At 69.8% G+C, this 52889-nt stretch carries 61 protein-coding genes and 1 other RNA gene (2 of these 62 running past the window's edge); 32 read left to right on the forward strand and 30 right to left on the reverse strand.

All coding sequences use genetic code 11. The features are described 5' to 3' along the window. Together BLR02_RS17725 and BLR02_RS17730 are read left to right on the forward strand one after the other, a co-directional pair. On the forward strand, window positions 1-405 hold the final stretch of the coding sequence (locus BLR02_RS17725; RefSeq protein WP_245704839.1) for an MFS transporter. It extends 1311 nt beyond the left edge of the window; only the last 405 of its 1716 coding nucleotides appear in the window; its start codon lies beyond the left edge, outside the window; its stop codon occupies window positions 403-405. A 115-nt stretch (window positions 406-520) separates the two neighbouring features. Then, on the forward strand, window positions 521-2398 hold the full coding sequence (locus tag BLR02_RS17730) for an AMP-binding protein (RefSeq protein WP_090664130.1): 1878 nt from the start codon (window positions 521-523) through the stop codon (window positions 2396-2398). Between the two features lie 92 nt (window positions 2399-2490). Here the strand turns inward: BLR02_RS17730 and BLR02_RS17735 are convergent, their stop codons facing one another. The 6 genes from BLR02_RS17735 to BLR02_RS17760 form a co-directional block, all read right to left on the reverse strand. Further along, window positions 2491-2796, reverse strand: a complete 306-nt coding sequence (locus BLR02_RS17735; protein WP_043833271.1) for a hypothetical protein — start codon at window positions 2794-2796, stop codon at window positions 2491-2493. A gap of 298 nt (window positions 2797-3094) precedes the next feature. Then, window positions 3095-3910, reverse strand: coding sequence for a TIGR00282 family metallophosphoesterase (locus tag BLR02_RS17740; RefSeq protein ID WP_090565215.1), 816 nt, complete (start codon window positions 3908-3910; stop codon window positions 3095-3097). 18 nt (window positions 3911-3928) lie between these two features. Beyond that, window positions 3929-4522: a 5-formyltetrahydrofolate cyclo-ligase gene (locus BLR02_RS17745; RefSeq protein ID WP_090664131.1), complete on the reverse strand. Its 594-nt coding sequence runs from the start codon at window positions 4520-4522 to the stop codon at window positions 3929-3931. Further along, a non-coding RNA gene (ssrS, locus tag BLR02_RS17750) (6S RNA) lies at window positions 4509-4663 on the reverse strand. Before ssrS ends, BLR02_RS17745 begins: the two co-directional genes overlap by 14 nt. Before the next feature lie 32 nt (window positions 4664-4695). Further along, the gene (locus BLR02_RS17755; protein WP_090565213.1) at window positions 4696-5019 is read right to left on the reverse strand and encodes a cell division protein ZapA; all 324 of its coding nucleotides are present in this window, start codon (window positions 5017-5019) and stop codon (window positions 4696-4698) included. An 11-nt stretch (window positions 5020-5030) separates the two neighbouring features. Beyond that, a complete protein-coding gene (locus BLR02_RS17760; RefSeq protein ID WP_090565211.1) occupies window positions 5031-5252 on the reverse strand; it encodes a hypothetical protein in 222 nt (73 codons plus the stop codon). 76 nt (window positions 5253-5328) lie between these two features. Here BLR02_RS17760 and BLR02_RS17765 point away from each other — a divergent pair, with 76 nt between their 5' ends. From BLR02_RS17765 to BLR02_RS17795, 7 genes are all read left to right on the forward strand, one after another. Further along, window positions 5329-5799, forward strand: coding sequence for a hypothetical protein (locus BLR02_RS17765; RefSeq protein WP_090664132.1), 471 nt, complete (start codon window positions 5329-5331; stop codon window positions 5797-5799). A 64-nt stretch (window positions 5800-5863) separates the two neighbouring features. Further along, complete coding sequence (locus BLR02_RS17770) at window positions 5864-6790, forward strand: class I fructose-bisphosphate aldolase (protein WP_090565207.1); 927 nt, start codon at window positions 5864-5866, stop codon at window positions 6788-6790. Further along, the gene (gene thiE, locus BLR02_RS17775) at window positions 6787-7425 is read left to right on the forward strand and encodes a thiamine phosphate synthase (RefSeq protein ID WP_090664163.1); all 639 of its coding nucleotides are present in this window, start codon (window positions 6787-6789) and stop codon (window positions 7423-7425) included. The genes BLR02_RS17770 and thiE overlap by 4 nt, the downstream gene beginning before the upstream one ends. After that, window positions 7422-7838 (forward strand): bleomycin resistance protein, encoded by a 417-nt coding sequence (locus tag BLR02_RS17780; protein WP_090664164.1) that lies wholly within the window; start codon window positions 7422-7424, stop codon window positions 7836-7838. The genes thiE and BLR02_RS17780 overlap by 4 nt, the downstream gene beginning before the upstream one ends. Next, window positions 7828-8703 (forward strand): PhzF family phenazine biosynthesis protein, encoded by an 876-nt coding sequence (locus tag BLR02_RS17785; RefSeq protein ID WP_176849652.1) that lies wholly within the window; start codon window positions 7828-7830, stop codon window positions 8701-8703. Before BLR02_RS17780 ends, BLR02_RS17785 begins: the two co-directional genes overlap by 11 nt. Further along, window positions 8703-9428, forward strand: coding sequence for an FkbM family methyltransferase (locus BLR02_RS17790; protein ID WP_090664134.1), 726 nt, complete (start codon window positions 8703-8705; stop codon window positions 9426-9428). Before BLR02_RS17785 ends, BLR02_RS17790 begins: the two co-directional genes overlap by 1 nt. Before the next feature lie 51 nt (window positions 9429-9479). After that, window positions 9480-9896, forward strand: coding sequence for a DUF2171 domain-containing protein (locus tag BLR02_RS17795; RefSeq protein WP_090565201.1), 417 nt, complete (start codon window positions 9480-9482; stop codon window positions 9894-9896). A gap of 243 nt (window positions 9897-10139) precedes the next feature. On the opposite strand, the gene epmA is transcribed toward BLR02_RS17795, so the two are convergent. Then, window positions 10140-11168, reverse strand: a complete 1029-nt coding sequence (gene epmA, locus BLR02_RS17800) for an EF-P lysine aminoacylase EpmA (RefSeq protein ID WP_090565198.1) — start codon at window positions 11166-11168, stop codon at window positions 10140-10142. A gap of 38 nt (window positions 11169-11206) precedes the next feature. Here epmA and BLR02_RS17805 point away from each other — a divergent pair, with 38 nt between their 5' ends. Beyond that, window positions 11207-12187 (forward strand): lysine-2,3-aminomutase-like protein, encoded by a 981-nt coding sequence (locus tag BLR02_RS17805; protein ID WP_090664135.1) that lies wholly within the window; start codon window positions 11207-11209, stop codon window positions 12185-12187. On the opposite strand, the gene BLR02_RS17810 is transcribed toward BLR02_RS17805, so the two are convergent. Continuing rightward, entirely contained in the window at window positions 12172-12768 is a 597-nt protein-coding gene (locus BLR02_RS17810) for a hypothetical protein (protein ID WP_090664136.1), read from the reverse strand. The genes BLR02_RS17805 and BLR02_RS17810 overlap by 16 nt on opposite strands. A gap of 286 nt (window positions 12769-13054) precedes the next feature. On the opposite strand from BLR02_RS17810, the gene efp reads away from it, so the two are divergent. The 5 genes from efp to BLR02_RS17835 are packed head-to-tail and all read left to right on the forward strand — an operon-like array spanning window position 13055 to window position 17949. Then, the gene (gene efp, locus BLR02_RS17815) at window positions 13055-13624 is read left to right on the forward strand and encodes an elongation factor P (protein ID WP_043340827.1); all 570 of its coding nucleotides are present in this window, start codon (window positions 13055-13057) and stop codon (window positions 13622-13624) included. 15 nt (window positions 13625-13639) lie between these two features. Continuing rightward, complete coding sequence (locus BLR02_RS17820) at window positions 13640-14494, forward strand: inositol monophosphatase family protein (RefSeq protein WP_090565192.1); 855 nt, start codon at window positions 13640-13642, stop codon at window positions 14492-14494. A 47-nt stretch (window positions 14495-14541) separates the two neighbouring features. Next, complete coding sequence (locus tag BLR02_RS17825) at window positions 14542-15063, forward strand: OmpA family protein (RefSeq protein WP_218127985.1); 522 nt, start codon at window positions 14542-14544, stop codon at window positions 15061-15063. Window positions 15064-15073: 10 nt separating this feature from the next. Continuing rightward, window positions 15074-16222 (forward strand): flagellar motor protein MotA, encoded by a 1149-nt coding sequence (locus BLR02_RS17830; RefSeq protein WP_090565187.1) that lies wholly within the window; start codon window positions 15074-15076, stop codon window positions 16220-16222. A gap of 17 nt (window positions 16223-16239) precedes the next feature. Next, window positions 16240-17949 carry a peptidoglycan -binding protein gene (locus BLR02_RS17835; protein WP_090664137.1) on the forward strand — a complete coding sequence of 570 codons (1710 nt, stop codon included), beginning with the start codon at window positions 16240-16242 and terminating at the stop codon, window positions 17947-17949. A 19-nt stretch (window positions 17950-17968) separates the two neighbouring features. On the opposite strand, the gene BLR02_RS17840 is transcribed toward BLR02_RS17835, so the two are convergent. Then, window positions 17969-18682, reverse strand: a complete 714-nt coding sequence (locus BLR02_RS17840) for a response regulator transcription factor (RefSeq protein WP_090565185.1) — start codon at window positions 18680-18682, stop codon at window positions 17969-17971. A gap of 248 nt (window positions 18683-18930) precedes the next feature. After that, window positions 18931-19263, reverse strand: a complete 333-nt coding sequence (locus tag BLR02_RS17845; protein WP_090664138.1) for a DUF1491 family protein — start codon at window positions 19261-19263, stop codon at window positions 18931-18933. A 104-nt stretch (window positions 19264-19367) separates the two neighbouring features. On the opposite strand from BLR02_RS17845, the gene BLR02_RS17850 reads away from it, so the two are divergent. Beyond that, complete coding sequence (locus BLR02_RS17850) at window positions 19368-19580, forward strand: hypothetical protein (protein WP_342670584.1); 213 nt, start codon at window positions 19368-19370, stop codon at window positions 19578-19580. A 2-nt stretch (window positions 19581-19582) separates the two neighbouring features. Here BLR02_RS17850 and BLR02_RS17855 read toward each other — a convergent pair whose 3' ends face one another. After that, window positions 19583-20110, reverse strand: a complete 528-nt coding sequence (locus BLR02_RS17855) for a cytochrome b (protein WP_176849654.1) — start codon at window positions 20108-20110, stop codon at window positions 19583-19585. Between the two features lie 102 nt (window positions 20111-20212). On the opposite strand from BLR02_RS17855, the gene BLR02_RS17860 reads away from it, so the two are divergent. Beyond that, window positions 20213-21061 (forward strand): hypothetical protein, encoded by an 849-nt coding sequence (locus BLR02_RS17860; protein WP_245704840.1) that lies wholly within the window; start codon window positions 20213-20215, stop codon window positions 21059-21061. Here BLR02_RS17860 and BLR02_RS17865 read toward each other — a convergent pair. The 5 genes from BLR02_RS17865 to BLR02_RS17885 are packed head-to-tail and all read right to left on the reverse strand — an operon-like array spanning window position 21051 to window position 25819. After that, entirely contained in the window at window positions 21051-21887 is an 837-nt protein-coding gene (locus tag BLR02_RS17865) for a VOC family protein (protein ID WP_090664139.1), read from the reverse strand. The genes BLR02_RS17860 and BLR02_RS17865 overlap by 11 nt on opposite strands. 2 nt (window positions 21888-21889) lie before the next feature. Next, window positions 21890-22876, reverse strand: a complete 987-nt coding sequence (locus tag BLR02_RS17870; RefSeq protein WP_090565176.1) for a ketopantoate reductase family protein — start codon at window positions 22874-22876, stop codon at window positions 21890-21892. Continuing rightward, on the reverse strand, window positions 22873-23865 hold the full coding sequence (locus BLR02_RS17875; RefSeq protein WP_090565174.1) for a ketopantoate reductase family protein: 993 nt from the start codon (window positions 23863-23865) through the stop codon (window positions 22873-22875). The genes BLR02_RS17870 and BLR02_RS17875 overlap by 4 nt, the downstream gene beginning before the upstream one ends. Continuing rightward, entirely contained in the window at window positions 23862-24635 is a 774-nt protein-coding gene (locus tag BLR02_RS17880) for a creatininase family protein (protein ID WP_090664140.1), read from the reverse strand. Before BLR02_RS17880 ends, BLR02_RS17875 begins: the two co-directional genes overlap by 4 nt. After that, complete coding sequence (locus BLR02_RS17885; RefSeq protein ID WP_090664141.1) at window positions 24632-25819, reverse strand: M20 metallopeptidase family protein; 1188 nt, start codon at window positions 25817-25819, stop codon at window positions 24632-24634. Before BLR02_RS17885 ends, BLR02_RS17880 begins: the two co-directional genes overlap by 4 nt. Before the next feature lie 170 nt (window positions 25820-25989). On the opposite strand from BLR02_RS17885, the gene BLR02_RS17890 reads away from it, so the two are divergent. The 5 genes from BLR02_RS17890 to BLR02_RS17910 all read left to right on the forward strand — a co-directional run bounded on the left by BLR02_RS17890 (window position 25990) and on the right by BLR02_RS17910 (window position 30426). Further along, the gene (locus BLR02_RS17890) at window positions 25990-26964 is read left to right on the forward strand and encodes a Bug family tripartite tricarboxylate transporter substrate binding protein (protein ID WP_176849655.1); all 975 of its coding nucleotides are present in this window, start codon (window positions 25990-25992) and stop codon (window positions 26962-26964) included. Between the two features lie 129 nt (window positions 26965-27093). Next, window positions 27094-27699, forward strand: coding sequence for a tripartite tricarboxylate transporter TctB family protein (locus tag BLR02_RS17895; RefSeq protein WP_090565166.1), 606 nt, complete (start codon window positions 27094-27096; stop codon window positions 27697-27699). A 31-nt stretch (window positions 27700-27730) separates the two neighbouring features. Further along, window positions 27731-29230, forward strand: coding sequence for a tripartite tricarboxylate transporter permease (locus BLR02_RS17900; protein WP_090565164.1), 1500 nt, complete (start codon window positions 27731-27733; stop codon window positions 29228-29230). A 108-nt stretch (window positions 29231-29338) separates the two neighbouring features. Beyond that, window positions 29339-30097, forward strand: coding sequence for an SDR family NAD(P)-dependent oxidoreductase (locus tag BLR02_RS17905; RefSeq protein ID WP_090664143.1), 759 nt, complete (start codon window positions 29339-29341; stop codon window positions 30095-30097). Window positions 30098-30111: 14 nt separating this feature from the next. Further along, on the forward strand, window positions 30112-30426 hold the full coding sequence (locus tag BLR02_RS17910) for an antibiotic biosynthesis monooxygenase family protein (RefSeq protein WP_090565161.1): 315 nt from the start codon (window positions 30112-30114) through the stop codon (window positions 30424-30426). Here the strand turns inward: BLR02_RS17910 and BLR02_RS17915 are convergent. Continuing rightward, window positions 30423-31304 carry a S1C family serine protease gene (locus BLR02_RS17915; protein WP_218127986.1) on the reverse strand — a complete coding sequence of 294 codons (882 nt, stop codon included), beginning with the start codon at window positions 31302-31304 and terminating at the stop codon, window positions 30423-30425. The genes BLR02_RS17910 and BLR02_RS17915 overlap by 4 nt on opposite strands. 137 nt (window positions 31305-31441) lie before the next feature. Between BLR02_RS17915 and BLR02_RS17920 the strand changes: the two genes are divergently transcribed. The 3 genes from BLR02_RS17920 (at window position 31442) to BLR02_RS29580 (ending at window position 34289) form a co-directional block, all read left to right on the forward strand. Further along, entirely contained in the window at window positions 31442-33133 is a 1692-nt protein-coding gene (locus BLR02_RS17920; RefSeq protein WP_090565157.1) for a Na+/H+ antiporter, read from the forward strand. An 88-nt stretch (window positions 33134-33221) separates the two neighbouring features. Beyond that, on the forward strand, window positions 33222-33635 hold the full coding sequence (locus BLR02_RS17925) for a VOC family protein (protein ID WP_090664145.1): 414 nt from the start codon (window positions 33222-33224) through the stop codon (window positions 33633-33635). A 126-nt stretch (window positions 33636-33761) separates the two neighbouring features. Beyond that, a complete protein-coding gene (locus BLR02_RS29580) occupies window positions 33762-34289 on the forward strand; it encodes a hypothetical protein (protein ID WP_176849656.1) in 528 nt (175 codons plus the stop codon). Between the two features lie 85 nt (window positions 34290-34374). Here BLR02_RS29580 and BLR02_RS17935 read toward each other — a convergent pair whose 3' ends face one another. The 5 genes from BLR02_RS17935 to BLR02_RS17955 all read right to left on the reverse strand — a co-directional run bounded on the left by BLR02_RS17935 (window position 34375) and on the right by BLR02_RS17955 (window position 39915). Continuing rightward, window positions 34375-35796, reverse strand: coding sequence for a TRAP transporter large permease (locus tag BLR02_RS17935; protein WP_090565153.1), 1422 nt, complete (start codon window positions 35794-35796; stop codon window positions 34375-34377). Window positions 35797-35799: 3 nt separating this feature from the next. Beyond that, on the reverse strand, window positions 35800-36333 hold the full coding sequence (locus tag BLR02_RS17940) for a TRAP transporter small permease (RefSeq protein ID WP_176849657.1): 534 nt from the start codon (window positions 36331-36333) through the stop codon (window positions 35800-35802). 199 nt (window positions 36334-36532) lie between these two features. After that, window positions 36533-37519 carry a TRAP transporter substrate-binding protein gene (locus BLR02_RS17945; protein WP_090664146.1) on the reverse strand — a complete coding sequence of 329 codons (987 nt, stop codon included), beginning with the start codon at window positions 37517-37519 and terminating at the stop codon, window positions 36533-36535. A gap of 78 nt (window positions 37520-37597) precedes the next feature. After that, complete coding sequence (locus BLR02_RS17950; protein ID WP_090565148.1) at window positions 37598-38035, reverse strand: CBS domain-containing protein; 438 nt, start codon at window positions 38033-38035, stop codon at window positions 37598-37600. An 89-nt stretch (window positions 38036-38124) separates the two neighbouring features. Next, window positions 38125-39915 carry a glucan ABC transporter ATP-binding protein/ permease gene (locus tag BLR02_RS17955; RefSeq protein ID WP_090565146.1) on the reverse strand — a complete coding sequence of 597 codons (1791 nt, stop codon included), beginning with the start codon at window positions 39913-39915 and terminating at the stop codon, window positions 38125-38127. A 232-nt stretch (window positions 39916-40147) separates the two neighbouring features. Between BLR02_RS17955 and BLR02_RS17960 the strand changes: the two genes are divergently transcribed. Both BLR02_RS17960 and BLR02_RS17965 read left to right on the forward strand, forming a co-directional pair. Then, window positions 40148-41152 carry a Bug family tripartite tricarboxylate transporter substrate binding protein gene (locus BLR02_RS17960; protein WP_090664147.1) on the forward strand — a complete coding sequence of 335 codons (1005 nt, stop codon included), beginning with the start codon at window positions 40148-40150 and terminating at the stop codon, window positions 41150-41152. Further along, window positions 41149-42117 (forward strand): Bug family tripartite tricarboxylate transporter substrate binding protein, encoded by a 969-nt coding sequence (locus tag BLR02_RS17965; RefSeq protein ID WP_176849658.1) that lies wholly within the window; start codon window positions 41149-41151, stop codon window positions 42115-42117. Before BLR02_RS17960 ends, BLR02_RS17965 begins: the two co-directional genes overlap by 4 nt. Before the next feature lie 68 nt (window positions 42118-42185). Here the strand turns inward: BLR02_RS17965 and BLR02_RS17970 are convergent, their stop codons facing one another. After that, window positions 42186-42440, reverse strand: a complete 255-nt coding sequence (locus BLR02_RS17970) for a DUF1150 family protein (RefSeq protein ID WP_090565140.1) — start codon at window positions 42438-42440, stop codon at window positions 42186-42188. Between the two features lie 65 nt (window positions 42441-42505). Continuing rightward, entirely contained in the window at window positions 42506-43066 is a 561-nt protein-coding gene (locus tag BLR02_RS17975) for an Hsp20 family protein (RefSeq protein ID WP_090565138.1), read from the reverse strand. Window positions 43067-43176: 110 nt separating this feature from the next. Here BLR02_RS17975 and def point away from each other — a divergent pair, with 110 nt between their 5' ends. From def to truA, 3 genes are read left to right on the forward strand one after another with little or no spacing between them, the layout of a single operon-like run. Then, window positions 43177-43707 (forward strand): peptide deformylase, encoded by a 531-nt coding sequence (gene def / locus BLR02_RS17980; protein WP_090664149.1) that lies wholly within the window; start codon window positions 43177-43179, stop codon window positions 43705-43707. A gap of 10 nt (window positions 43708-43717) precedes the next feature. Further along, entirely contained in the window at window positions 43718-44623 is a 906-nt protein-coding gene (fmt, locus tag BLR02_RS17985; RefSeq protein ID WP_090664150.1) for a methionyl-tRNA formyltransferase, read from the forward strand. Then, window positions 44623-45384 carry a tRNA pseudouridine(38-40) synthase TruA gene (truA, locus tag BLR02_RS17990; RefSeq protein WP_090565133.1) on the forward strand — a complete coding sequence of 254 codons (762 nt, stop codon included), beginning with the start codon at window positions 44623-44625 and terminating at the stop codon, window positions 45382-45384. The genes fmt and truA overlap by 1 nt, the downstream gene beginning before the upstream one ends. On the opposite strand, the gene BLR02_RS17995 is transcribed toward truA, so the two are convergent. From BLR02_RS17995 to dapD, 3 genes are read right to left on the reverse strand one after another with little or no spacing between them, the layout of a single operon-like run. After that, a complete protein-coding gene (locus BLR02_RS17995) occupies window positions 45381-45938 on the reverse strand; it encodes a hypothetical protein (protein WP_090664151.1) in 558 nt (185 codons plus the stop codon). The two genes, truA and BLR02_RS17995, sit on opposite strands and share 4 nt — an antisense overlap. Before the next feature lie 32 nt (window positions 45939-45970). Then, entirely contained in the window at window positions 45971-47104 is a 1134-nt protein-coding gene (dapE, locus tag BLR02_RS18000) for a succinyl-diaminopimelate desuccinylase (protein ID WP_090664152.1), read from the reverse strand. Between the two features lie 5 nt (window positions 47105-47109). Beyond that, window positions 47110-47946: a 2,3,4,5-tetrahydropyridine-2,6-dicarboxylate N-succinyltransferase gene (dapD, locus tag BLR02_RS18005; protein WP_090565126.1), complete on the reverse strand. Its 837-nt coding sequence runs from the start codon at window positions 47944-47946 to the stop codon at window positions 47110-47112. Window positions 47947-48127: 181 nt separating this feature from the next. On the opposite strand from dapD, the gene BLR02_RS18010 reads away from it, so the two are divergent. Both BLR02_RS18010 and BLR02_RS18015 read left to right on the forward strand, forming a co-directional pair. Then, window positions 48128-49501 carry a sensor domain-containing diguanylate cyclase gene (locus tag BLR02_RS18010; protein ID WP_090565124.1) on the forward strand — a complete coding sequence of 458 codons (1374 nt, stop codon included), beginning with the start codon at window positions 48128-48130 and terminating at the stop codon, window positions 49499-49501. Continuing rightward, window positions 49501-50679, forward strand: a complete 1179-nt coding sequence (locus tag BLR02_RS18015; RefSeq protein WP_090565122.1) for a DUF2336 domain-containing protein — start codon at window positions 49501-49503, stop codon at window positions 50677-50679. The genes BLR02_RS18010 and BLR02_RS18015 overlap by 1 nt, the downstream gene beginning before the upstream one ends. On the opposite strand, the gene argB is transcribed toward BLR02_RS18015, so the two are convergent. The 3 genes in view from argB to yidC are tightly spaced (at most 55 nt apart) and all read right to left on the reverse strand, a layout consistent with a single transcriptional unit that may run on beyond the window. Continuing rightward, window positions 50669-51553: an acetylglutamate kinase gene (gene argB / locus BLR02_RS18020; protein WP_090565120.1), complete on the reverse strand. Its 885-nt coding sequence runs from the start codon at window positions 51551-51553 to the stop codon at window positions 50669-50671. The two genes, BLR02_RS18015 and argB, sit on opposite strands and share 11 nt — an antisense overlap. 55 nt (window positions 51554-51608) lie before the next feature. Beyond that, entirely contained in the window at window positions 51609-52310 is a 702-nt protein-coding gene (gene yihA, locus BLR02_RS18025; RefSeq protein WP_090565119.1) for a ribosome biogenesis GTP-binding protein YihA/YsxC, read from the reverse strand. After that, on the reverse strand, window positions 52310-52889 hold the 3' portion of the coding sequence (yidC, locus tag BLR02_RS18030) for a membrane protein insertase YidC (protein ID WP_090664153.1). 1205 nt of this gene lie beyond the right edge of the window; the window shows 580 of its 1785 coding nt (coding positions 1206-1785); its start codon lies beyond the right edge, outside the window — the gene reads right to left on this strand; its stop codon occupies window positions 52310-52312. The genes yihA and yidC overlap by 1 nt, the downstream gene beginning before the upstream one ends.

Consider the following 52889-nt stretch of genomic DNA (forward strand, 5'->3'; position numbering starts at 1 on the left):
CTGACGGCTGCGGGCTACCCGGCCGCCTCCAACCCGACCGTCGTGAAGATGTCGAACCCCTTCGACATCTTCCGCGAGCAGCCGGCGGTGCTGATCGGCGTGCTGACCATCCTGGTGATCTACGTCACCATGGTCTACGGCCCGATCGCCGCGGCGCTGGTCGAGCTCTTCCCGACCCGCATCCGCTACACCTCCATGTCGCTGCCCTACCATATCGGCAATGGCTGGTTCGGCGGGCTGCTGCCGGCGACGAGCTTCGCCATGATCGCGCAGACCGGCGACGTCTATTACGGGTTGTGGTACCCGATCGTGATCGCGGGGCTGACCGTCGTCATCGGCGCCTTCTTCGTGCCGGAGACCAAGAACCGCGACATCTTCAACGACGCGTCCTCCGCCCAGCGCTGACCGGCGCGACGGGCTTCCGCCAGGGGCGCCGGGGGTATTCCCCGGCGCCCTTTTTCATGCCGCTTGCCGACGGACGGATGGCTTGCGAGGCTCCGTCCAAACGGGGAGCGAAACCATGCAGGGCTATGACGCGACCTATGCCGCCTGGCGGGCCGACCCGGAGGGGTACTGGCGCGAGGCGGCGCGCGGGATCGACTGGGAGCGGGCACCGGCCGCCATCTTCGACCCCAAGGCCGGGGTCTACGGACGCTGGTTCCCGGATGCGCGCCTGAACACCTGCCACAATGCGCTCGACCGCCATGTCGCGGCCGGGCGCGGTGCCCAGCCGGCGCTGCATTACGACAGCCCGGTGACGGGGCGGAGCAGGAGCTTCACCTATGACGAGCTGCTCGCGCGCGTGGCGAAGCTCGCCGGCGCGCTGGCGGCGCGCGGCATCGCCGCCGGCGACCGCGTCGTCATCTACCTGCCCATGGTGCCGGAGGCGGCGATCGCCATGCTGGCCTGCGCCCGGCTCGGCGCGGTGCATTCCGTCGTCTTCGGCGGCTTCGCGGCGGCCGAGCTCGCGGCACGCATCGCCGATGCACGACCCAAGCTCGTCATCTCCGCCTCCTGCGGGATCGAACCGGGGCGCGTCGTCGCCTACAAGCCGCTGCTCGATGCCGCGATCGGCCTCTCGCCGCACAAGCCGGACCATTGCCTGATCCTGCGCCGGCCGGAGCTCGACTGCACCCTCACCCCCGGCCGCGACGAGGACCTGCTGGAGGCCGAGGCCGCCGCCACGCCGCATCCCTGCGTGCCGGTCGCCGCGACCGACCCGCTCTACATCCTCTACACCAGCGGCACCACGGGGAAGCCCAAGGGTGTCGTCCGCGACAACGGGGGCCATGCGGTGGCCCTGCACAATTCCATGCGTATGCTCTACGGCCTCGGCGCCGGCGACGTGATGTTCACCGCCTCCGATGTCGGCTGGGTCGTCGGCCACTCCTACATCGTCTATGCGCCGCTGCTCGCGGGGGCGACCACGGTGCTCTATGAGGGCAAGCCGGTCGGAACGCCGGATGCCTCCGCCTTCTGGCGGGTCTGCGCGCAGTACCGGGTGACGGCCATGTTCACCGCGCCGACCGCGATGCGCGCCATCAAGCGCGAGGACCCGGAGGGGCGGCTGATGGCCGGGCACGACCTCTCCGCGCTGCAGGCCCTCTTCCTTGCCGGCGAGCGCTGCGACCCGCCGACCGCCGAATGGGCCGCCGGCCTGCTCCGCCGCCCGGTGATCGACCATTGGTGGCAGACCGAGACGGGCTGGGCGATCACCGGCAATTTCCGCGGCCTCGGCCTGTTCGAGCCGCGCTTCGGCAGCGGCGGCAAGCCCTCGCCCGGCTACGAGGTGGCGGCGCTCGACGATGCCGGCCAGCCCCAGCCGCCGGGCGAGACGGGCACGCTCGCCATCCGCCTGCCGATGCCGCCCGGCTGCCTGCCGACCCTCTGGCAGGCCGACGACCGCTGCCGCGAGGCCTATCTCGAGGCCTTCCCCGGCTGGTACAACACCTCCGACGCCGGCGTCATCGATGCCGATGGCTATGTCTCCGTCATGTCCCGCACCGACGACATCATCAACGTCGCCGGCCACCGCCTCAGCACCGGGGCGATGGAGGAGGTGCTGGCGGGCCACCCGGATGTCGCCGAATGCGCCGTGCTCGGGGTGAAGGACAGCCTGAAGGGCCAGGTCCCGCTCGGCCTCGTCGTGCTGAAATCCGGCGTGGCCCGGCCCGAGGCCGATCTGGCGCGGGAGCTGGTGGCGCTGGTGCGCGAGCGGATCGGCCCCGTCGCCGCCTTCAAGGATGCGAAGGTGGTGACGCGCCTGCCGAAGACGCGCAGCGGCAAGATCCTGCGCGCGACGCTCCGCAAGATCGCCGATGGCGAAAGCTATGCCGTGCCGCCCACCATCGACGACCCGGCCATCCTCGAGGAGATGCAGGCGAGCCTCGGGCGATAGGGTGAAAACCCAATCACGCGCCGCGCAACAGGACTGAAGGCCTGGATTGGGTCGCCTGCCGCGGCAGCCTTCCTGGCGGGGCGGTGGGGTGCCTACCCCGCCCCCTGAGCCTTCCGCACCTCGTCAAGCACCGCCTCATGTGTCGCCAGTATCCGCCGCAGCGTAGGTTTGCCTTTGTCGCTCGCCTCGGCGATGCCCTCGTGCATTTCCTCGATCCCGGTCGTCATCTGCTCGGCCAGGCCGGAGAGCCGCTCCTGTAGCTGCTCGCCATCGTCCTTGAGTTCAGCCGTCCAGATCGCCAGGACGCGGGAGAATTCGGCGGCAGCGCGGGCAGGTGGGACGCCCGCTTGCAGGAGCTTGATGAGTGGGGCCAGGTCGGCCGCAGGGGAGCGAGACATGCTTGGGTAAGTAGGTAAGTGGACCGTGGGTCGCTAGACACATGGAGCTGCTTTGGGTCGAGAGCAGCCCTCCTGATGGGGTTTTCGCCCGGGAAGTCACCAAACCAGAGCGGATTGCCAAGGCGGCGTCGGGCCGTTATAGGAATCTTCGCCCAATGCCGCTTCGCGCCCAACTCCCCGAAACCCCCGCCTCAACCCCTCAAACGCTAAAATTCGGGGCTGGCCCTTAATGCTTTCAACGGCTTGGCAGGCGCCACCTCAAGCGAATTGAGGTGGTTTGAACCTTTCAATTCGGCTTTCAGGCGCCTGGCATCGCCTGGGACAGCCGCCCGCCCTGCCGCACCGGCTCCACGCGCGTGGCCAGCCCCGTCGCGTCATCCGTCTCGATGAACAGGCCACAGAGGGTGGCCGCCCCCTCGGCCGGGGCCAGCTTCTCGCCCGGCATCTTGCGCCAGAAGCGCAGGGCCGCGCCGCCCTTCTGCATGCCGATGACGCTGTCATAGTCGCCGCACATGCCGGCATCGGTCTGGTAGGCGGTGCCGCCGGGCAGGATCTGGTGATCCGCCGTCGGCGTATGGGTATGGGTGCCGACGATCAGGCTGGCGAGCCCGTCGAAGCTGTGGCCGAAGGCGTATTTCTCGCTCGTCGCCTCGGCATGCACGTCGATCACCGCCGCCTGGATGGTCTGGCCGAGGCGGTGCCTCTGCAGCTCGGCCTGGACGGCGCGGAACGGGTCGTCCAGCGGGTCCATGAAGAGACGGCCCATGACATTCACCACCAGCGCGCGCCGGTTGCCGGGCACATCCACCACCACGGCGCCGCGCCCCGGCGTGCCGGGCGGGAAATTCACCGGGCGGATGACGCGCGGCTCCGTCTCCAGAAAGGGGATGATCTCCTTCCGGTCCCAGGCATGGTTGCCGAGGGTGATCACATCCGCGCCGGCGGCGAGGAAGGCGCGCGCCATGTCGGGGGCAAGGCCGAAGCCGTGGCTGGCATTCTCGCCATTCACCACGACGAGGTCGGCCCGGAGCGTGGCACGGAGGCTGGGGAGATGGCTGGTGAGCGCGTCGCGCCCGCTGCGGCCGACGACATCACCGAGGAAGAGGATTCTCAACCGTTCACGCCCCAAGCCTTACACGCTGCATCGCACCACGCCCTGTTCCGTCGCCACCTGCGCCAGCCGCCAGTCCAGCGGCCCGGCCGGCACCTCCGCCATCTCCTGCGCGGCAAAGGCGCAGCCGACGGCCTCAGCCCTGGGTAGCAGGGGCAGCGTCCGATCGTAATAGCCGCCGCCATAGCCCAGGCGCCGCCCTGCCCTGTCGAAGGCGAGGAGCGGCACCAGCAGCCAGTCGGGCGAGACGACTTCGCCCTCTGCCGGCTGCCGGGTGCCCATCGGTCCATGGGCCAGCGGCGCGCCGAAGCGCCAGCGGCGGAAGATCAGCGGCTGCCCGCGCCGCGGCGTCACCGGCAGGGCGAGCGCATGGCCACGCGCCTCGAGCGCCTGCAGCAACGGACGGATATCGATCTCCTGCCCCATCGGCCAGAAACCGGCGACGATGGCGCCGGGCGGCGGCGGCGCCTCCGCCAGCAAATGTTCGGCCAGCCGGGTACCGAGCGCGGGGTCGCAGCCCTCGCGCCGCGCGAGGGCTGCACGGCGCGTCTCGGCCTTCAGGCCGGCGAGCAGTTCCTCGCAGAACGCTGCATTGTCTGAGTGCGGAGCCACCATGGCCGTTGGCGTCTCATCCTCCCAAGGCCTGCGTGAGCAGGTGGGCACCGGTTACCCGGACCAAGATCCGGACAGAGCCAGCTCCCGGAGGATGCTTATTGGCCCTGGGGATGAATTACCTGACGCACCGGGTAGCCCCGCCCGATCCATATAGGTGCCGCGGGGGCCGATATCTAGGTGGCGCGGTCGAGCGTCTGCGCCAGGCCCTCGATCCGCTCGGCGATGCGCGCCAGGCGCTCGGCGAGCTGCGGGTCGGCGCCGGCGGGCTGGCCGCTGCGCAGCCGGTCGATCTCGGCGCGCATGTCGCCGCCCTCATCGGCCAGCAGCAGCGCGACATGCAGCAGCATCCGCGCCTCGGAGAATTGCCCGCCCATGCCGCGGATCAGGCGGACCTTGTCCTCGATCTGCTGGGCAAGGGCGGCGACATGCTGCTCCTCGCCATCCTTGCAACCGATGGTGTGGCTATAGCCATTGACCCGGACGGTGACCTGCCCCACGCGCAATCCCCTCAGTTCGGCTCGCCAGGCGGCTCGGGCCGCAGCTCCTCGGCAAGCGCGCCGCGCAGCCGGGCGATGGTCGCATCCAGCCGCTCGGCCATGGCGGCGACCTCGGCGCGCGGCACCATATCGGCATCGCCGCGTGGGCGGGTGAGGATGCCGGCCAGGCGCTCAACCGCTGCCTCCAGCCGTGCCGCCGCCGCCCCGACCGGATCCCTCGCGCTGTCGCTCATGCTGCTCCCACGGGCCGCCAGAATGGGCCGGATTGCGCGCTGGACGCACCGGACCCGGCATGCTGGAAGCCTTCGCATGGGCGCCGGAGCGGGTCAACGGCAAGAGGCCAGGGGGCGGGAAGGCAATGCCGGCCTGCCGCCGGCGGTGGTGGTCCACGCGCTGGCGGAGGCCATGGCGGCACTCGCCCTGGCCGGGCCAGGGGGCGTGCTGCTGCTCTCGGCGCCAGGGGCCGCGGGCAGCCTGGGCGCCGCGGCCTTCCAGGCCATGGTCGCGGCGGCGACGGAGGCGGCGCCCGGGGTGCCGTGCCGTGCCGCGCTCGATTGCGGCGATGCCCCGGGCCAGGCGCTGGCGGCGTTGCGGGCCGGACTCCGGCTGCTAGTGCTTGACCCTGGCTGCCCCGCCTTCCCGGCCGTGAGGGCGGCCGCCGCGGAATGCGGGGCGGAGCTCTGGCCGGAGCGCCCGCCGGCATTCGATTGCGGCCCGGTCGACCTCACAAAGCGCAGCGGCCGGAACAAGCTCGCGCTATGGCTGCGTGGCCCTGGGTGACAGAGGCGCAACCTCGCGCTACAGGACGCCGCCCGCCACGATACCGGCTGAAAAGGGACCTCCGATGAAGCTTTCCCGCAAGGTCAAGGACATCCTCTCCTGGTACGAGAGCGACAATCCCGGCACCAAGGCGAACCTCGCCCGCATCCTGATGGAGGGTAAGCTCGGCGGCACGGGCCGCATGGTGATCCTGCCGGTCGACCAGGGTTTCGAGCATGGTCCGGCCCGGTCCTTCGCGCCGAACCCCGCCGCCTACGACCCCCGCTACCACTTCGAGCTGGCGGTCGAGGCGGGGCTCAACGCCTATGCCGCGCCGCTCGGCATGATCGAGGCCGGCGCCTCGACCTATGCCGGCGCCATCCCGACCATCCTGAAGGTCAACAGCTCCAACAGCCTCTCCACCACCAAGGACCAGGCCGTCACCGGCAGCGTCTCCGACGCGCTGCGCCTCGGCTGCTCGGCCATCGGCTTCACCATCTATCCGGGCTCCGAGTACCAGTTCGAGATGATGGAGGAGCTGCGCGAGATGGCGGAGGAGGCGAAGGCCGCCGGCCTCGCCGTCGTCGTGTGGAGCTACCCGCGCGGCCCGATGCTCGACAAGGTCGGCGAGACCGCGCTCGACATCTGCGCCTATGCCGCGCACATGGCGGCGCTGATGGGCGCGCACATCATCAAGGTGAAGCCGCCGACCGACGCGATCTTCCTCGATGCCGCGAAGAAGACCTACGAGAAGTCGCCGGTGCCGAACCTCGCCGAGCTGTCGGGCCGCATCACCCATGTGGTGCAGGCCTGCTTCGGCGGGCGCCGGCTGGTGGTCTTCTCCGGCGGCGAGTCCGGCACGGTCGACAGCATGATGGCCATGGCGCGCGGCATCCATGCCGGCGGCGGCAACGGCTCCATCATCGGGCGGAACACCTTCCAGCGGCCGAAGGCGGAGGCGCTGCAGCTGCTCTCCGACATCATCGGCATCTACAAGGGCCCTGCCGCCTGAGCGAGGCAGGCTGCCGCCTCTACCTGATCACCCCGCCGGCTTTCGAGCCGGCGGGGTTTTCGGCCTTGCTGGCCGAGGCGCTGGATGCCGGCGACGTGGCGGCGCTGCAGATCCGGCTGAAGGACGCCGATGACGATGCGGTGCGCCGCGCCACCGAGGCGCTGCTGCCCATCGCGCAGGCCCGCGAGGTCGCGGTGCTGATGAATGACCGCGCCGACCTCGCGGTCGAGCTCGGCTGCGACGGCGCCCATCTCGGCCAGGAGGATGGCGACCACGCCGCCGCGCGGCGCCTGCTCGGGCCGGACCGGACGCTCGGCATCACCTGCCATGGCAGCCGGCACCTGGCGATGGAGGCGGGCGAGACGGGGGCGGATTACGTCGCCTTCGGCGCCTTCTTCCCGACCACCACCAAGGAGGCCAGGCACCGGGCGGAGCCCGAGCTGCTGGAGTGGTGGTCGGAATTCTTCGAACTGCCCTCGGTCGCGATCGGCGGCATCACCGCGGCGAATTGTGCCCCGCTGGTGCAGGCCGGCGCGGATTTCCTCGCCGTGGTGGGCGCGGTCTGGAACCACCCCGACGGCCCGGCGGCCGGCGTCCGGGCAATGAACCGGGCAATCGCCGAAGCAGCGGGATGAGGCGCCCAGCCCTGGTGCCGGAGCTGATGGTGACCGGGATCAGCCGGTCCCTCGCCATCTGGTGCGGGCCCTGCGGCTTCTCGGTCGTCTATGACCGGCCGGAGGATGGCTTCGCCTGCATCGAGCGCGATGGCTCCCGCATCATGCTCGACGAGTTGCCGAAGGACCGGCCGCATCGTTGGGAAGTGGCGCCGGCCGAGCCGCCCTTCGGCCGCCATGTGAATTTCGAGATCGCGGTCGAGGCGGTGGAGCCGATCCTCGCGGCGCTGGCCGAGATCGGCTGGCCGCTCGTCATGGCGCCCGAGATAAGGCGCTACCGCGTCGGCGCCGGCGGCGTGACGGTACGGCAATTCCTGGTGCAGGATCCCGATGGTTACCTGCTCCGCTTCTCGGAGGCACAGGATGAGGCTTGAATTCGCCACCGCCGATGTCTTCACCGAAGCGCGCTTCGGCGGCAACCCGCTTGCCGTCGTCTTCGACGCCGCCGCGCTCGACACGGCCGCGATGCAGCGCGTCGCGCGGGAGTTCAACCTCTCCGAGACCGTCTTCGTGCTCGCAGCGGAGGGCGACGGGGCCCGCATCCGCATCTTCACCCCGGGCTCGGAACTGCCCTTCGCCGGCCATCCCAATGTCGGCACGGCGGTGCTGCTGGCGCAGCGCCTCAGCATCGTGGGCGACCGGCTGATGCTCGACCAGGAGGCGGGCCGGGTGACCGCCCGGCTGACGCGGGACGCGGCGGGCCTGGCCATCGGCGCGGAGATCGAGGCGCCGCGGCCCTTCGCCGAGGCGGCGCCCTTCACCGCCGGGGCGGCGGCGGCCTGTGCGGGCCTTCCCGCCTCGGCCATCGTCACCAGGGCACATGCGCCGCTGATCGGCGGCTGCGGCAACCACATCGCCTTCGCCGAGGTCGAGGATATCGCGGCCCTGGCCGAGGCGAGCCCGGATGCGGCTGCCTTCCGCGCCCATCTGCCGGTCAGCGCCGCGACCGGCCTCTTCCTGCACGCGCCGCTGCCCGACGGACGGCGGCGCGCCCGCATGTTCGGGCCGCTGGAGGGCATCCCGGAGGATCCGGCGACCGGCAGCGCCAATGTCGCGCTCGCGGCCCTGTTGCTGCGGGCCGCGGACGGCGACCGCCTTGCCCTCGAGGTGGAGCAGGGCATCGAGATGGGCCGGCCGAGCCGCCTCGCGCTGCGCGCCTGGCGGGATGCCGGGGGTGGGCTGCGCGCCGCGGTCGGCGGCGGGGTGGTGCCGGTCTCGCAGGGCAGCATCCTCGTCTGATGGACGAGCTCGGCTTCCACCGCACGCTGCACCGGCCAGGGACGCTGCTGGATGTCGGGGCGCATGACGGCGCCTTCACCCTGCCCTTCGCCGCCCTGCCCAACTCGCGCGTCCTGGCCTTCGAGCCGCTGCCGGCGAGCTTCGCCCGGTTGCAGGCGGCCATCGGTGCCCTGCCGCATGTCACCTTGCGGCAGGAGGCGCTGGGCGATGCCACCGGCGAGGCGGTGCTGCGCCTGCCGGTGGTGGACGGCGTGCCGAACGAGCAATGGGCGAGCACGGCCAAGTCCTATGCCGGGCACGGGCCGCGCGTCGGCGAGCGGCGCGTCGTCGTGCCCATGCGGCGGCTCGACGAATTCGGCCTCACCGACCTGACGGCCGTGAAGCTCGATGCCGAGGGGGCCGAATATGAGGTGCTGCGCGGCGCGGCGGAGACGCTGCGCCGCTGCCGCCCCGTGCTCTCGATCGAGATTGAGGAGCGGCACCGGCCGGGCAGCACCTGGGCGGTACCGGCATTCCTCGACGCGCTCGGCTATGACGGCTTCTGGGAGCACTGGGGCGATTGGCGGCCAATGGCCGATTTCGACCGCGCCACGATGCAGGTGGCGAGCCCGGACCCCAGCGTCTTCGCCGCCTCCGACCCCTATGTCTTCGTTTTCTACTTCCTGCCGCGGGAACGGGCACCGGCGATGCTGGATCGGTTGCGGAAGACCGAGGCGGCACGCTGAACCGCACCCCCTTCCCGGCCGTTGCCTCTGGCGAGACGGCAGGAGGGACGCATGGCCAATGCAGCAGACCTCGCCCATGGCGAGATTCCGGACCACACCCCGGTCATCGGCAGCGACGGGCGCAACATCGGCATGGTGGACGGCATCGCGGGCGAATACATCAAGCTGATGAAGGACGAGGCAGGCCAGCATCGCTTCCTCCCGCGCAAGCTCGTCACGAGCCTGGAGGGCGGGCTGGTGCGGGTATCGCTGCCGGCGGCGCAGGCGGCTGATGCCATGGTGGACGAGGCAGAGCTGGCGCGGCGGATGGCGCTCGACCCTGACGCCGGCGCCCCCTTCGGCCGGCCGGACGATAGCGGGCCGCATGGCAGCCGGGCACAGGCGCATGGGCCGAAGGGCAGCCCGGACCACCTGAAGAGCGGGCAGCGACCGGCCGCCGATGGCGGCATCAACACGCACAGGAAGTGAATCGGTGACCCTTCCTTCCTGCCCGCCTGCTGCCGCGCGAGCTGCGGCTCGGCCGGTGGCCGGAACCGGGCGGAGGAGATGCCGGCCTTGCCGCTGGCGCTGGCCGCCAGGACAGGATGGGATAGCTACACCGCCCCAAGCTCGGCCAGGAGGAATGGGCGGAAAACCGCACCTTCTGCGCCTATTGCCGGATGGCGAGGCTGGCCTCGCTGGCGAGCTTTGCCCTCGCCCTGCCGGAGGCGGTCAGGGCAGCGCGGGCAGCCACAGGACGTCGCTGATCCGTCGCGCGCCGCTCGCCAGCATCGCCAGGCGGTCGAAGCCGAGGGCGATGCCGCTGCCGGCCGGCATGCCATACTCCAGCGCGGCGAGGAAATCCTCGTCGATGTCCCAGGCCTCGCCGGGGTGCTGGGCACGGCGGGCCTCGGTATCGGCGATGAAGCGGGCGCGCTGCTCTACCGGGTCGGTCAGTTCGTCGAAGGCATTGGCGAGTTCGATGCCGGCGGCGAAAAGCTCGAAGCGCAGCGCGGCCCGCGGGTCGGCCGGATCGCGCCGGGCGAGTGCGGCCTGGGGCGCCGGCCAATGGGTGAGGAAGGTGGCGCGGTCGCGGCCGAGGCGGGGCTCAACCCGCTCGAGCAGCAGGCGGAAGAACAGGTCCTCCCACCCCTCCCCCTCCCGCGGCGGGGTGCCGATGGCGGCGGCGGCGGCGCCGAGGGCCTCGGCATCGCCGCCGGTTGCCAGGATATCGAGGCCACCGCACCAGCGGTCGAAGGCCTCCGCCATGGAGAGGCGTTCGAAGGGCAGCGTCAGGTCGGTCTCGACCCCCTCATGGCAGACCCGGGGCGGGCAGACGGCACGGAGGAAGTCCTCCGCCTGGTCCATCAACCCGGCCAGCCCGAGGCCGGGCGCGTACCATTCGAGCATGGTGAATTCGGGGGCGTGCCGCGGGCTTGCCTCGCCATTGCGCCAGACCCGGGCGAGTTCAAAGACAGGCCCGGCCCCGGCGACCAGCAGGCGCTTCAGGGCCAGTTCCGGCGAGGTGCGAAGCCAGAGCGTCCGCCGCTCACCGACACCGAGATGGGGAACGTACTCGCTCCGGAAGGCCTGGAGATGGACCTCCATCCCCGGTACCGGAACAAGGCAGGAGGTTTCCACCTCGGTGAAGCCGCGCTCCACGAAGAAACCGCGGGTGGCCGCGGTCAGGGTGGCGCGGCGTCGGAGGAAGGGCAGCCGGTTGGCAAGGCTCTCCGGGTGCCATGAGGGCAAGGGGGGCATTGCCGCCGAGCATGCCAGGGATTAGCTCCGGCCGCATCATGTCCGCCCGTACCCTCCGCAGCGCCGCCGATCTCGCCGAAGCCGGCCTCCTGCCCAATGCGGCGGTGCCGGCCGTGGAGCGTGTCGGCGCGCGCTACAGCATCGCCGTCACCCCTGCCGTCGCCGGGCTGGTTGACCGGGCGGACCCGGCCGACCCGATCGCCCGGCAGTACATCCCCGATGCAGCGGAGCTGCTGACCGCACCGCATGAGCTGGCGGACCCGACGGCGGACGAACCCTTCACCCCGGTCAAGGGCGTGGTGCATCGCTACCCGGACCGGGCGCTGCTGAAGCCGCTGCTGGCCTGCCCGGTCTATTGCCGCTTCTGCTTCCGGCGCGAGGCTGTCGGCGCCGATGGCGGCGTGCTGGGCGAGGCGGAGCTGGAGGCGGCGCTCGCCTGGTTCGCGCGGATGCCGGCCGTGCGGGAGGCGATCCTCACCGGCGGCGACCCGCTGATGCTCTCGCCGCGGCGGCTGGGCAGCATCCTCGGGCGGCTCTCCGCCATGCCGCATATCGAGCTGCTGCGCGTCCATAGCCGGGTGCCGGTTGCGGCGCCGGACCTTGTCACTCCGGCCCTGGCGGAGGCGCTCGGGGCGTTGGAGAGGCCGATCTATCTCTGCGTCCATGCCAATCATGCGCGGGAATTCTCGCCGGCGGCGATGGAGGCGCTTGGCCGCCTGCAGCGGGCGGGGGTGGTGCTGCTGGGCCAGAGCGTGCTGCTGCGCGGGGTGAATGACAGCGCGGAGGCGCTGGAGGGCCTGTTCCGCGCCATGCTGCGGGCGCGGATCAAGCCCTATTACCTGCACCAGCTGGACCCTGCCCCCGGCACCGCCCGCTTCGCCGTGCCGGTCGAGGAGGGCCGCGCCCTGTTGCGGGCGCTGCGCGGGCGGGTGAGCGGCCTCGCCTGGCCGACCTATGTGCAGGAGCGGCCAGGCGGGGCCGGCAAGGTGCCGCTCGGCCCGGCCTATGAGGAAGCCTGATCGCGGCGGACCGGTACGCCCTCCGCCTGATGCGTGACGGCCGGCGGGGCGGAGCCGTCCTGCTCCAGCAGGGCGGATCGGGGGGAGTTGCCAAGCATCGGCTCGGCCGGCGGCACCAGCCAGCCAGCGGCATAGGGTCCGCGCACCGCGACCAGGGCCAGGATCGCCAGCAGGAAGAGCAGGCCGAAGGGGAAGCCGTTGCCGATGGTCAGCAGCATGTTGATCACGCCGGCGCCGAGCAGGACGACCAGCAGCACGGCATTCTGCTGCGCCTCGGTCAGGCCGTCATACCAGAGATTCCAGCGGTAGAGGCTATCGGCACCCTCGATCCGCATCCGGGCGCGGCCGGGCTGCTCGGGATCCGCCTGGACCCAGCCCAGCGCCCGCGGCAGGCGGATCGCCGTCAGCGCGGCGATGGCCAGGATGACCAGGAGACCGAAGGGGAAGCCAATGCTGACCGTCAGCCACATGTTGATGGCCCCGATCAGCACCACCGCGCCGGCGACGACGTTGAACCGCAGGTCTTCCGGTGCCTGGTCATACAGGCGGTTCCAGTGCTGCACGCGTTCGGCATAGGTCATGGCGTTCTCCCTCGTCGGATGGGTCCTCAGTGATCTCTCCAGTATTCGATGCGGCGCGGGCCGGGCCCGGCCGGGCAGGCTATCCCTTACGCAGGCGGCATAAGGCCTGAGCCACCCGAAATGGTATCACATGGCCTCGACCGGTGGCGCCGGGAGGCGCCGGGCGACGAGGTTGCCAGGACCGGCCTTCCCGATTAAACCCCGGCCAGCACCGTGCTGCCCCGGCGCCCGGCCCCGCCGGAGCGCCGCTGCTCATTCCGCCCTTTCAGACGTCAGGTCCCGCCCCATGGCAAAGATGCAAGCCAACCAGATGCGTGCCGGCATGGTCATCGAGTTCGAAGGCCAGCGCTACACCATCCTCAAGCAGAACATCATGATCCCGGGCAAGGGCAACGCGATCATCCAGGTCGACATGCGCAACATCAAGACCGGCGCGAAGAAGGACCAGCGCTGGCGCACCGCCGACACCGTCGAGCGGCTGATGACCGAGGACAAGGAGTTCACCTACTCCTACGCCGAGGGCGACACGCTGATCCTGATGGATCCCGAGACCTATGAGCAGACCACGGTGTCGAAGGACATCCTCGGCGACCGGCTGCCCTTCCTGGTCGAGAACATGACCGTCGGCGTCCGCCTCATCGAGGGCGAGCCGGTGGCGATGACCCTGCCGCCGCAGGTGACGCTCGAGGTGGTCGAGGCTGATCCGGTGGTGAAGGGGCAGACCGCCGCCTCCTCCTACAAGCCGGCCATGCTGTCGAACGGCGTGAAGACCATGGTGCCGCCCTTCGTCACCACCGGCGAGAAGATCGTCGTGAGCACCGAAGACGCGTCCTACGTGGAACGCGCCAAGGGCTAAGGGAAGGACAGGATCTTGGCTTCACCCTCCGCCCGTCTCTCGCCCGCACTCAATGTCGTCGTCTCGGCGGTGCAGAAGGCCGGGCGGCGGCTGCTGCGCGACTTCGCCGAGGTCGAGCAGTTGCAGGTCTCCTCGAAGGGGCCGGGTGATTTCGTCTCCCAGGCCGATCTCCGGGCCGAGGAGCAGCTCCGCCAGGATCTCGGCCGCGCCCGACCGAATTTCGCCTTCCTGATGGAGGAAAGCGGCACGCATGGCGCCGAGGATTGGGAATGGCGCTGGGTGGTTGATCCGCTCGACGGCACCAGCAACTTCCTCCATGGCATCCCGCATTGGGCGATCAGCGTCGGGATCGAGAAGCGGCTGGAGAACGGGCGGAGCGAGGTCGTCGCCGGCGTCATCTACAACCCGGCCGCCAATGAGATATTCTGGGCGGAAAAGGGCGTTGGCGCCTTCCTCAACGACAGGCGGCTGCGCGTCTCCGGCCGCAAGGACATGCGGGAGGCGCTGTTCGCCACCGGCATCCCCTTCGCCGCGGCGCCGCGACGGGCCGAATTCAGCCATACCCTGGCGCGGCTGATGCCGCAGGTGGCGGGCATCCGGCGCTTCGGCGCGGCGGCGCTCGACCTCGCCTGGGTGGCCGCGGGCCGCTATGACGGGTACTGGGAGCTGAACCTCAAGAAGTGGGACATGGCGGCCGGCCTGGTGATGGTGCGCGAGGCGGGCGGCTTCGTCACCGACCCCCAGGGCGGCGATCCCTATGCCGAGGGCAATGTCGTGGCCGGTAACCAAGCGCTGCAGGGCAAGCTGCGCGAGGTGGTGGCCGAGGGTGTGGCTGCGGCCGAGGCCGGGCGCAACCGCCAGACCTCCTGACGCGGCCGCCATGGACCTCGCTGCCGGCCCTGGCCTAGTTTGGTAATGTGACGCGCCCCGCACCTATCCTCTGGCTGTTGGCCGGCCTCGCACTGGCATTTCCGGCCGGGGCGGAGGAGCCGTTGCCGCCCTCGCCGGCCGAGGCGCCGCCGCAGCCTGCCGACCTCTCCGTCGTGCCCAGCCCGGCGCCCGCTGCCGGGCCGGCTGGCCCGACCTTGCAAGGCCTGCCCGCCGGGCTAGAGGCGCTGCCGGCAGGCGGCGCGAGGCTGCGCTTCCAGCCAGGGGTCGAGGTGCTGCCGCAAGGATTGGACAGCGGGCTTGCCGAATTGGGCCGCCGTATCGCGGCAGGCCCGCCAGGCCGGATCGCCGTGACCGCCCAGGCTTCGGGTCCGGCCTCCGATGTCTCCGCGGCGCGGCGGGTGAGCCTCGCCCGGGCGCTGGCCGTGAAGCAGGCCCTGGCCGCGGGTGGCCTTCCACCGACCCGGATCGATATCCGTCCCATGGGCCGCACCGCCGAGGCGCTCGATGCGGTCGATGTCCAACCGCCCGAGCCGAAAGCGGCGCGATGAGGATTGGCCGATGACCCCCCCGCTCCGCTTCCTCTGGCGCATGGTCGGCTTCCTCGCGGTCGTGCTGACGGTGGGGCTGCTGCTGGCGCCCCAGCTGGCCGGCGCCTTCGCGGCGAATCCGCTGCTGAACGGACTGATCCTCGGCGTGCTGCTGATCGGCATCGTCTGGAACCTGCGTCAGGTGCTGACCCTGAAGCCGGAGGTCGCCTGGATCGAGCATTTCCGTGCCCCGCGCATGGGGGCCCCGGCGCAGCCGGCGCCGAAGCTCCTCGGGCCGATGGCCAGCATGTTCTCCGCCCGCCGTTCCGACCGCCTCTCCCTCTCGGCGCCGGCGATGCGGAGCGTGCTCGACGGCATCGCCTCCCGCCTCGACGAATCACGCGAGCTCTCGCGCTACATGACCGGGCTGCTGATCTTCCTCGGCCTGCTCGGCACCTTCTGGGGCCTGCTGCTCACCATCGGCTCGGTCTCCGACGTGATCGGCGGCATGTCGGTCGGTTCCGGCGACCTGAACCAGCTCTTCAACCAGCTGAAGACCGGCCTCGCCCAGCCGTTGCAGGGCATGGGGACGGCCTTCTCCTCCTCGATGCTGGGCCTCGCCGGCGCGCTGGTACTCGGCTTCCTCGACCTCACGGCGGGGCAGGCGCAAAACCGCTTCTATAACGAGCTGGAGGAATGGCTGGCCGGCATCACCCGCCTCTCCTCCGGCGTGCTCGGCGATGCGGGCGGCGAGGCCATGGGCAGCGTCCCCGCCTATGTGCAGGCGCTGCTGGAGCAGACGGCGGAGAATCTCGAAGGGCTGCAACGCATCCTCGCCCGCGGCGAGGAGGGCCGGGCGCAGACCGGCCAGGCGATGCTGACCCTGACGGAGCGGCTGACCGCGCTGACCGACCAGATGCGCGCCAGCCAGTCCCTCATGCTCCGTGTCGCCGAGCAGCAGGCCCAGCTTGCCCCGGTGCTGGCACGCCTCGCCGATGCGCAGGGCAACCCGCAGGTGGACGAGGTGCTGCGCGGCCACCTTCGCAGCGCGGATCTTCATCTGGCGCGGTTGGTGGAGGAGGTGACCCAGGGCCGCCAGCAATCCACCAACGAGATCCGCAGCGAGATCAAGCTGGTGGCGCGGACGATCGCGGCTCTGGCCGAGGAATCGCCGCGTTGACGGTATCGGCTTAGGCGATGGGTCCCTCGGGCCGAGGGCGCCGGGCGCGCGGGGGCGGCGGGCTGGATGCCTGGCCGGGCTATGTGGACGCGCTGTCCACCCTGCTCATGGTCATCATCTTCGTGCTGCTCGTCTTCGTGCTGGCGCAGGGCTTCCTCTCCGTCGCCCTTTCCTCGCGTGACCGGGCGCTCGACCGGCTGAACCGGCAGGTGGCCGAGTTGGCCGAGCTGCTCTCCCTCGAGCGCGGCCAGACCGGCGAATTGCGCAACGCCCTCAGCCGCACCGCCGAGGAGCTGCGCGGCGCCGCAGCCGCCCGCGACGCGCTGCAGGCCCAGCTGCGGGAGTTGCGGGAAGAGCGCGACCGGTTCTCGGCCGAACGTGACGCGGTGCGCGGTGAGCGCGACCAGCTCACCGCCCGGCTCACCGACCTGGAGCTGACCGGACGCGGCGCGCCGGAGCGCATCGCATCCCTGGAGCGGCAGCTCGCCGAGGCCTTGCAACGCGCGGAGACGACCGGCGGCGATGCCGCCCAGACGCTGGCCCGGCTGACCGAGACGACGCGCAACCTGGCCGCGGAGCGCACTGCCCGCCAGCAGCAGGAGGCACGCGCCGCGGATCTCGACAGGCAGCTTGGCGAGACACGCGGTGCCGTCGAAACGGCACGGCAGGAGCTGGCCGGGTTGCGGCGTCAGTTGCAGGAGGCAGCGGCGCAACTCGCCCAGACCCAACAGCAGCTCGCCGCGATGCGGCAGGAGATGGCGGTACTGGACCGTCAGGTCCAGGCCGATCGGGCGACGATCGAGGCACGGCTCTCCGATGCGGCTCGGCTGTCAGAGCAGGTGCGGGCGCTCACCGCGCTGCGCGACCAGCTGGAGCGGCAAGCGGCGGAAGCAGCCCGGCGCGCAGGCGACGAGGCACAGCGGCGCAATGCCGCCGAGGCCGCAGCCGGCACCGAGGCGGAGCGCCGCCAGGCCGCGGAGCGGGCCGCCGCCACCGAGCAGGAGCGCCGCCGGGCGGCTGAAGCCCTCGCCGCTGAAGAGGCGCAGCGGCGACAGGCGGCCGAGCGCGCTGCCGGGGAACAGGGCCGGCTGGCCGAGAGTGCGCGGGCCCAGGTCGCCCTGCTTGGCCGCCAGATCGAGGAATTGCGCAACCAGCTCGCTCGGGTGGCCGCCGCGCTCGATGCGGCCGAGACCTCCGGCCGCGACAAGGACGTCCAGATCAGCGCCCTTGGCTCGCGGCTGAACGCAGCCCTCGCCGCACGGGTGGAGGAGCTGCAGCGCTACCGCAGCGACTTCTTCGGCCGGCTGCGGGATGTGCTGGGCGACCGGCCCGACATGCGAATCGTGGGTGACCGCTTTGTCTTCCAGTCGGAGGTGCTGTTCCCGCCGGGCAGCGCCGACCTCTCGGAGCGTGGCCAGCAGCAGATCAGGGCCATCGCCCGGGTGCTGCAGGACCTTGCGGCCCGGATCCCACCGGATGTGAATTGGCTGCTGCGGGTCGATGGTCATGCCGACCGCACGCCGATCCGCAGCCCGCGATATGCCAGTAATTGGGAATTGTCGGCGGCGCGCGCGATCGCCGTCTCGCAGCTGCTGATGGCCGAGGGGCTGTCGCCGAACCGTGTGGCCGCGACAGCCTTCGGCGACAACCAGCCACTCGATCCGGGTGAGTCGCCCGAGGCGCTGGCGCGCAACCGGCGGATCGAGCTTCGGCTCACCGACCGGTAGCGGATGGCCGGTGCCCGCCCTACCCCGCCGGGTTCGCCAGCGGGTCGAGCTTGTAGCCGCCGGCCTCGGTCATCAGCAGGCGGGTATGCGAGGGGTCAGGCTCGATCTTCTGCCGCAGGCGGTAGATATGCGTCTCGAGCGTGTGCGTCGTGACGGCGCTGTTGTAGCCCCAGACCTCGTTCAGCAGGATCTGGCGCGGCACCGGCTTGCCACCGGCACGGTAAAGGAATTTCAGGATCGCGCTCTCCTTGTCGGTCAGGCGGATCTTCCGGTTGCGCGCCGGCTCCAGCAGCAGCTTGGCGCTGGGGCGGAACATATAGGGCCCAATGGAGAAGACGGCGTCTTCCGAGTTGTCGAATACGCGCAGTTGGGCGCGGACGCGGGCCAGCAGCTCCGACATGCGGAAGGGTTTGGCGATGTAGTCATTGGCCCCCGAATCGAGGCCGCGAATGATGTCCGCCTCGGCATCCGCACCGGTCAGCATGATAATGGGCATTTGCCGGCCTTCCCGGCGGAGCCGGGCGCAGAACTCCCGGCCATCGGCATCGGGCAGGCCGATATCGAGCAGGATAGCATCATAGCGTGCATTGGCATCGGCAAGCTTGGCCTCCGCCTCGCCGGCGCTCTCCGCCTCATCGGCGGTGAAATCACCATCGAGGGCAATCTGCTCGACCAGGGTGGCACGCAGATTTGCGTCGTCCTCGACAATCAGGATGGGGCGGGGCGTCGCCATTGGACCTCCGGAGAAAATAAAGCGGTTACATCTCTGTGCAGGGCGCGCCAGTCACCCGAGCCGACGGAATGAAACCACAGAGTGAAAAAGCGCACCTCATGGATACGCCTGATTGGCTACACATTATTGCGATATGAGTTCGACCGCCCTGGTTTCAGCCATGGGCGTGATGTTCGTGCTGGAAGACTGTGCCGTAATAGATTGAACGCGCGACGGATAACGCAAGTGCGAGCGAAGGATCCCCTCCGTTAGAGGAGCGTCCCCTCGAATGGGGGTTGAAGGTCCGGCGCCTCGAACTCAACAACCCATAAATCGGGGTCGCGTTTCACCTGCCGTGCCACATAGGCATCGGCCGCCGCGTCATCGACCGGCGCCGGGCCGGTGCCGCGCAACCAAGCCGGGCGTCCCTCGGCATCCCGCACCTGGCTGAGGACGACCAGACCCGCCCGCCCTCGGAGGATGCAGAGGATGCCGCCCGAATCAGGGTCCCCCTTGCGCAGCACGGCTCCGCTGCGGCCGCCGATATCGGCGAGCCGCAACGCCATCGAAACCCAAATGCCGGCCTTCACGCGCGCTTCCATGAGCGCATAGGCCCGAACTCGGGCGCCTCCGGCAAGCCCCCGCTTGCCGAGCGGCGCCGCCTCCGCCACATCTCGCCCTATCGGCTCGGTGTGGGATCAGGACCGTGGACCAGCAGAAGATGACGGAAGGCCAGCGCGCCTATGAGGCGAAGCGGGCAGCGAAGGCAGGGATGAGTCTCGAGAAATGGCTCGCCTTGAAGGCCAAGGAGGCTGAGGCGGAGCGGGCCGTCGCCGCGAAAGCGGCCGAGACGGCGTCGCCGGTGAAGAAGCAGGGCTTCTTCGGCCGGCTGCTGGAACGGGCGCAGAAGCCGCTCTAGGCTCAGACCATCCGCAGCAATATTCCGTCGCGGCGGATGGCCTGGTGGAAGACCACCCCGCCGATATGGAGGACCAGCAGCACAAGGATGGCGTAGCCGCCCACCGTATGGGCGGTCTGCACCGCCCCGGCCAGTGCCTCGTTCGTCTCCATGAATTTCGGCAGGTCGATGAGGCCGAGATAGGCGGTGTCGCCCCGCAGCGGGAAACCCCAGGCATTGGTGGCGATGAAGCCGAGGACCGGCTGCAGGATCAGCAGGGCATAGAGGGCATGATGCACCCCGGCCGCGGTCCTCCGCAGCGGCATCGGCACCTGGTCGGGCAGCGGCGGAGGCGGGTTGCGCAGCCGCCAGCCCAGCCGGGCCAGGGCGACGAGGAGGATGGTCAGCCCGGCCGATTCATGCACCGCATAGAACGGCATCTTGGCGTCATCCTTGATGTACTCGATGACGAAGCCGACCGGCCAGGCTAGGCCGAGCAGCGCCACGGTGACCCAGTGAAACCACTTCGCGCCGGTGCTGTAGCCTTGCATCACCCGACCTCCCCTACCCTGGTCGCCGCCCATGCCGATTGGAGCATGGACCCGCGCAAGCGTTGGATATCGGTCGCGGAGCGGAAAGGAGAAGCCTGGCACATGGCGGCGCCCCGGCCGGTCGGCTCGCTCGATGCGCTGCTGGCGGGGTTGCTGCGGGGCGGACAGCCGGTGGCACTCGGTCTCGACCTGCCACTCGGCCTGCCGCGTGCCTATGCGGCGGGGCGGGCGGAGGCGGGCTTTCTGGAATTCATGCGTGGACTGGCGGCGCGGCCGGGCTTCTTCGAGGTCAGCCCCGGGCTGGAGACGGTGTCGCCGGAGCGCCCTTTCTACCCGGCTCGTGGCATCAAGGGCATGACCCGGGCGGCGCATGCGGTGGCGCTCGGTTTCGCCGGACCGGAGGGGCTGTCCCGATGGTGCGATCGGGCGACGGCGGAGCGGCCCGCCGGGGCGCCGGTCTTCTGGACCCTTGGGGCGAACCAGTCCGGCAAGGCCGCGATCACCGCCTGGCGCGATTGGCTGGTGCCGGCGCTGACCTCGGGGGCGCCGATTCGGCTCTGGCCCTTCGAGGGTGGGTTGCGGGCCCTGCTGGCGCCGGGTCAGGCGGTGCTGGCCGAGGTCTATCCGGCGGAGGCGTTGCGTCAATGCGGATTGCGCCTCACTGGCAGCAAGCGGGCCCAGGCGCCCCGGCGTGCGCTGGCCCCTGCCCTTCGCGCAGTCCTCGACGAACGGCGGGTGGAGCCGGAACCTGCGCTGGTGGCCGCCATCACGGACGGGTTCGGGGCCGATGCGGCGGGCGAGGACCGCTTCGATTCGGTCATCGGCCTGCTCGGCCTGATCGCCGTGCTGGACGGGGCTCGCCCGGATTTCGTCCCGGACGACCCCTGGATCCGCTGCTGGGAAGGCTGGGTGCTGGGGCAGACGGCGCTGCCCCGCGGCCTCACGCCATGAAGTCGATCGTGGCGTTCATCGCCTCGCTGGCCGGGATGCGGAGCAGGCCCTGACCGCCGGTGGCCGGCACGCCATTGATGCGAAGCGCTGAGCCCGTTTCCTCCAGCGAGCGCACCCGGAGGCCGAGCAGCACCATACGGTCGCCCCGCCCCGCCGGGTCGGCCGCCGCGGCGCCGAGCTCGGCGGCGACGGTGGCATGCGGCGCGGCCTCGACCACCGCATCGCCGGCCCGCAGCATGGCGCGGCAATCGCTCGTCACCGTCACCGCCTCGGCGCCGAACATGCGCCGGAAGAGCGCCGCCTGGCGCTCCGGGTCGCGCACCGAGAGCAGGATGCGGGCCACGCCCAGCGCGCCATTCGGATGGGCCTGCCATTCCGGGCGCCAGACATGCTCCGGCGTCAGGTGCTCGCACCAGTAAAGCCGGCCATCGAAGGCGGCGGAGCGGTCGAGGCGGACGGTCTTGAATTTCGCGTCCTGCTGCGTGCCATCAGGCAGGTCCGCCGGGCGATGGAAGGCCGTGGCCGGCTGCACCGGCACGCCACGCGCCTGCTGCCCGGCCGCCAGCGCCTCGGCCTCGTAGCCACGGAAGACGAGGCCGTTCAGCCCAACCGGGAAGGGCGCGATATCGGGTCGGAGCGTGCCGCCTGGCACATCGGTGCCAAGCAGTTCGAGGTAATCGCGCCCAAGGATGGCCAGGTGGTTGGCCGAGCCGAGGCTGTGCTTGCCCATCGGCGTCAGCTGGAAGCCGAGGCGGCGATAGGCCTCGGCCCCCTCCGTCATGCGGTCGCGGACATCGATGACGATGTGGTCGATCAGGCAGTCCATGCTCACTCCTCCCGGCGGTAGAGGCCGGCCGCCGCGGCGGCCTGGGCGGCCATCGCCACGACCAGTTCCAGCATCGGGGCCGGCACGCCACGCTCCCGCGCCAGGCGCAGCGGCACCTGGAAGAGCGCATCCACCTCCATCGGCCGGCCGGCCTCGAGGTCCTGCAGGATGGAAGGCTTGTGCGGGATGTCAGCCGAGAGGTTGATCCGCTCCTCCGCCGCGCCGCCGACCGGACGGCCCATGGCGGCAGCGATGGCGAGACCCTCGCGCACCACCTGCACCGCGGCCTCGCGGATGGCGCCGTCGCGGAAGGTGTCGCGCATGTTGCGACGGGTAAGCACGCAGATCGGGCCGTTGGACAGGTTGTTCAGCAGCTTGGCCCAGACATCCGTGCGGATATCCTCGGAGACGCTGCAGGCGATGCCCCCGGCCTTGAAGGCGCCAGCGAGCGCCCCCGCGCGGGCGCTGCGGCTGCCATCTGGCTCGCCGAGGATCAGCTTGCTCGACTTGCTGGTGACCTCGATGACGCCAGGCTCCGGCACCGAGCAGGCCGAGTAGACCACGCCGCCGATGGCGCGCGCCGGGCCGACCGCGTTCCAGACCACGTCGCCCGGGTCGACCTCCGGCACGCGCTGGCCCTCCTCGGCGCCGCCATGGCTGGCGAAGTACCACCAGGGGATGCCGTTGGTGACGAAGGCAACCGGCGTCTCCGGCCCCAGCAGCGGCGCGATGGCCCGGGCGACGGCAGGCAGCGCCGGCACCTTGGTGCAGACCACCACCGCATCCTGCGGGCCGAGCTCAGCCGGATCGGCGGCCGCCCTGGGTCGGCACTCGATCGTGCCGTCGGCGGTGCGGACAGTCAGCCCGCGCTCCTGGATCGCGGCCAACTGGGCGCCGCGAGCGACGACCGAAACCTCGGCGCCACCCTTGGCCAAGCGCCCGGCGAGGTGCCCGCCGATGGCGCCGGGCCCGTAGATGCAGATCCTCATGCAGCCTCCTCGGTCGGGGTGTAGAGCCCGGCGGCAATGGCGGCCCGCGTTGCGAGCGCCACCATCAGCGAGAGCGTCGGCGTGGCGACCCCAGCCGCCCGGGCAAGGCGCAGCGGGGCCTGGAACATCGCTTCCACCTCCATCATCCGCCCGGCTTCGAGGTCCTGCAGGATGGAGGGCTTGTGGCGCAGCCTGGCGGAGCGGGCGACGCGGGCCGCCGGGGCGTCACCGGGGATGACGATCCCCTCGGCGGCGGCGATGGCGATCACCTCCTCCGCCATGCGGATCGCCGCCTCGCGGATCTCGGGGCTGCGATAGGCATCCTGCATGCAGGAACGGGCGAGGATGCAGAGCGGGCCGGTGACGATGTTGCCGAGCAGCTTCTGCCAGACCGCCTGGCGGATATCGGGCACAACCGGGGCCGGCAGGCCGCCGGCGGCGATGGCGGCGGAGAGGGCCTCGATGCGCGGGGTGATCCGCCCATCGACCTCGCCGAGGATGAGGCGGGCATCGCTGGTCTCGGCCTCCACTACGCCGGGCGCGATGACGGTACAGGCGGAGTAGACCACACCGCCGATGCTGCGTGGGATGCCTATGGACTGGCGGAGCGCGCCACCAGGATCGAGCATCGGCAGGATCTCGCCGTCCCGCGCCGTCCGATCATTGTACCACCAGGGGATGCCGTTCATGACGAAGGCAACCGGCGTCTCCGCGCCCAGAAGCGGCGCGATAGTGGCGGCGACGCTCGGCAGGGCGGGCGCCTTGGTGGTGACGAGCACCGCATCCTGCGGGCCAAGCTCCGCCGGATCGGCGCTGGCGCGGGGGCGGCAGCGGATCGTGCCGTCCGGCGCGTGCACGGTGAGCCCCGCCTCGCGGATCGCCGCCAGGGTCGGGCCACGGGCGACGACCGAGACCTCGGCCCCGCCCTGGGCGAGGCGGGCCGCGACATGGCCGCCGATGGCGCCAGCGCCGAAGACGCAGACTCTCATGGCGCCGCAGCCTTGAGCGCGGCGATGGTGGCAATGCCGGCCTCGACCAGCCGGGTGGTCAGCAGGGCGCCATGCTCGGCGCTGCCGGGGCGGCTGTCGGCGCAGGCGACGCCGCCGGGCGCGACCTCCTCCACCTCCATCGGCACCGAGACCTCGACGCCGGCGACCCGCACCGTGCCGAAATTGGCGACCGGCAGGCCAAGGACCGGCGGCACCGCCTCGCGGGCTCGTGCCCGATCCGGATGGCAGAGATCGGGGCGAAGATGGCGGGCGACGGACCAGACCGGGTCGCCGCCATGGCCGAGGCTCTCCGCGCTGCCGCCAAGCTCGGCATGAAGGGCCCCGGCGATGCGCCAGAGATGCATCGCCGGGATGAGCACCTTATGCCGGCGGCGGAGGCTCCGGGCCGCGGCATCGACGGGGCCGATGGAGCCGGCATGGCCGTTGAGGATGAGGATGCGGCTGCAGCCGGTGCGCAGCAGATTGCCGCAGACCTCCTCGACCACCGCCTGCAGCAGGCCGGGCGTCAGCACGATGCCGCCCGGGACCATGCCGAAATAGTCCTCGCCGCCGAAAGGGATGGCCGGGAGGACCAGCCCGCCGGAGCCGGCGGCGATGCGGTCGGCCAGCGCCTCGGCGAGCAGGTAGTCGCCCATTGGCGCCTGGGGGCCATGGGTTTCGAGGCTGCCCATGGGGAGGATGGCACAGGCCCCCTCCCCCAGTCGGCGCGCCACCTCCGGCGCTGTCAGCTCCGCGATGCGGTGCGTCATGCCAGCATGTCCAGCGCGATGCGGCTGAGGGCCTGGACGCCGAGGCCGATGCAACGCTCGTCGGGCTGGTAGTGGTCATTGTGCAGATGGTCGTGCCGGCCCGGCGCGCCGCTGCCGATGCGCAGCTGGAAGGCTGGCACCCGCTCGGCGAATTCGGCGAAATCCTCGGCGCCCATGCTGGGCCGGCCCTCGGCCACCACGTCGCCGAACTGGCGGCGCACGGCGGCGATGGCGGGGTCGAGCACGCTGTCGGCATTGATGAGCGGCGGCACGCCGCGACGGTAGTTCAGCGTGCATTGGACACGGTGCATGGCCTCGAGCCCGGCGGCGAAGCGGCGCAGCGCTGCCTCCGCCGTGTCGCGCGCCGCATGGTGCAAGGTGCGGACGGTGCCGCGCAGCTCGACCGTCTCGGGGATGATGTTGGGCGCCGTACCACCGTGGATCATGCCGATGGTGACCACCCCCGGCATCAGCGGGTCGAGCTCGCGGCTCACCACGGTCTGCGCCTGGGCGATGAAGGCGCCGGCGGCGACGATCGGGTCCACGGCCTTGTCGGGATGCGCCGCATGGCCTGACTTGCCACGGATGACGAGGTCGAAGCGGTCGGCGGCGGCAAGCGTCGAGCCGCGGCAATAGCCGAACTGGCCGGCCGGCATGTCGGGATGGTTGTGGAAGCCGAGCGCCATGTCGACGCCCTCAAGCACGCCATCCTGCACCATCGCGGCTGCCCCGCCGAGTGCCTCCTCGGCCGGCTGGAAGACGAGGACGACGCGGCCGGCGAGCTGAGGCGCCAGATCCTTCAAAACCTCGGCAGCGCCGAGCAGCGTGGTGGTGTGGATGTCATGGCCGCAGGCATGCATCTTGCCATCCACCGTGCTGGCGAAGGGCAGGCCGGTCATCTCATGGATCGGCAGGGCATCCATATCGGCGCGGATCGCGAGCGTCGGGCCAGGCCGCCCGCCCTCGATCACGCCCACGACGCCGGTGCGGCCAATGCCGGTGCGATGGGCGATGCCCATGCGCGCAAGTTCGGCGGCCACGATACCGGCGGTGCGCACTTCCTCGAAGGCGAGTTCGGGGTGGGCGTGGATGTCGCGGCGGATTTCGACCAGCCTCGGCTCCAGCGCCGCCGTCGCCTCACGGATCCGGGTTTCGGGGTCGTTGAGGCGGGGCGATGCGGCCATGAGCACAGGGTCCTGCTGCGGGAGAGTGGCGGGAGGATCAGGGGAAAGCGGCGCTGCCGCAAGCCGCGCCAGGCAAATTTTGCCGCAGTGCAACACAGGATGCGTGGCTTGCCGGCCATCCTCTGCCCATGCGATACGCAGCGCGATCCAAAGGGAGGAGGACGCCCGGGATGCTGCCGCGCCGAGCCTGGCTCGCGGGCGGCGCCGTATTCGCGGCGCTGCCCTCGATTGCGTGCGCGCAGGCCTCGGCATGGCCCACGCAGCCGATCCGCCTCGTCGTCCCTTTTGCGCCGGGCGGCACGACGGACCTCGCCGCGCGGCTGGTGAGCCAAGGTCTGGGCATGCGGCTCGGCCAGCCGGTGATCGTCGAGAACCGGCCCGGGGCTGGTGCCACGCTGGCCTCCGCGCAGGTCGCCCAGGCGGCGCCGGACGGTCTCACGCTGCTGGTCTCGAATATCGCCAGCCATGGGGTTGCTCCTTCGCTCTACCGCAACCTCCGCTACGATCCGGTGCGGGACTTCACGCATATCGCCCTGCTGCTCGAGACACCTTCCGTCTTTGTCGCCCAGCCGCGCTTCCCGGCCCGGGGCATCGCCGATGTCGTGCGGCTCTCGCGGGACATGCCACGCGGAATCGATATCGCCTCCTCCGGCACGGGCTCCTCCAATCACCTGCTGATCGTGCAATTCGGCCAGGTGACCGGGGCGCGGGTGAACCATGTGCCCTATCGTGGCGCGGGCCCCGCCATGACCGACGTCATCGCCGATGTGGTGCCGATGATGTCGGACAGCCTGCCCTCCTCGGCCGGTCATCTCCGGGCCGGTGCCGTGCGCGGCATGGCCATCGCCTCGACCGCGCGCCATCCGGCCTTTCCCGAGTTGCCGAGCTTCCGCGAGCAGGGCGTTGATCTTGTCGCCAGCTCATGGTTCGGCCTGTCGGCGCCAGCCGGCCTGCCGCCGGCGATCACCGGGCGGCTGAGCCGCGAGGTGGCAGCGGTGCTGGCCGATGCTGCGCTGCAGCATCGCTTCGCCGAGCTTGGCGGCACTGTCGGGGCACTTTCGCCGCCTGCCTACGCGGAGTTCATCGCCGGAGAGGTGGCGCGATGGGCGCCAGTAGTGCAGGCCTCGGGCGCGCAGGTGGAGTGAGCCGCGGACGCGAAATTGGGAATGGCCCCGGCTTGACCGCGAGCGCTGCGTAGGGTTGTCGTTGCCCACCTTAACATTTGAGGATTGCCGGGCTCGCCCGGCAAGCTGGGAGCCGAGAAGGGTCGCCGCATGAAGATCAATGCCAAGGATGTCGCCTCGGGCTTATTGCTCATCCTGATTGCTGCTGTAGGCCTATGGCTGAATGGCGACCATTCGCTTGGCAGCGCCCGGAGGATGGGTCCGGGCTACATGCCAATGCTCGTATTCTGGTTCCAGGTCGTTCTCGGTGGAATCGTGCTTGTCATGGCCTTCTTCAACGGACCCGATCCGCTGGAGAAGTGGACGGGGTTGGATGCGTCGATGCTGGTCATCGCCGTCATCGTCGGCACCCTCGTCGGCTTTGCAGCACCCCATCTGAGCAGCTTCTTCGATAATTCCTACGGCTCCCTCGGCCTCGGCATGTTGGCCGGGTTCCTGGTCGTGAGCTACGCGCGTGGATGGCGGCTCCTTGGCTTCATCTGCGCTGCCATGTGTGCCTTCTGCCTCCTTCTCGAGAAGGGCGGCCTGATGCTGGCACTGGCCGCGACCATCGGCATCGCATCCATGGCGGAGCCGGAGCATCGCGCCAGGCCGCTCGGCGTGCTGGGCATCACGGTGTTCCTGCTGGCGCTGTGCTGGTGGATCTTCATCAAGCAACTCGATATCCGCGTGGCCGTCTGGCCGCTGCAATACTGACCAGATGCCGGGATAGGGATACGCAACGGTCATGGACATCCTAGGTAACCTTGCTCACGGCTTCAGCGTCGCGCTCAGCTTCAGCAACCTGCTGTTCGCGCTGATCGGCGCCCTGATCGGTACGGCGATCGGCGTGCTGCCGGGCATCGGCCCGGTTGCGACCATCTCGCTGCTGCTGCCGATCACCTTCGGCCAGCCGGCGACCACCGCCATCATCATGCTGGCGGGCATCTATTACGGCGCGCAGTACGGTGGCTCCACCACCGCCATCCTGCTCAACCTGCCGGGCGAGATCAGCTCGGTGGTGACGACGCTCGAGGGCTACAAGATGGCCCGGAACGGCCGTGCGGGCGCAGCGCTGGCGACCTCCGCCCTGTCATCCTTCTTCGCCGGCACGGTCGCCACCGTCGTCGTCGCCGGATCGGGGCCGTTGCTGACCTCGGTGGCGCTGTCCTTCGGGCCGGCGGACTACTTCTCGCTTATGCTTCTCGGCCTGATCATCTCGGCGGTTCTCGCCCAGGGCTCCGTCATCAAGTCGATCGGCATGGTGGTGTTCGGCGTCGCCCTCGGGCTGGTGGGCACGGATGTGCAGACCGGCCAGCAACGCTTCACATTCGGCATTCCCGAATTGTCCGACGGCATAAGCTTCGTCGCCCTGGCGATGGGTATGTTCGGCATCGCGGAGATCGTCCTGAACCTCGAGAAGCCCGAGGCGCGGAGCGTTCTCAAGACCGAGGTCGGCAGCCTCTGGCTGACCCGCGAGGAATTCCGGCGTGCCACGCCTTCGACCCTGCGCGGCACCCTGGTCGGGACGGTGCTCGGTATCCTGCCGGGCGGTGGCGCTGCCCTCTCCTCCTTCGGTTCCTACATGATGGAGCGCAAGGTCTCGAAGCACCGCAATCTCTTCGGCACCGGCGCCATCGAGGGCGTCGCCGGTCCGGAGGCAGCCAACAACGCGGCCGCGCAGACCAGCTTCATCCCGCTGCTGACGCTCGGCATCCCGGCCAACGCGGTCATGGCGCTGATGGTGGGCGCGCTCATCATCCAGGGCATCCAGCCTGGCCCTCGCATGGTCGAGGCGCAGCCGGACCTGTTCTGGGGCCTCATCGCCTCGATGTGGATCGGCAATGTCATGCTGCTGGTCATCAACCTGCCGATGATCGGCATGTGGGTGAAGCTGCTGCAGGTTCCCTACAAGTTCCTCTACCCGGCGATCCTGGTGTTCTGCTGCATCGGCGCCTACAGCGTGAACAACAACGTCTTCGACGTCTACTCGACAGTCCTGTTCGCCGTGTTCGGCTACATGTGCAACAAGCTGAAGCTGGAGCCGGCACCGATGCTGATCGGCTTCGTGCTCGGCCCGATGATGGAGGAACATCTGCGGCGCGCCATGCTGCTCTCGCGCGGCGACGTGATGGTCTTCCTTGAGCGGCCTATCAGCGCCAGCATGCTGGCCATCGGCGCCATTGCCCTGATTGCCATGCTGCTGCCCAACCTGCGGAAGGGGAAGGAAGCCGCGCTCAGCGGCTGACGATCCCCTACCCTGCCCTGCCGAAGCCGCCCCGGGACACCGGGGCGGCTTTTCTTTTGCCCGGGCCCGCCGCAGGCTGCCCGCCGGACAGCAGGGAAGCCCTTCCGCATGGATTTGCAATTGGCCGGGCGCGTCGCCCTCGTTACCGGTGCCTCCGCCGGCCTCGGCCGCACCATCGCGGCGATGCTGGCGGCCGAGGGGTGCCGCGTCGCCATCCTCGCGCGGCGGCGCCCGTTGCTGGAGAGCCTCGCGGCCGAACTACTCGTGACGGCCGAGCCGCTGATCCTGACCGAGGACATCACCGACCCGACCGCCGCACCACGCATCCGCGATGCCGTGCTCAGCCGCTTCGGCCGTTGCGACATTCTCGTCAACAACGCCGGCGGCAGCCGTCCGCAACCACCAGGGGAGCTGGGCAGCGAGGAGACTTGGCAGGAGGCGATGGAGCTGAATTTCCACGCCGCCCGACGCCTGACCCATGCGCTGGTGCCGGCCATGCAGGCGGCCGGCTTCGGGCGCGTCATCAACCTCACCGGGCAGGACGAGCCGCATAACGTGAACCCCGCCAATGCCCCGAACGGCGCGACCCATATCTGGGCCAAGGCGCTCTCTCGCCAGGTTGGGCGCGACGGCATCACGGTGAATTCCATCCCGCCGGGCCGAATCCGCTCCGAGCAGATCGACCTCCGCGTCATGCCGACCGAGGAAAGCCGCCGTGCCTGGGCGGAGCGGGAGGTCCCAGCCGGCTATATTGGCCAGCCGGAGGATCTGGCGGTGCTTGCGGTGTTCCTCGCCTCGCCCCTGGCCCGCTACATCACCGGCCAGGTCATCCATGTGGATGGCGGCACGCGCCGGTACAGCCATTGAGGGAGAGCCACGCCATGTTCATCGCCATGAACCGTTTCCGCGTCATGCCGGGTGCCGAGGCCGAATTCGAGGAGCTCTGGCTCTCGCGCGATTCGAAGCTGAACACGGTGCCGGGCTTCGTCGAGTTCCGCCTGCTGCGGGGGCCGCGGAAGGAGGACCATACCCTCTATGCCTCGCACACCATATGGGCGAGCCGCGAGGCCTTCGAGGGCTGGACCAAATCCGAGGCCTTCCGCATGGCCCACCGTAATGCGGGCGGGACGCGGCCGCTCTACCTCGGCCATCCCGAGTTCGAGGGTTTCGAGCCGATCCAGACCCTCAAAGCCTAGCCCTGCCGCTCGCCCGGCACGATGCGCAGCCGGCGGGGATCGCCGCGGCGGAGCAGCAGCAACTCCGTCGCCTCACCGACCCGCTCGGCGGTCAGCCAGCGAAGCAGCGTATCGATGCCGGTCACAGCCTGCTCGCCGATGCGGAGGAGGAGGTCGCCCGGTGCCAGGCCGGCCAGATCGGCTGGGCCCCGGGCCTGCACCGCCGTTACCAGAACCCCGGTCTCCTGCTCGGTCCCGGCGGCACGGGCAAGGCGGCGCGGCACCGCCTCCCGCTGGCCGGTGAGGCCAAGGCTGGCACGCCGCACCCTGCCGAAACGCACCAGCTCGCCGAGCACGAGCTGTGCGGTATTGGCCGCCACGGCGAAGCAGAGCCCCTGCGCCCCGGCGATGATCGCGGTGTTGATGCCGATCACGCGGCCGCTGCTATCGACCAGAGCCCCTCCCGAGTTACCGGGATTGAGCGCCGCGTCGGTCTGCACCAAATCCTCGATCGGCCGCCCGCCCCGCCCGGCCAGGCTGCGGCCGAGCGCGCTCACCACACCGGCCGTCACCGTCGAGGAGAAGCCGAGCGGGTTGCCGATGGCGATGGCGAGTTGGCCGACCCGCAGGTTGGCCGAGTCGCCAAGCTCCGCAGCGGGCAGCGTCATCGAGGTTTCGGCCCGGAGCAAGGCAAGGTCGGTGTCGCGGTCCTCGCCCAGCAGCCGCGCAGGCATCGGCCGGCCCTCGGCTGCGGTCACATATAGGGAATCAGCACCCGCGACGACATGCGCGTTGGTCAGCACCAGCCCATCGGGCGAGACAGTGACGCCGGAGCCCGTCCCCTGACCACGCCGGCCCTGTACGGCAACATGCAGCACCGCCGGTCCCGCACGCTCCACCGCTGCGGTGACAGCTCGGGAGTAAGCATCGAGGAGAAGCGAGTCCGCGTCAGGCAATGTGTCGAGCATGATGAGAGTGAGGTGGGTCCGCGCAACACCCCCTCGCAACCGAGCCGTTTGGCCGGGTAGAAGCGGGTATGGAACTGGTCGAGCTTCTCCTGGCGCTGATCGCCGCCTGCATCGGGTTCTCGTTGATCGCGCGGCGGCTACGGCTGCCCTATGCCGTGATCCTCGTCATCGGCGGCATGGTCCTGGCGCTGATCCCCGCGGTGCCGAACCTGGAGCTCGACCCGGAACTCGCTCTGGCCTTTTTCCTGCCGCCGCTCCTGCAGCTGAGCGCCTACCGGACCGACTGGCGTGCCTTCCGCAGCAGCCTGCGGCCGATCCTGCTGCTGGCAGTCGGGGCCGTGTTCTTCACCGCCTTCTGCATCGCCGTGGTCGCCCGCTGGCTGGTGCCGGAATTGCCCTGGACTGCGGCGATCGCCCTCGGCGCCATCGTCGCACCACCCGATGCGGTGGCAGCCGCCGCGGTGCTGCAAAGGTTGCGGCTGCCGCGGCGCATCGTCACCGTGCTCGAGGGCGAGAGCCTCATCAACGATGCTTCCTCACTCATGCTGTACAAGCTGGCGGTCACGGCGGCCCTGGCCAGCGGCACCATCGGCGCCGCCAACGGGGCGGTAAGCTTCGTTGTGCTCAGCCTTGGCGGCATCGCGGTCGGTTGGGCGGTCGGCAAGGTGACGCTCTGGGTCCTGCCGCGGCTCGAGGACACCATGCTCGAGACCACGACAGGGTTTCTCGCCGCCTATGCCTCCTACCTCGCCGGGGAGGCTCTGCACGTCTCGGGCGTGATGGCGGTGGTGACCACCGGCCTGCTCTTCGGACGGGCTCAGCATACAGTATTCAGCTACAGCGCGCGGCTGAATGCAGGCACGGTGTGGCGGTTCATGGAGTTCATCCTGAACAGCCTCGTCTTCCTGTTCATTGGCCTCCAGCTCAACCAGGTGCTGGAGCGCATCGCCGACCGCGGCGTGCTCGACCTTGTCGGCATCGGGCTCGGCACGGCCCTGGCGCTGATCCTCTCCCGCTTCCTCTGGGTCTTCCCCGCCAGCTGGATCCCGCGCTGGATTCCGGCGCTGCGCCGCCGCGACCCAATGCCGGATTGGCGGCACATGACCATCATCTCCTGGGCCGGCATGCGGGGCGTCGTGAGCCTCGCCGCGGCCCTTGCCTTGCCGCAGGAATTCCCCGAGCGCGACCTGCTGGTCTTCCTGGCCTTCGCCGCGATCCTGGCGACCCTGGTGGTGCAGGGCACGACGCTCGAATGGGTGATCCAGCGGCTCGGCGTCGCCTTGCCGCCGCATCCCAACGGCATCGACCCGGAGGAGGCCGAAGGTCGGCGGCTGCTTGCCGCCGCCTCATTGGCCGAGATTGAGCGGCGGATAGAGGATCCGTTGGAAGGCGCCATTGCCGCCGACTTGGTCCATGAATTCCGCGACCGGTCCGGTCATCTGAGCCGGACGGCCGCCAACCAGGGCGCGGCCATCGCGGAGCGGGCCGCGCGGCGCCGCATACGCCTTGCAGCGCTCGAGGCCGCACGCCAGCAGCTCGTCGCCCATTACCAGGCAGGGCATCTCCAGGAGGAAGGCCTCGTCAAGCTCGAGCAGGAGCTCGACCTCGAGGAGATCCGCGTGCGGCAGGTGCTGGGCGATGATCGCACCGAAGCCCAGAAGCGGGCGGATGCCGAGCGGCGGAAGGCAGCGGATGCGGCGGCAGTCAGCCATCCGCCCCGGGAGCTTGGGGCGACGGCCGCGATCTCTGCCGGGTCCTGAACCTGGTCGGCACCGCCTTGGCCGATCCGCCCTGACAGGCTGAACGGCGAGGATTGCGGTTCGGGGACCGGCCGGGGGAGGATGTGGCATGCTCCCGCCCCGCCCCACTGCTGTCTCACAACAGATTACCTTCCTTTATGCCGAGGATCCCGCGGCCTGCCGGGATTTCTACGGCCGCGTCCTTGGCCTGCCGCTTGTGCAGGACCAGGGCTTCGCCGCCATCTACGCGACCGGCGGGCAACGGGCCTTCCTCGGCGTGGTGCAGGCACGCGGGCCGCGGCAAGGCCGGGAGCCTCGCGCCGAGGGCGGCGTGGTGCTGACCCTCGTGACGCCCGAGGTCGAGGCTTGGCATGGCTGGCTGACGGCGGCGGGCGTGGCGGTCGAGGCACCCCCCTCCGCCAATGCCGCCACGGGCATCACCCATTTCTTCTTCCGCGATCCTGCCGGGTACCTGCTTGAGATCCAGCGTTTTGACCGCCCGGATTGGCCGGCACCCGGCTGACACCCGCGTGCAGGTTGCCGCTCACCCGCGCAACCATTTCAGCGCGGAAGCGTTCCGGTTGGTGCGGGACGGCAGCGTTGCGGCGCCAAACCCGAAGCGAACGGCAACCAACGGATGGAGGAAAGCATGAGTTGGAAGATCCTGGGCGTGGCGTCGGTGGCCCTCGCCCTGGCGGCCTGCGGCACCAACAGTTCCGATCGCACGACGGGTGGCGCGGCCGCGGGTGCCGCGACCGGCGCCGGCGTCGGTGCGCTGGGCGGTCCGGTCGGTGTGCTGGCTGGCGCTGCGATCGGGGCTGGCGCCGGCGCGGTGACCGGCGCGACCACCAGCCCTCGTGACGTCAATCTCGGCACGCCGCCCTGGAGCAATCCAGAAGTCCGCACCCCGCTCGACAACCGCGATTCGGCCCGTCGCAGCCGGACCCGGTCGTCCCAGAGCGCCACGCGGCGCACGCCGACCAATGAGGCGGACCGCGCCTATATGGGCGGCGGCATGGTTGGCGGGACCAGCACGGGCGCGGCCGGCACCGGCACGACCACGGCAACCTCTCCCGGCGCGACCGGCACCGGCATGGGTCCGCGGGGCGATGCCGTCCCGCCCGCCGGCACTGCACCGGCCGGCAACAGCATGAACAACCCCACCCCGATGCGGTGAGGGTGGATGCGGTAGCGGAATCGGGCACCTGACCGCCTTCGGCCGGAGCGGCCGAAGGCATCTACCAGTTGCCCAACGAATCCCGCTACCGCGACAGGAGCAGGTCCGGCAGGCCGGTGACGAGCGTCACCGGGAAGAGGGTGCAGAGCACCACCGTCAGGACCAGCATGAGGAAGAAGGGCAGGCTGGCCATCGCCACCTCGGTCTGCTCCTTCCCGGTCATCGTCTGCATGACGAAGAGGTTGAAGCCGACCGGCGGCGTGATCTCGGCGATCTCGACCAGCAGCACGATGAAGATACCGAACCATACCAGGTCGAACCCGGCATGCTGCACGAGCGGGATGACGATGGAGGTGGTCAGCACGATCATCGAGACGCCATCCAGCGCCGTGCCGAGCAGCACATAGACGACCGTCAGGATGGCAATCAGCCCGTAGGGCCCGAGATTGAGATGCACGACCCCGTCGGCCAGCGCGGCGGGGATCCCGGTCAGCGCCATCGCCTTGGTGAGGAAGGCCGCGCCCGCCAGGATGAACATGATCATGCAGGAGAGGCGCGTCGCACCCTTCAGGCTGTCGATGAACGCCTGCCAGGTCAGCACGCTCTCGCCGGCCGCGAGGCCGAGCAGGGCGAAGAAGGCGATCGGCCAGGCCTCGGAGAAGCCGATCAGGCCGAAGGCCCAGGCGGCGAGGTCGGCCGCCAGCAGCACGGCGCCGGTCCGCCAGCCCGCCGCCATCAGCAGTGAGCCGAGTACGCCGAAGGCCGCCGCCTCGGTTGCCGTGGCCCAGCCGACGAACATCGTGCCGATGACAACGACAATGAGTACGGCGCAGGGGATGAGCTTGGCGCTTGCCCGCATCTTGTCGGCGAAGCCCATCCGCGGCTCCGCCTTCGGCTGCTTTGATGGGTTCAGCATCGCCCAGATGGCGATATAGGCACTGAACAGCAGCATCACGAGCAGGCCGGGAATGCAGCCTGCGATGAAGACGCGGATGATCGAGACCTCGGCCGCCACCGCATAGACCACCATGATGATGGAGGGCGGGATGAGGATGCCGAGCGTGCCGGAGGTGGCGAGGGAGCCGATCGCGACATTCTCGTCATAGCCGCGGCGCTTCAGCTCCGGCAGGGCGATTTTGGAGACCGTCGCGCAGGTCGCAGCGGAGGAGCCGGAGACGCTGCCGAAAATGCCGCAGGCGAGGATATTGACATGCAGCAGCCCGCCCGGGATGCGCCGCACCCAGGGCGCGAGGCCATTGAACAACTCCTCCGACAGCTTCGTGCGGAACAGGATCTCGCCCATCCAGACGAACATCGGCAGCGCGGCAAGGGTCCAGGAGCCGGTCGATTCCCAGAAGGCCGAGGCGAGGAACAGCCCCGGGCTCGGATGGACGAAGACCATGGCGACATAGCCGACGGCAGCCAGCGACATGGCGATCCATAGCCCGGCACCGAGCAGCAGGCAGAGCAGCACCAGCAGCAGCAGGGCGAAGGTCAGCAAGTCCATGGTTCAGACCTCCGCCGAGAAATCGCCAGCGGCGGCGCGTTCCTCGGCCGCCGTGACATAGCTCGCCTTGGCGCCGCGCAGCACGATGACGAGCTCGTCGAGGATGGCGACGAGCAGCAGGCCGGAGCCGAGGGGCATGGCAAGCTTCGGGATCCAGAGCGGGATGGGCACCGTGCCCTGCGCCACCTCCTCGATCTCCCAGCTGAACCACATGTCCTGCGCAGTCCAGAAGGTGACATAGGCGAGCAGGACGGCGGCGATCGCGAGAACCAGCAGCTCCGCCCAGCGCCGGAGCGGCGGGGAGAGCCGGTCGAGCGCCATGCCGACCCGGATCAACTCACCTCGCTTGAAGGTCGCGGCGAGGGCGAAGAAGGTGGTGGAGACGCAGAGATAGGCGCTGACATCGTCGGCAGCAGGCAGCTGGAGCTGCATCTCCCGCATCACGACCTGAGCCATCATCACGAAGAAGATCGTCAGCAGCGACAGGGCGGCCAGGGCGGCGCCCAGCGCATAGAGCGCATCGAGCAGGCGGCGCATCAGGACAGGACTGCGCGGGCCGCGGTGAAGCGGCGGTTGGACGACATGACGGAAGCCCCCTGATACGGCCCGAACGGACCGGAATCCCAGCACCGCACCATCGCCGCGCGCCCGGGCCCGTGCAAGGGGCCGCGCGGGCCCGTTCCGCTGCGGCGCGACGGCGCTGCCCGCAATCGGGGCAGCGCCGCCCGGCGAATGATCAGCCTGCGCGCAGGGAATCGACCAGCTTGCGGCCATCCTCGCCGGTGCGCTGGACCCATTCCTCGGTCATGGTGTTGCCGATCTGCTTCAGCTCGGCCATGACCTGGGGCGGGACGGTGCCGATGGTCAGCCCCTTCTCCGCCAGCCGCGCCTCGGACGCCTTCTGCGCCTCGGCCGCATAGGCCCAGCCGCGGTCCTCGGCCTTCTTGGCCATCTCCTTCACCGCCGCCTGCTGGTCAGCCGGCAGCCCCTCCAGGGCGCGGCGGGAGATCACCACGGCATTCTTCGTCATCGAGAAGGTCGCCGGGGTGAAGACCTTGGCATAGTCCCAGGCCGAGGTGTCGACGCCGGTCTGGGCGCTCGTCACCATGGCGGTGGCGATGCCGGTGGCGAAGGCCTGGGCGAGTTCCGCCTGCTGCACCAGCACCGGGTTGGCACCGACCAGGGCTGCGAAGCGGTTGGTCAGCGGGCTGAAGGTGCGGAAGCGGCTGCCCTTCAGCACGTCGAGGCTGTTCAGCGGCACCTGGGTGTAGAAGCCGGCCGCCGGCCAGGTGACCGAGAAGAGGAGCGAGAGGCCCTGGCGGCCGAAGCGGGTCTCGATATAGGGGCGCTGCAGGTTGGCCAGTTTCCGGGCGCCGGCGAAGTCCGGCACCAGGAAAGGCACGGCATCGGCGTCGAAGAAGGGGTCCTCGTTCGAATAGGCGGTCAGCAGGATCTCGCCGATCTGCACCTGGCCGGTCTGCACGCCGCGCTTGATCTGCGGCATCGGCAGCAGGGAGGCGTTGCTGTGCAGCTGGATCTGCAGCTTGCCGCCGGTGGCCTGTTCCACATCGGCGCAGAACTCACGGAGATTCCTGGTGTGGTAGTTGCCGTCGGGATAGGCGCTGGCGAACTGCCACTTGGCCTGGGCCTGGGCCGGCGCCAGTCCCGAGGTGACGGCAAGCAGGGTCGGCGCCGCCAGCGCGGCGCGACGGGTGATGGTCATGCGTGGGAGCCCCCGGTTTATTTCCGGGGCGAGTGAAACCCGGAAGGCCGCCGGGCAACAAGGGGGTCTTGCCGACCTTCAGCCGGCGGAGACCACGTAGTGCTTCAGCTCCTCGGTCTCCTGCTCCGCCGCCTCGATGCGCGCCTTCACCAGGTCGCCGATCGAGACCATGCCGATCAGCCCGCCGCCGGCATCGAGCACGGGCAGGTGCCGGACGCGCCGCTGGGTCATGAGAGAGAGGGCCTCGGTGACCAGCGTCTGGGGCTGCACCGTGACCAGATCCCGGGTCATGAACTGGGTTGCGGGCAGGCCCGTGGTGCCAGGGCCATGCGCCGCCATGCCCCGGACGATGTCGCGTTCGCTGAGGATGCCAAGCAACGCGCCATCCAGGCTGCGGACCAGGGCGGCGCCGATGCGGTGCTCCGCCAGCAGGCGGGCGGCGTCCAGCACCGTTCCCTCTGGCCCGAGCGAGATGACACTGTTGCCCTTCGTCTTCAGGATCGAGGCGATGACCATGGGCGTGCTCCCTGGGGCTGTTCTCCCTTGGCCCCAGGCTGCGCCGCCACGCGCGCCGGTTGCAAGCAAAAGCGGTACGGCGGCGGCGCTTATTCCGCCGCCTTCACCGGCTCCGGCACCGCTAGCGGCGCGCTGCTGGTGAGCTGCGTCTTCACCAGCTCGGCGAAGCGGCCGCCCTGGTGCACCAGGGCATCGAAGGTGCCGCGCTCCACGATGCGACCGCCCTCGAAGACGAGGATCTCGTCCGCATCCCGCACGGTCGAGAGGCGATGGGCGATGATGAAGGTGGTGCGCCCGGCCATCAGCGCGGCGAGGGCCTTCTGCACCCGCGCCTCGGTAGCGGCATCGAGGGCACTCGTCGCCTCGTCGAGGATGAGCACCGGCGGGTCCTTCAACAGGGCGCGGGCAATGGCGAGGCGCTGCCGCTGGCCGCCGGACAGGCTGGCGCCCCGCTCGCCGACCAGCGTGTCGTAGCCCTTCGGCTGGCGCATGATGAAGTCATGCGCCTCCGCCATCTGGCAGGCACGCTCGATCTCCGCCTGGGTCGCCTCCGGCCGGCCGACCAGCAGGTTGTCCTTGATGGTGCGGTTGAACAGCATGCTCTCCTGGAAGACGACGCCGATATTGCGCCGCAGGCTGTCGAGGCTGACATCCCGCAGGTCATGCCCATCAAGGGTAACGCGGCCGGCCACCGGGTCCCACAGGCGCTGCAGCAGGGCCATGGCGGTCGACTTGCCGGCACCGGTCTGGCCGACGAGCGCGATGGTGCGGCCAGGATCGGCGCGGAACTCGACATCGGAGAGGATGCGGGCGCCCCCCGGATAGGCGAAGGCCACCTTCTCGAACACCACCGACCCTTCGGCGCGGCCGAGCGAGAGCGCGCCGGGCCGTTCCGGCACGCTGGTCCGGGCATCCAGCACCTCGAAGAATTCGGAGATGCCGGGGGCCTGGAAGACAAGGCGGGAGACGAAGGCGACGGCGCCTTCCAACTTGTTGATCAGCAGCATGGCGAAACCCATGAAGCTGACGATTTCGCCGACCGTCGCCTTGCCGTCGAGATGCAGCACGGTGCCGAGGATGAAAATGGAGATCACAGTCAGCGTGCTGGCCGCCCGCGTCAGCACGGAGACGACGGCCCACCAATTCAGCACCGGGAATTGGTGGTCCATCACCTGGCGCACGATGTCGCCGAACATCCGCGCCTCGCTCGCCATGCGGGTGAAGGATTGCACGACGATGACGTTGGACAGCGCGTCCTGCGCGGTGCCGGCGAGGCGGGACTGGAACATCTCCACCTTCCCCTGTGCCGTCTCGGTCTGCCGGATGACGAAGGCGGTGATGACCGAGAAGACCAGCACCAGCACGACCAGCAGCATGCCGAGCCGCCAGTTCATCGCCAGCGTCAGTGGCAACAGGACCAGCGCAGCGACGAAGGTTGAGAGATGGTCGCGGAAGAAGGAGAGCCAGATGCTGAACAGGTTGTCGGCCCCGACCAGCATCACCTTCATCAGCCGGCCCGACTGCACGTCGCCGTGGAAGGAGAGCGGCAGCGAGAGCACATGCTCATAATAACGATGCATCGAGACCAGGCGGTTGCGATGCGCCATGCGATCGGCGAGCAGCGAAACGGCGACGGTGGCCCCGATGCCGGAGAGGCCAACCGCGCTCCAGAGCGCCAGCAGGGCGAAGGCACGCTCCCAGACGATGTCCCGCGTCGCGTTCGAGGCATGCGACAGTACGTCCACCACCCGCCCGAACAGGACGGGTTCGAGGAAGAGCAGCCCCGCGAGTGCCACATTGGCGATGCTCAGCCCGACCGCCACCCAGCGATCCGCTGCCAGGAGGCGGAGGACCCGTCCATAGAGCCTGATAAAATGCATCCCGGCGTCCCTGTCAGTGGTCTCTGGCACCCGGTCCCGTCGGGCGCGTCCTTGCCTAATAGGCAAGCCCCACCCTTCGGCAAGGCCGCCGTCGCGTTCATACCGTGATGGGATCGGCGAAGGGCCGCGGGAGTTCCCTTCATTTAGTGGAATGATCCCGATACAGGAAGGGTTGACGGACGGCTGTTACCGCCACCAGCTATGGCACATAAAAAAGAGGGAGAGACTTCCAATGATCGTGACCCGTCGTGCCATGCTGGCGGGCGGGGCTGGCCTGGTGGCCACCCCCGCCCTCATCCCCCATGCCCGTGCCCAGGACACGTGGCCGAGCCGGACAATCCGGCTCGTCGTGCCCTTCACGCCGGCCGGCACCACCGACATTGCCGCCCGCATCCTGGCGGAGCGGCTTACCCAGCGCCTCGGACAAAATGTGATCGTCGAGAATCGTCCGGGCGCCGGCGGCAATGTCGGCTCCGACGCCGTGGTGAAGTCGGACCCGGATGGCTACACGCTGCTGATGTGCACGATCAGCTCGGGCGCCATCAACTACAGCCTCTATGGCGCGAAGATGCCCTACAAGCCGGATGCGCTCGCCGCCGCCGGGCTGATGCTGCAGGTGCCGAACGCCATCTTCGTCACCAACGCCCTGCCCGTCCGCACGCTGAAGGAGCTGGTGGACTACGTGAAGGCGCGCCCCGGGCAGCTCAACAACGGCAGCTCCGGCATTGGCACCTCGCTGCACCTGACCGGGGAGTTGCTGAAATCCGTCGCCGGCATCCAGATGCAGCATGTGCCCTTCCGCGGCGCCGGCCCGATGCTGCAGGAGGTGATCGCCGGGCGGATCGAGGTGGCGGTGGACAACCTGCCCTCGGTGATCGGCCATCTGCGCGAGGGCCGGCTGCGCCCGCTGGCGGTGACGACGCCGACCCGCAGCCCTGCCCTGCCCGATGTGCCGACGACGGCCGAGGCCGGATTCCCCGATGTGCAGGCCACGGCCTGGTTCGGCGTGCAGGCCCCGGCCCAGACCCCGAAGCCCATCATCGACCGGCTGGGCGCCGAGATCAACGCGGTGGTGAAGGAGCCGGAGACGCGGGCGAAGATCGTCGATCTCGGCGGCTTGGCTCCGGGCCTCACGCCGGATGGCGGCACCTCGCCGGCCACCTTCGAGAAGTTCATCCAGGCCGAGATTGCGAAATGGGCGGAGGTGGTGCGGAAATCGGGGGCGACTGCCGAATGATCCGGCGCCGCAGCCTGCTTGCCGCACCGTTCCTGACGGCCGCGCCGGCCCTCGGCCAGAGCGCCGCATGGCCCTCGCGGCCGGTGCGGCTGATCGTCCCCTTCACGCCGGGCGGGGCGACGGATGCGGTCGCCCGCCTCCTCGCCGAGCGGCTTTCCGCCTCGCTCGGCCAGGGCTTCATCGTGGAGAACCGGGCCGGCGCCGGCGGCAATGTCGGGGCGGAGGTCGCGGCGAAGGCGGAGCCGGATGGCTATACGCTGCTGGCCGCCACCATCTCCGTCTCGGCGCTCGCACCCCATCTCTACCCCCGCCTCAATTTCGACCCGGTGAAGGATTTCGCCAGCATCGGGGCAACGGCGCATGTGGCGAACGGGGTGCTTGCCCGGCCCGACCTGCCGGCCTCCTCGGTCGCGGAGCTGATCGCCCTCGCCCGCGCCAGGCCCGGCGGCCTTAGCTACGGCACGCCAGGGAATGGCACCTCGGGACATCTCTGTGCGGAGTACCTGAAGTACCAGGCGAAGATCGACATCCAGCACATTCCCTACAGGGGCACCTCACCGGCCATTGCCGATCTGGTGGGCGGGCGGCTCGATCTCTGCGTCGATAACCTGCCGAGCTATCTGCCGCATGTGCGGGAGGGGAAGCTGAAGCTTCTCGCCGTGACCTCGGCCGAACACTGGTTCGCAGCGCCCGAGGTGCCGACGGTGGCGGAGGCGGCGCTGCCGGGCTTCGCCGCCACGGCATGGTGGGGGCTGCAGGCCCCGCTCCGCACGCCGGAGCCGATCCTGGCGCGGGCGGAACAGGCATTGCTGGCGGCCCTGGCAGAGCCGGCCACCCAGGCCAAGCTGCGGGAGATGGGGATCGAGGCACTGCCCATGGGCCGTGCCGCCTTCGACCGTCACATCGCGGTCGAGAACTCCAAATGGGGCGAAGTGATCCGCGCCGCCGGGATCCGGGCGGAATAGGATCTGTCGGCCGGAGCCGGGCGGGGTTTCCTTCCCCGCCCGCCCTTCGGGCCCGAGCGGCTCGCGGCTCAGTGGACGCGGACGGCTGCCAATTCGTGCTGCTCGATGGCGGCGATCGCCAGCTCGGCCGTCGGCGCGGCGCCGATCGGTGTGCCGTCGGCGGCGTGGATCGACATGGCCTTCACGCCATTGACCACGACAGGCCGGATATAGGCGATCTCCTGCACACCGAAGCGTGCCCAATCCTGCACGGAAAGCTCGCGGAGGGCGACGGCAGCCTGGTTCACGTCACTCGAACCGTTGGAGGATTCGTTGCTCTTCATCGCTGGTTCTCCTTTAGGCATGGCCCCATTCGGGCATCCATGCACTTCGGCGCCCATTCCGGGGCTCAGCCCCGGCTGGCACGCCCCTCGACAACGGGCATTGCTGCCCCGTTGACTGTTCTGGCCCCGACGCTGCGTCCATCAACGCCGCGAGGGGGTGACCCGTTCGGCGCACTTCCCTGAGAAGCGCCGGGATTCCCCTGGCCGCCATGAATCTGGATCGTCCTGACCCTCACCTCCGGCTGCGGCCGCTGGAGATCGACATGCAGGAGGCCATTGTCGAGCCAGGCTCCTTCCACCTCGATCCCCTCGGCAAGGACGAAGGCGCGCTGGAACTGCCGCGCCGCGATGCCGCGATGGAGGAAGATCCTGCCCTCCGAATCGTCCCGCTGGCGGCCGCGGATGACGAGCTGATTGTCCTCCTGCGTGATCTGCAGGTCGTCCATGGCGAAGCCGGCCACGGCCAGCGTAATGCGCAACCGGTTCTCGGCCGTCTGCTCGATATTGTAGGGCGGGTAGCCGTCGGCGTTCTTGGCAACCCGGTCGAGCATCTGCTCGAGGTGGTCGAAGCCAAGGAAGAGCGGCGAACCGAAAACCGATGGACGTGACAAGCAGGGCCTCCTCATCCGGAGCGAAGCGGGTGGCCGGACCCGAAGCACCCAGCCACGGCATAGATTTCGTCAATGAGTGTACCGGTTGCAAGGGGGTGCCACGGGGGCTACATCGCCCCTCTCCCATGACCGTCACCGACCCGCCCCTGCCGATCCTGCTCGTCCCCGATTCGCGGCTGCGCGCCAAGGCGCGACCGGTCGGGAATGCCGATACCGATGCCGTCCGGGCGCTCGCGCCACGGATGCTGGACACGATGTACAAGGCCCCCGGCATCGGCCTCGCCGCGCCGCAGGTGGGCGAGCTGCTGCGGCTGATCGTGGTCGATCTGCAGCCTGAGGAGAAGCCGGCGCCGCTGGTGCTGGTGAACCCGGAGATCGTCGCCGCCAGCACCGAGCTCTCGACCCGGGAGGAAGGCTGCCTCTCCCTCCCCGGCCAATATGCCGAGGTGACTCGCCCGGCGCGGGTGAAGCTGCGCTACCTCGACCTTGAGGGGGCCCGGCGGGAGATCGAGGCGGAGGGCCTGCTTGCCACATGCCTGCAGCATGAGGTGGACCACCTCAACGGCGTGCTCTTCGTCGACCATATAAGCGCGCTGAAGCGCAACATGCTGCTGCGCAAGCTGGCCAAGGACCTCAAATCCCGAGGCCGGGATTGAGGCATCCATCTTGCGCATAGCCTTCATGGGCAGCCCGGACTTCGCCGTGCCGGCGCTGCGGGGGCTGCACGCGGCCGGGCATGAGATCGCGGTCGTCTACTGCCAGCCGCCACGCCCGGCAGGGCGCGGGCAGAAGGAGATGCCTTGTCCGGTGCACCGGGCGGCGCTGGCCCTCGGCCTCCCGGTGCGAACGCCCGCCCGGCTCCGCCGCCATGTGGCGGAGCACGAGGCCTTCGCAGCACTGGACCTCGATGCGGCGGTGGTGGCGGCCTATGGGCTGATCCTGCCGCGCCCGATGCTGGAAGCGCCGCGCCGCGGCTGCCTCAACATCCATGCCTCGCTACTGCCGCGCTGGCGCGGCGCCGCGCCGATCCAGGCCGCGATCCTCGCCGGCGATGCCGAGAGCGGCGTCACCATCATGCAGATGGAGGAAGGGCTGGACACCGGCCCAATGCTGCTGAAGGGCTCGGTGCCGATCGGCCCGCGCACCACCACGCCCGATTTGCACGATGCCCTCGCCGCCATGGGCGCACGCCTGGTGCTGCAGGCGCTGGAGCAGAACCCGCCGGCGGAGCCGCAACCCGAAGCCGGGGCCACCTACGCGCCGAAGCTCAGCAAGGCCGATGCCCCCATCGACTGGACGCTGCCGGCCCTGGTGCTGGACCGCCGTGTCCGGGCGTTGAACCCCTGGCCCGGCACCAGCTTTACCTGTCAGGCCGAGGCGATCCGCGTGCTGGCAGCGGAGCCGGCTGAAGGCGCTGGCCTCCCCGGTACGATGCTCGACGATGCCGGGGTGGTTGCCTGCGGCGAAGGCGCGCTCCGCCTGCTCCGGCTGCAGCGGCCCGGGCGCGGGTCGCTGGCGGTGGAGGATTTCCTGCGCGGCTATCCGCTACCGGCCGGCACGGTGCTGGGGTAGTGCCGCTCTACGCGCTGACCCTCGAATATGACGGCACTCCATTCGTCGGCTGGCAACGCCAGGGCAGTGGCCTCTCAGTGCAGCAGGTGCTGGAGGAGGCCGCGGCGGCGCTGAATGGTGGGGCCGTGCCGCTCGCCATCGCAGCCGGGCGGACCGATGCGGGCGTCCATGCCGAGGGTCAAGTGGCGCAGCTTGCCATCGAACGGACGCTGGCCCCGGAGCGGCTGCGCGAGGCCCTGAATTTCCATACGAAGCCGCATCCGCTGGTCGTCACCTGCGCCGCGCCTGCGCCGGAGGGCTGGAATGCCCGCTTCTCGGCCGTGCGGCGGGGCTACCGCTACCGCATCCTCAACCGCCGCGCCCGGCCGGCGCTGGAGGCGGGGCGGGTCTGGCATGTGCCGGTGCCGCTCGATGCCGGGGCCATGCATGCGGCAGCCCAGGGGTTGCTCGGCCGGCATGATTTCTCCGCCTATCGCGCCGCGGCTTGCCAGGCAAAGTCGCCGGTGCGCACGCTGGAGCGACTGGATGTCATGCGCCAGGGCGATGAGGTGGTGATCCTGGCCGAGGCGCGGAGCTTCCTGCATCACCAGATCCGTAACCTCGCCGGGACCTTGTTGGAGGTCGGCCTCGGCAAGCGTGGTACGGAATGGCCGCGACGGGTGCTCGAGAGCCGGGACCGCGCCCAGGCTGGCCAGACCGCGCCACCGGAGGGGCTGACCTTCCTCTTTGTCCGCTATGCCGAGGATATCGGCTGGATCTAGCCTCCGCTCAGCCGACCCACCATCCCGCCAATGGCGAGGCCAAGCGCCAGGTCCAGCATCACGAAGGCCACCGCCTTGCCGCTAACGATGCCGAGCGCGCTACGGGCGACGAACCATTCGAGCCAGAGCGCATAGCCGATGCCGGCCAACCCCAGCCCATGCGCCAGCAGCGGCGGCAAGCCCAGCTCGCCCGGCAGGGTCAGCGCCAGCATCACCAGGTACTGGACCACATTCGACCAGTTCCAGGCGGCGACGAAGCGCGGCCATTCAGCCCTGCGTCCGGCAACCTCGGTCAGCGGCAGGGCCAGCAGGGCGAAGCCCGTCCAGGCGCAGGCATAGCCGACCAGCTCCGCGACGAGGCCGCGCAACAGGCCAAGCTCTGGCCCGCCGCCCTCGGACCAGGCCAGGAAACGTAGGGCCAGGAAACCCGGGAGGCAGATAGCCGCCGCCCAGAAGCTGCGTGCGGCACCACCGGACGACCCATCGATCAGCAACAGGCCATCCAGGCGGCCACGGGCCAGCAGCAAGGCGCCGCGTAGCCCGGCCTCGATCACCTGTCGGAGTGGGACGGGGCGCGCGGGGTCAGTCAGCCGAGGCTCTCCTCGAGCACCGCCCGGTAGAGCGCGGCAAGATCCCGCAGTTCCGCGATGGGCACGCATTCATCGGCCTTGTGCATGGTTGCCCCAACGCCACCCAGTTCCGCTACCGGGCAGAAGCGGGCAAGGAAACGGGCATCGGATGTGCCGCCACCAGTGTCGAGTGCGGGCGCTTGGCCTGTTTGACGCTCCACCGCCCGTGTCAATGCCTCGACGAAAGGCCCCGGCTTGGTGAGGAAGCTCTCGCCGGAGCAGTCGATGCGCATGTCGTAGCGGGCCTCTTCCGCACGGAGGGCGGCGTGCAGGCGGTCCGTCAGGCTGGCGCTGGTATGGAGGTCGTTGAAGCGGATATTGAGCATGGCCCGCGCTTCGCCGGGGATGACGTTGTTCGCCGAGTTCCCGACATCGAAGCCGGTGACCTGGAGTGTCGTCGGCTCGAAGAATTCGCTGCCGGCATCGATCGGCTCGGCGGTGAGGCGATGCAGCACCCGGACGAGACGATGGATCGGGTTGTCGGCACGCTGCGGATAGGCGCTGTGGCCCTGGGTGCCGAAGAGGGTGATCCACGCCGTCATGCTGCCGCGGCGACCGACCTTGACGATATCGCCGAGCTGCGCACGGGAGGTCGGCTCGCCGACCAGCGCCATGTCCGGAATTTCGCCTCGCTCGGCCAGCCAGTCGAGCACCCGCACCGTGCCGTCCTTCGCCGGCCCTTCCTCATCGCCGGTGATGAGCAGGCTGATGCTGCCTGGAGGGTTGGGGTTGGCGGCAAGGTAATCGGTGAGGCCGGCGACGAAGGCCGCGATGCCGCCCTTCATGTCGCAGGCGCCACGTCCGTAGAGCACGCCGTCACGGACCGAGGCGGCGAAGGGATCGTCGGTCCAGCCCTGCCCGCCCGGCGGCACCACGTCGGTATGGCCGGCATAGCAGAAATGCGGCCCGCCCGTGCCTCGGCGGGCGAAGAGGTTCTCCGTCTCGCCGAAGCGCATGCGGTGGCAGGTGAAGCCGAGGGGCGCCAGGGCCGCTTCCAGCACGCCGAGCGCGCCGGCATCGGCGGGCGTCACGCTCGGGCAGCGGATCAGCGCCTGAGCGAGCGGCAGCGGGTCGGCCGGAGCGTTGCGCATGGCGCTCAGTCGCGCAGCAGCTCGTTGATGCTCGTCTTCGCGCGGGTCTGCGCATCGACGCGCTTAACAATGACGGCGCAGTAGAGCGAGGGGCCGGGCGAACCGTCCGGCAGTGGCTTGCCGGGCAGGCTGCCGGGCACAACGACCGAATAGGCCGGGACGCGGCCGATATGCACCTCACCGGTCGCACGGTCGATGATCTTGGTGGAGGCGCCGAGAAAGACGCCCATGGAGAGCACCGCGCCGCGCTCGACGATGACGCCCTCGGCGACTTCCGAACGCGCGCCGATGAAGCAGTCATCCTCGATGATGACGGGGTTGGCCTGCAGCGGCTCCAGCACGCCGCCGATGCCGACGCCGCCCGAGAGGTGGCAGTTCTTGCCGATCTGTGCGCAGGAGCCGACGGTCGCCCAGGTATCGACCATGGTGTTGCGGTCGACATAGGCGCCGACATTGACGAAGCTCGGCATCAGCACGACGCCGGGGGCGATATAGGCCGACTTGCGCACGACGGCGCCGGGGACGGCACGGAAGCCCGCATCCTTGAAGCGGTTCGGCCCCCAATCGGCGAACTTCAACGGCACCTTGTCATAGGCGCCGGCGGCCGTATCCATCGGCGCCGAATCGGTGAGGCGGAAGGAGAGCAGCACGGCCTGCTTCAGCCACTGGTTCACCCGCCAGCCACCCTGCCCGTCCGGCTCCGCCACGCGAGCCTGGCCGGCATCGAGCGCCTCGAGCGCGGCTGCCACCACGCTGCGGTCTTCGCCGCCAGTGGCGGAGGATACGGTGTCGCGGCGTTCCCACAGGGATTCGATGGGAGCCTGAAGGGCGGAAAGGGTCATCGGCGTCGTCCTGGGAAATCGGCGGCCGGACCATGCCGATGCCGGCGCGCCGCTGTCAACGCGGGGCACGCCCGAAGGGCTCGGAGAGGCGCCCCGGCATCCTGCGGCCCGGCGGACCCGGTTGCGGTTCCAGGCACCCGCCTTAACCGTGCATTCAGCGGAGGTGACGGATGCTGCCGTCATGGAATCGGCCGATCCCGCCCCCGTACCCGCCCTGCACGGCTTGCCCGGCGTCCTGCTCGAATCCCGTCAGCGCTGGCAGGACTTCACCGGCCTGGCCGCCGACCTCGCCTTCGAGACGGATGCGGCCGGCCGACTTTCCTTTCTCTGGCCCGACCGGGTGGTGGGATGGGAAGGCGCGGCACTGCTCGGCGAACCCGCCCGGCGATTGCTGCTGTATCCGGAGCCGAATCCGTTCCAGCTACGGGAACAGGCTCGTGGCCTGCATGCCTGGCTCGGCGCCTCCGCAGAACAGGCAGCCTGTTTCAGCTTCTCCGTCGTGCCACTGGCCGATGCGGCGGGCCGCTTTGCCGGGATGCGCGGCATCGGCCGCAATGTCACCGCTGAGTTGCGCGAATTGGAAACCCAGGCCGCGGCTCTGCGCCGGGCCCGCGCGCTGGAAACCTTGGTGCGCCGGGTACGCCGACAGGTCCTTGCGCCACGCATGCTGACCTCGACGCTGGAGGCGCTGGGGCCGGCGCTCGGCTGCACCAGCGCAGCGGTGCTGGAGATCGGGCCGGGCGCCCCTGCCAGGGTGATGCACCGACATGGCGCAGATCCGATGCCCTTGGTCGACGCGATCGGCCCGTTGCTCGACCAGGCGGTGCCCATGTTCATCGAGGGGCCATCGGGCGAGCCTCTCGCCTTTCTGCCTCATCCGCAACGGGTCACCCCACGGCACGCGCTCGTCACCTGGCGTCCCGGCGGCGCAAGGCCCTTCGACGAGGATGACCGGCATCTGCTCGAGGCTGCGGCCGATCTCCTCTTCGTCGCCCTCGGCAACCAGGTCCTGCAGCAGGAGCTGGAACTGCAGGCCAGAACCGATGTGCTGACCGGCCTGCTCAACCGGCGCGCCTTCCTCGAAGACATGCATCGGCGTCTGGACCGCCTCTCCGGCGAGCGGTATCCGATGCCGCGCGGGGCCTTGCTGTTCATCGACCTCGACAACTTCAAGCCGCTGAACGACCGGCTGGGGCATGAGGCCGGTGATTCGGCGCTCGCATCCGTCGGACGCCTGCTCCGGGATATCGTTCGGCCGACCGATCTCGTCGCCCGCTTGGGTGGAGATGAATTCGCCGCCTGGCTGGAAGGCGCCGATACTGCGGCAGCGACGATGCGGGCCGAGGCCATCCGCCGCACGGCGCTGACCGTCCTGCCAGGACTGCTTCCTGGCCTCACCCTGCCGTTGACCTTCAGCATCGGTATCGCCATGCGGGCGGCCGATGGATCCGACACGCCGGACAGCCTGATCTCGCGTGCCGACAGCGCAATGTATGCTGCCAAGCGCCATGGCCGGAATGGCTGGCGCCTGGAGACCGGACCGACGGGGAGCTGATGGGACGGAACCTGCCCTACGAGGCGGCGAAGCGCCTGGCACGCTTCGGTGCGGAACCGGATCGGCTGGCGCTCGCCTCCCTGCCGGAAACCCGGCCGGAGTTGCTCTACTATCTCGCGGGCGACGCCAGCTCGGCAGTGCGCGGCGCAGTCGCCGGCAATACGGCCAGTCCAGCCCAGGCCAACCGCCTGCTGGCCGCCGATGCCGACCCGGCCGTGCGGGCCGCGCTCGGGCGTAAGCTGGCCCCGCAGGCACATGCCCTCTCGATCGCAGAGGACCGGTTGGCGGCCATTGCCTGGCAGGCTCTCTGCCTGTTGGCGGAGGATGCCGCGGTCCATGTCCGCGCCGTCATCGCCGAGGAGCTGAAGGCGATGCCGGACGCGCCCCATGCCCTTATCCTCCGCCTCGCGCAGGATGCGGCGATGGCGGTGGCGGAGCCGGTCATCCGCCTTTCCCCCTTGCTCAGCGAGGAGGACCTGCTCTGCCTCGTGGTGGCTCCCCCGGTGCCCGATACGCTGACCGCAGTCGCCCGGCGGCCGGCGCTGAGCGAGAGCCTCTCGGACGCCATCGCCGCCACGGCGGATGAGGCGGCGATCGGCGCCTTACTGGCCAACCCTTCGGCCGCCATCCGCGAACAGACGCTGGATGGGCTGATCCTCCAGGCCGCCACGCGCATCCCTTGGCAGGAAAGCTTGGTCGCGCGTCCGAGCTTGCCGCCACGGGCACAGCGCGCGCTCTCCCTCTGCGTCGCGGGCCATCTGCTGGAGGCTTTGACGGCCCGGCCCGACCTCGCACCCGGCCTGGCGAAGCGCCTGCAGGAGCGGGTGGAGGCTCGCCTGATCGAAAGCGCGTCGGAGCCATCGGCCGCAGCCCTCTTCGAGGCGGCCGCCATGAGCGGCGATCGGGAAGCGATGACCCGACTGCTGGCGCGGGAGGCCGCCGTGGAGCAGCGTGGGGTGGAGGAGGCGATACGGCTCCGCAGTGCTCGCGCCCTCGTCAGCCTGTGCTGGCAGGCGGGGTTCAACCTTCGCTGCGCCATGCTCGTGCAAGCCGTCCTGGGCCAGATCGCACCCGGCATGGCCTTGCTGCCGGGTCCCGACGACGGAGGCTGGCCGCTCTCGACCGCCGAGATGATCTGGCAGATCGAATTGCTGGCCGAGCCGATGGTCAGGGCTTGATGAGCGTGCCGGCCCCGCTATCGGTGAAGAGCTCGCGCAGCACCGCATGCGGCACCCGCCCGTCGAGGATGACGGCGCCCTTCACCCCGCGCTCAATCGCGTAGATGCAGGTTTCGACCTTCGGGATCATCCCGCCCGAGATCCAGCCGGCGGCTATGCCAGCCTGCACTTCGGCGACCGTCATCTCGGGGATGAGCACCCCATCGGGCCCGAGCACGCCCCTCACATCGGTCAGCATCAGCAGCCGCTCGGCACCAAGCGCCCCGGCGATGGCGCCGGCCACCGTATCGGCATTGATGTTGTAGGTCTGGCCGTCCTCGCCGACTCCGACCGGGGCCACGACCGGGACGATATCGGCGCCGATCAGCAGGCGCAGCACGCGTGTATCGACCTCGGCCGGCTCGCCGACGAATCCAAGGTCGAGTACCTGCTCGAGATGGGAGTTGGGGTCGCGCACCGTCCGCCGCAGCTTCCGCGCGGTGATCAGGCCGCCATCCTTGCCGGAGATGCCGACCGCGAGCGCCCCGGCGCGGGTGATCGCCTCGGCCACTTGCTTGTTCACCGGCCCGGCGAGGACCATCTCGACCACATCCAGCATGGCCTCGTCGGTCACCCGCAGCCCCTGGATGAAGGTGGACTGCACGTTGAGGCGCTTGAGCATGGCGTTGATCTGCGGGCCGCCGCCATGCACCACCACCGGGCTGACACCGACCTGCTCCAGCAGAGCGATGTCGCGGCCAAAGCGGAGCGCCGTCTCCTCCTCGCCCATGGCGTGGCCGCCATACTTAACGACGATGATCTGGTCGTCGTAGCGCTTGAGAAAAGGCAGCGCACCGGCCAGGGTCTTCATCGGATCGAAGGCATCATCGGTCATCGGCCGGGGCTCTCACGGACTGGCGGCCCGGCTGTAGGGGCCGCCATGCGGCTGGTCAAGCCGGGCGGGCGAGCGAGGCCATCTCGGCGCGCAATTCGGGGATTCCCGCCCCCGTCCGGCTGCTGGTGACCAGCACCAGCGGGTGGCCTGCGGTCTCACCCCGGGCCAGCGCCTCGGCCTCGGCGATCCGCTGCTTCAGCCACCAGGGCTTCGCATCATCCGCCTTGGTCAGGACAATCTGGAAGGGCACCGCGGCCTCGGTCAGAAGGCCCATGGCCGCACGATCGGCCGCCTTGGTCTCGATGCGCGCGTCAAGGAGGAGGAGGACGCGCCGCAGCGTCGGGCGGCCACGCAGGAAGTTGAACATCAACCCCTGCCAATCCTCCTTCACGCTCTTCGCAGCCTGGGCATAGCCGTAGCCGGGCATGTCGACGAGGGTCAGGCGGTCGCCAAGGTTGAAGAAATTCAGCTGCTTGGTCCGCCCCGGCGTGTGTGAGACACGGGCCAGGGCATTCTGCCCGGTCAGCGCATTGACCAGGGAGGACTTGCCAACGTTAGACCGGCCACAGAAGGCAATCTCCGGGCCTTCGGCGGGCGGCAGCTGGTCGATCTTTTGCGAGGCGTAGAAGAAGGTGCAGGGCTGGGCGAACAGCAGCCGCCCGGCCTCGATCAGGGCGGCGCGCTCCGCCTCGGTCCGCGCCTCGGAGAGGCCGCCCGCCAGGATGGCCGGATCGGCCGGGAGGGCATGCTCCGCCATCAGCCCTTCTTCGCCACGGCCGGCACCGCGAGGCTGGGCTTGCCACCTCGCTTCGCCTCCAATGCCATGATGTAGCGCTGCTGCAGGATGGAGAGCAGGTTATTCCAGGACCAGTAGATCACCAGTCCGGCCGGGAAGCTGGCCAGCATGAAGGTGAAGATGATCGGCATCCACTGGAAGATCTTGGCCTGGATCGGGTCCGGCGGCTGCGGGTTCAGCTTCTGCTGGAAGTACATGGTGGCGCCCATGATCAGCGCCCAGGCCGGCATGTGCAGGTAGTGCGTCAACTGCATCGGGTCATAGGGGATGAGCCCGAACAGGTTGAACAGGTTGGTCGGATCGGGTGCCGAGAGGTCATGGATCCAACCGAAGAAGGGCGCGTGCCGCATCTCGATGGTGACGAACAGCACCTTGTAGAGGGCGAAGAAGACCGGGATCTGGATCAGGATCGGCAGGCAGCCGGAGGCCGGGTTGATCTTCTCCGTCCGGTACAGCGCCATCATCTCGGCCTGGGCCTTGGCCGGGTCCTCCTTATGCCGCTCCCGGATCTCCTGCATCTTCGGGCCGAGGATCTTCATC

The organism is Belnapia rosea, assembly GCF_900101615.1.
GTDB lineage: Bacteria > Pseudomonadota > Alphaproteobacteria > Acetobacterales > Acetobacteraceae > Belnapia > Belnapia rosea.

What these genes read in the sequence shown, in the direction of transcription:
- BLR02_RS17895 (WP_090565166.1), top strand. Translation starts at nt 27,094, where the DNA reads ATGAAGATCAATGCCAAGGATGTCGCCTCGGGCTTATTGCTCATCCTG.
- BLR02_RS17835 (WP_090664137.1), top strand. Translation starts at nt 16,240, where the DNA reads ATGGGTCCCTCGGGCCGAGGGCGCCGGGCGCGCGGGGGCGGCGGGCTG.
- BLR02_RS17765 (WP_090664132.1), top strand. Translation starts at nt 5,329, where the DNA reads ATGGGCGCCGGAGCGGGTCAACGGCAAGAGGCCAGGGGGCGGGAAGGC.
- BLR02_RS17945 (WP_090664146.1), bottom strand. Translation starts at nt 37,519, where the DNA reads ATGACCATCACCCGTCGCGCCGCGCTGGCGGCGCCGACCCTGCTTGCC.
- BLR02_RS17735 (WP_043833271.1), bottom strand. Translation starts at nt 2,796, where the DNA reads ATGTCTCGCTCCCCTGCGGCCGACCTGGCCCCACTCATCAAGCTCCTG.
- BLR02_RS17935 (WP_090565153.1), bottom strand. Translation starts at nt 35,796, where the DNA reads ATGGACTTGCTGACCTTCGCCCTGCTGCTGCTGGTGCTGCTCTGCCTG.
- BLR02_RS18015 (WP_090565122.1), top strand. Translation starts at nt 49,501, where the DNA reads ATGGGACGGAACCTGCCCTACGAGGCGGCGAAGCGCCTGGCACGCTTC.
- BLR02_RS17790 (WP_090664134.1), top strand. Translation starts at nt 8,703, where the DNA reads ATGGACGAGCTCGGCTTCCACCGCACGCTGCACCGGCCAGGGACGCTG.
- BLR02_RS17940 (WP_176849657.1), bottom strand. Translation starts at nt 36,333, where the DNA reads ATGCGCCGCCTGCTCGATGCGCTCTATGCGCTGGGCGCCGCCCTGGCC.
- BLR02_RS18010 (WP_090565124.1), top strand. Translation starts at nt 48,128, where the DNA reads ATGGAATCGGCCGATCCCGCCCCCGTACCCGCCCTGCACGGCTTGCCC.
- BLR02_RS17955 (WP_090565146.1), bottom strand. Translation starts at nt 39,915, where the DNA reads ATGCATTTTATCAGGCTCTATGGACGGGTCCTCCGCCTCCTGGCAGCG.
- BLR02_RS17730 (WP_090664130.1), top strand. Translation starts at nt 521, where the DNA reads ATGCAGGGCTATGACGCGACCTATGCCGCCTGGCGGGCCGACCCGGAG.
- BLR02_RS17870 (WP_090565176.1), bottom strand. Translation starts at nt 22,876, where the DNA reads ATGAGGATCTGCATCTACGGGCCCGGCGCCATCGGCGGGCACCTCGCC.
- BLR02_RS17770 (WP_090565207.1), top strand. Translation starts at nt 5,864, where the DNA reads ATGAAGCTTTCCCGCAAGGTCAAGGACATCCTCTCCTGGTACGAGAGC.
- dapE (WP_090664152.1), bottom strand. Translation starts at nt 47,104, where the DNA reads ATGCGCAACGCTCCGGCCGACCCGCTGCCGCTCGCTCAGGCGCTGATC.
- BLR02_RS17830 (WP_090565187.1), top strand. Translation starts at nt 15,074, where the DNA reads ATGACCCCCCCGCTCCGCTTCCTCTGGCGCATGGTCGGCTTCCTCGCG.
- BLR02_RS17875 (WP_090565174.1), bottom strand. Translation starts at nt 23,865, where the DNA reads ATGAGAGTCTGCGTCTTCGGCGCTGGCGCCATCGGCGGCCATGTCGCG.
- BLR02_RS17970 (WP_090565140.1), bottom strand. Translation starts at nt 42,440, where the DNA reads ATGAAGAGCAACGAATCCTCCAACGGTTCGAGTGACGTGAACCAGGCT.
- BLR02_RS17855 (WP_176849654.1), bottom strand. Translation starts at nt 20,110, where the DNA reads ATGCAAGGCTACAGCACCGGCGCGAAGTGGTTTCACTGGGTCACCGTG.
- def (WP_090664149.1), top strand. Translation starts at nt 43,177, where the DNA reads ATGACCGTCACCGACCCGCCCCTGCCGATCCTGCTCGTCCCCGATTCG.
- BLR02_RS17910 (WP_090565161.1), top strand. Translation starts at nt 30,112, where the DNA reads ATGTTCATCGCCATGAACCGTTTCCGCGTCATGCCGGGTGCCGAGGCC.
- BLR02_RS17920 (WP_090565157.1), top strand. Translation starts at nt 31,442, where the DNA reads ATGGAACTGGTCGAGCTTCTCCTGGCGCTGATCGCCGCCTGCATCGGG.
- BLR02_RS17745 (WP_090664131.1), bottom strand. Translation starts at nt 4,522, where the DNA reads ATGGTGGCTCCGCACTCAGACAATGCAGCGTTCTGCGAGGAACTGCTC.
- BLR02_RS17960 (WP_090664147.1), top strand. Translation starts at nt 40,148, where the DNA reads ATGATCGTGACCCGTCGTGCCATGCTGGCGGGCGGGGCTGGCCTGGTG.
- BLR02_RS17760 (WP_090565211.1), bottom strand. Translation starts at nt 5,252, where the DNA reads ATGAGCGACAGCGCGAGGGATCCGGTCGGGGCGGCGGCGGCACGGCTG.
- BLR02_RS17865 (WP_090664139.1), bottom strand. Translation starts at nt 21,887, where the DNA reads ATGGACTGCCTGATCGACCACATCGTCATCGATGTCCGCGACCGCATG.
- BLR02_RS17905 (WP_090664143.1), top strand. Translation starts at nt 29,339, where the DNA reads ATGGATTTGCAATTGGCCGGGCGCGTCGCCCTCGTTACCGGTGCCTCC.
- BLR02_RS17975 (WP_090565138.1), bottom strand. Translation starts at nt 43,066, where the DNA reads ATGAGGAGGCCCTGCTTGTCACGTCCATCGGTTTTCGGTTCGCCGCTC.
- BLR02_RS17805 (WP_090664135.1), top strand. Translation starts at nt 11,207, where the DNA reads ATGTCCGCCCGTACCCTCCGCAGCGCCGCCGATCTCGCCGAAGCCGGC.
- BLR02_RS17950 (WP_090565148.1), bottom strand. Translation starts at nt 38,035, where the DNA reads ATGGTCATCGCCTCGATCCTGAAGACGAAGGGCAACAGTGTCATCTCG.
- BLR02_RS17845 (WP_090664138.1), bottom strand. Translation starts at nt 19,263, where the DNA reads ATGGAAGCGCGCGTGAAGGCCGGCATTTGGGTTTCGATGGCGTTGCGG.
- BLR02_RS17925 (WP_090664145.1), top strand. Translation starts at nt 33,222, where the DNA reads ATGCTCCCGCCCCGCCCCACTGCTGTCTCACAACAGATTACCTTCCTT.
- BLR02_RS17890 (WP_176849655.1), top strand. Translation starts at nt 25,990, where the DNA reads ATGCTGCCGCGCCGAGCCTGGCTCGCGGGCGGCGCCGTATTCGCGGCG.
- efp (WP_043340827.1), top strand. Translation starts at nt 13,055, where the DNA reads ATGGCAAAGATGCAAGCCAACCAGATGCGTGCCGGCATGGTCATCGAG.
- BLR02_RS17860 (WP_245704840.1), top strand. Translation starts at nt 20,213, where the DNA reads ATGGCGGCGCCCCGGCCGGTCGGCTCGCTCGATGCGCTGCTGGCGGGG.
- yihA (WP_090565119.1), bottom strand. Translation starts at nt 52,310, where the DNA reads ATGGCGGAGCATGCCCTCCCGGCCGATCCGGCCATCCTGGCGGGCGGC.
- BLR02_RS17795 (WP_090565201.1), top strand. Translation starts at nt 9,480, where the DNA reads ATGGCCAATGCAGCAGACCTCGCCCATGGCGAGATTCCGGACCACACC.
- BLR02_RS17885 (WP_090664141.1), bottom strand. Translation starts at nt 25,819, where the DNA reads ATGGCCGCATCGCCCCGCCTCAACGACCCCGAAACCCGGATCCGTGAG.
- BLR02_RS17785 (WP_176849652.1), top strand. Translation starts at nt 7,828, where the DNA reads ATGAGGCTTGAATTCGCCACCGCCGATGTCTTCACCGAAGCGCGCTTC.
- BLR02_RS17780 (WP_090664164.1), top strand. Translation starts at nt 7,422, where the DNA reads ATGAGGCGCCCAGCCCTGGTGCCGGAGCTGATGGTGACCGGGATCAGC.
- BLR02_RS17840 (WP_090565185.1), bottom strand. Translation starts at nt 18,682, where the DNA reads ATGGCGACGCCCCGCCCCATCCTGATTGTCGAGGACGACGCAAATCTG.
- BLR02_RS17965 (WP_176849658.1), top strand. Translation starts at nt 41,149, where the DNA reads ATGATCCGGCGCCGCAGCCTGCTTGCCGCACCGTTCCTGACGGCCGCG.
- epmA (WP_090565198.1), bottom strand. Translation starts at nt 11,168, where the DNA reads ATGCCCCCCTTGCCCTCATGGCACCCGGAGAGCCTTGCCAACCGGCTG.
- argB (WP_090565120.1), bottom strand. Translation starts at nt 51,553, where the DNA reads ATGACCGATGATGCCTTCGATCCGATGAAGACCCTGGCCGGTGCGCTG.
- dapD (WP_090565126.1), bottom strand. Translation starts at nt 47,946, where the DNA reads ATGACCCTTTCCGCCCTTCAGGCTCCCATCGAATCCCTGTGGGAACGC.
- BLR02_RS17880 (WP_090664140.1), bottom strand. Translation starts at nt 24,635, where the DNA reads ATGACGCACCGCATCGCGGAGCTGACAGCGCCGGAGGTGGCGCGCCGA.
- BLR02_RS17810 (WP_090664136.1), bottom strand. Translation starts at nt 12,768, where the DNA reads ATGACCTATGCCGAACGCGTGCAGCACTGGAACCGCCTGTATGACCAG.
- BLR02_RS29580 (WP_176849656.1), top strand. Translation starts at nt 33,762, where the DNA reads ATGAGTTGGAAGATCCTGGGCGTGGCGTCGGTGGCCCTCGCCCTGGCG.
- BLR02_RS17900 (WP_090565164.1), top strand. Translation starts at nt 27,731, where the DNA reads ATGGACATCCTAGGTAACCTTGCTCACGGCTTCAGCGTCGCGCTCAGC.